Source organism: Stenotrophomonas sp. DR822 (genome assembly GCF_019793815.1).
Lineage (GTDB): Bacteria > Pseudomonadota > Gammaproteobacteria > Xanthomonadales > Xanthomonadaceae > Stenotrophomonas > Stenotrophomonas indicatrix.
The window spans coordinates 4,301,702-4,357,355 of record NZ_CP081826.1; the positions used below are offsets into that span (position 1 = coordinate 4,301,702).

The 55,654-nt window shown below is 66.2% G+C and carries 54 protein-coding genes (2 of these 54 cut by a window edge); 28 read left to right on the forward strand and 26 right to left on the reverse strand.

The features are described 5' to 3' along the window. The 3 genes in view from K5K93_RS19495 to K5K93_RS19505 are tightly spaced (at most 2 nt apart) and all read left to right on the forward strand, a layout consistent with a single transcriptional unit that may run on beyond the window. Positions 1-553 carry the 3' portion of a carbohydrate ABC transporter permease gene (locus K5K93_RS19495; RefSeq protein WP_025876515.1) on the forward strand. It extends 284 nt beyond the left edge of the window, so the window shows 553 of its 837 coding nt (coding positions 285-837); its start codon lies beyond the left edge, outside the window; the stop codon is at positions 551-553. Further along, complete coding sequence (locus K5K93_RS19500; RefSeq protein WP_222388799.1) at positions 550-3,717, forward strand: discoidin domain-containing protein; 3,168 nt, start codon at positions 550-552, stop codon at positions 3,715-3,717. The genes K5K93_RS19495 and K5K93_RS19500 overlap by 4 nt, the downstream gene beginning before the upstream one ends. Positions 3,718-3,719: 2 nt before the next feature. Beyond that, positions 3,720-4,607 carry an endonuclease/exonuclease/phosphatase family protein gene (locus K5K93_RS19505; protein WP_222388802.1) on the forward strand — a complete coding sequence of 296 codons (888 nt, stop codon included), beginning with the start codon at positions 3,720-3,722 and terminating at the stop codon, positions 4,605-4,607. Between the two features lie 110 nt (positions 4,608-4,717). Here the strand turns inward: K5K93_RS19505 and rne are convergent, their stop codons facing one another. Then, the gene (gene rne, locus K5K93_RS19510; RefSeq protein WP_222388809.1) at positions 4,718-7,993 is read right to left on the reverse strand and encodes a ribonuclease E; all 3,276 of its coding nucleotides are present in this window, start codon (positions 7,991-7,993) and stop codon (positions 4,718-4,720) included. Positions 7,994-8,399: 406 nt separating this feature from the next. Here rne and K5K93_RS19515 point away from each other — a divergent pair, with 406 nt between their 5' ends. Further along, positions 8,400-9,374, forward strand: coding sequence for an RluA family pseudouridine synthase (locus K5K93_RS19515; RefSeq protein WP_025876523.1), 975 nt, complete (start codon positions 8,400-8,402; stop codon positions 9,372-9,374). 546 nt (positions 9,375-9,920) lie between these two features. On the opposite strand, the gene zupT is transcribed toward K5K93_RS19515, so the two are convergent. The 3 genes from zupT to K5K93_RS19530 form a co-directional block, all read right to left on the reverse strand. After that, positions 9,921-10,730 carry a zinc transporter ZupT gene (gene zupT, locus K5K93_RS19520; protein ID WP_025876721.1) on the reverse strand — a complete coding sequence of 270 codons (810 nt, stop codon included), beginning with the start codon at positions 10,728-10,730 and terminating at the stop codon, positions 9,921-9,923. 97 nt (positions 10,731-10,827) lie between these two features. After that, positions 10,828-11,244 (reverse strand): energy transducer TonB, encoded by a 417-nt coding sequence (locus K5K93_RS19525; RefSeq protein ID WP_222388812.1) that lies wholly within the window; start codon positions 11,242-11,244, stop codon positions 10,828-10,830. Further along, positions 11,241-11,591, reverse strand: coding sequence for a 4a-hydroxytetrahydrobiopterin dehydratase (locus tag K5K93_RS19530; RefSeq protein ID WP_025876725.1), 351 nt, complete (start codon positions 11,589-11,591; stop codon positions 11,241-11,243). The genes K5K93_RS19525 and K5K93_RS19530 overlap by 4 nt, the downstream gene beginning before the upstream one ends. A gap of 90 nt (positions 11,592-11,681) precedes the next feature. On the opposite strand from K5K93_RS19530, the gene K5K93_RS19535 reads away from it, so the two are divergent. Next, positions 11,682-12,281 carry an NfuA family Fe-S biogenesis protein gene (locus K5K93_RS19535; RefSeq protein WP_049466593.1) on the forward strand — a complete coding sequence of 200 codons (600 nt, stop codon included), beginning with the start codon at positions 11,682-11,684 and terminating at the stop codon, positions 12,279-12,281. 10 nt (positions 12,282-12,291) lie between these two features. Then, on the forward strand, positions 12,292-14,046 hold the full coding sequence (locus K5K93_RS19540; RefSeq protein WP_222388816.1) for a hypothetical protein: 1,755 nt from the start codon (positions 12,292-12,294) through the stop codon (positions 14,044-14,046). Positions 14,047-14,168: 122 nt separating this feature from the next. On the opposite strand, the gene K5K93_RS19545 is transcribed toward K5K93_RS19540, so the two are convergent. Both K5K93_RS19545 and K5K93_RS19550 read right to left on the reverse strand, forming a co-directional pair. Further along, entirely contained in the window at positions 14,169-14,582 is a 414-nt protein-coding gene (locus tag K5K93_RS19545; RefSeq protein WP_025876732.1) for a barstar family protein, read from the reverse strand. Continuing rightward, complete coding sequence (locus K5K93_RS19550) at positions 14,579-15,034, reverse strand: ribonuclease domain-containing protein (RefSeq protein ID WP_222388819.1); 456 nt, start codon at positions 15,032-15,034, stop codon at positions 14,579-14,581. Before K5K93_RS19550 ends, K5K93_RS19545 begins: the two co-directional genes overlap by 4 nt. A 220-nt stretch (positions 15,035-15,254) precedes the next feature. On the opposite strand from K5K93_RS19550, the gene K5K93_RS19555 reads away from it, so the two are divergent. Continuing rightward, a complete protein-coding gene (locus K5K93_RS19555; protein ID WP_005410310.1) occupies positions 15,255-15,866 on the forward strand; it encodes a superoxide dismutase in 612 nt (203 codons plus the stop codon). A 113-nt stretch (positions 15,867-15,979) separates the two neighbouring features. On the opposite strand, the gene K5K93_RS19560 is transcribed toward K5K93_RS19555, so the two are convergent. Continuing rightward, on the reverse strand, positions 15,980-16,816 hold the full coding sequence (locus tag K5K93_RS19560; RefSeq protein WP_025876740.1) for an endonuclease/exonuclease/phosphatase family protein: 837 nt from the start codon (positions 16,814-16,816) through the stop codon (positions 15,980-15,982). 163 nt (positions 16,817-16,979) lie between these two features. On the opposite strand from K5K93_RS19560, the gene K5K93_RS19565 reads away from it, so the two are divergent. Continuing rightward, a complete protein-coding gene (locus K5K93_RS19565) occupies positions 16,980-18,545 on the forward strand; it encodes an oligopeptide:H+ symporter (protein ID WP_093819013.1) in 1,566 nt (521 codons plus the stop codon). A gap of 7 nt (positions 18,546-18,552) precedes the next feature. After that, a complete protein-coding gene (locus tag K5K93_RS19570; protein ID WP_025876742.1) occupies positions 18,553-19,179 on the forward strand; it encodes a rhomboid family intramembrane serine protease in 627 nt (208 codons plus the stop codon). A gap of 58 nt (positions 19,180-19,237) precedes the next feature. Here the strand turns inward: K5K93_RS19570 and K5K93_RS19575 are convergent, their stop codons facing one another. Continuing rightward, entirely contained in the window at positions 19,238-19,399 is a 162-nt protein-coding gene (locus tag K5K93_RS19575) for a hypothetical protein (protein ID WP_167552091.1), read from the reverse strand. 208 nt (positions 19,400-19,607) lie between these two features. On the opposite strand from K5K93_RS19575, the gene K5K93_RS19580 reads away from it, so the two are divergent. The 3 genes from K5K93_RS19580 to cfa are packed head-to-tail and all read left to right on the forward strand — an operon-like array spanning position 19,608 to position 21,963. Further along, a complete protein-coding gene (locus K5K93_RS19580) occupies positions 19,608-19,910 on the forward strand; it encodes a GNAT family N-acetyltransferase (protein WP_025876743.1) in 303 nt (100 codons plus the stop codon). A gap of 36 nt (positions 19,911-19,946) precedes the next feature. Then, a complete protein-coding gene (locus K5K93_RS19585; RefSeq protein WP_093819210.1) occupies positions 19,947-20,828 on the forward strand; it encodes a DUF3298 and DUF4163 domain-containing protein in 882 nt (293 codons plus the stop codon). A gap of 19 nt (positions 20,829-20,847) precedes the next feature. Continuing rightward, positions 20,848-21,963: a cyclopropane fatty acyl phospholipid synthase gene (gene cfa / locus K5K93_RS19590; RefSeq protein WP_222388820.1), complete on the forward strand. Its 1,116-nt coding sequence runs from the start codon at positions 20,848-20,850 to the stop codon at positions 21,961-21,963. A 67-nt stretch (positions 21,964-22,030) separates the two neighbouring features. On the opposite strand, the gene K5K93_RS19595 is transcribed toward cfa, so the two are convergent. Then, positions 22,031-22,498, reverse strand: coding sequence for a hypothetical protein (locus K5K93_RS19595; protein WP_222388823.1), 468 nt, complete (start codon positions 22,496-22,498; stop codon positions 22,031-22,033). A gap of 375 nt (positions 22,499-22,873) precedes the next feature. Further along, a complete protein-coding gene (locus K5K93_RS19600) occupies positions 22,874-23,011 on the reverse strand; it encodes a hypothetical protein (protein ID WP_222388825.1) in 138 nt (45 codons plus the stop codon). 63 nt (positions 23,012-23,074) lie between these two features. On the opposite strand from K5K93_RS19600, the gene K5K93_RS19605 reads away from it, so the two are divergent. Then, positions 23,075-23,833 (forward strand): hypothetical protein, encoded by a 759-nt coding sequence (locus tag K5K93_RS19605; protein ID WP_222388827.1) that lies wholly within the window; start codon positions 23,075-23,077, stop codon positions 23,831-23,833. A 166-nt stretch (positions 23,834-23,999) separates the two neighbouring features. Here the strand turns inward: K5K93_RS19605 and K5K93_RS19610 are convergent, their stop codons facing one another. After that, positions 24,000-26,168, reverse strand: coding sequence for a M3 family metallopeptidase (locus K5K93_RS19610; protein ID WP_222388829.1), 2,169 nt, complete (start codon positions 26,166-26,168; stop codon positions 24,000-24,002). Positions 26,169-26,327: 159 nt separating this feature from the next. Here K5K93_RS19610 and K5K93_RS19615 point away from each other — a divergent pair, with 159 nt between their 5' ends. Further along, positions 26,328-26,807, forward strand: a complete 480-nt coding sequence (locus K5K93_RS19615) for a glutathione peroxidase (protein ID WP_032978822.1) — start codon at positions 26,328-26,330, stop codon at positions 26,805-26,807. 67 nt (positions 26,808-26,874) lie between these two features. Here the strand turns inward: K5K93_RS19615 and K5K93_RS19620 are convergent, their stop codons facing one another. The 4 genes from K5K93_RS19620 to K5K93_RS19635 all read right to left on the reverse strand — a co-directional run bounded on the left by K5K93_RS19620 (position 26,875) and on the right by K5K93_RS19635 (position 31,233). Then, complete coding sequence (locus K5K93_RS19620) at positions 26,875-27,654, reverse strand: ferredoxin--NADP reductase (protein WP_025876750.1); 780 nt, start codon at positions 27,652-27,654, stop codon at positions 26,875-26,877. Positions 27,655-27,733: 79 nt separating this feature from the next. Beyond that, on the reverse strand, positions 27,734-29,605 hold the full coding sequence (locus K5K93_RS19625; RefSeq protein ID WP_222388832.1) for an ABC transporter ATP-binding protein: 1,872 nt from the start codon (positions 29,603-29,605) through the stop codon (positions 27,734-27,736). Between the two features lie 245 nt (positions 29,606-29,850). Further along, positions 29,851-30,300 carry a carboxymuconolactone decarboxylase family protein gene (locus K5K93_RS19630; RefSeq protein WP_222388836.1) on the reverse strand — a complete coding sequence of 150 codons (450 nt, stop codon included), beginning with the start codon at positions 30,298-30,300 and terminating at the stop codon, positions 29,851-29,853. Positions 30,301-30,336: 36 nt separating this feature from the next. Then, positions 30,337-31,233, reverse strand: a complete 897-nt coding sequence (locus K5K93_RS19635; RefSeq protein WP_222388837.1) for an RNA polymerase sigma-70 factor — start codon at positions 31,231-31,233, stop codon at positions 30,337-30,339. A 147-nt stretch (positions 31,234-31,380) separates the two neighbouring features. On the opposite strand from K5K93_RS19635, the gene K5K93_RS19640 reads away from it, so the two are divergent. The 3 genes from K5K93_RS19640 (at position 31,381) to K5K93_RS19650 (ending at position 34,141) form a co-directional block, all read left to right on the forward strand. After that, positions 31,381-32,898, forward strand: a complete 1,518-nt coding sequence (locus K5K93_RS19640) for a fumarate hydratase (protein WP_222388839.1) — start codon at positions 31,381-31,383, stop codon at positions 32,896-32,898. Positions 32,899-33,148: 250 nt separating this feature from the next. After that, the gene (locus tag K5K93_RS19645; RefSeq protein WP_093819214.1) at positions 33,149-33,451 is read left to right on the forward strand and encodes a hypothetical protein; all 303 of its coding nucleotides are present in this window, start codon (positions 33,149-33,151) and stop codon (positions 33,449-33,451) included. 54 nt (positions 33,452-33,505) lie between these two features. Continuing rightward, positions 33,506-34,141, forward strand: coding sequence for a glutathione S-transferase family protein (locus K5K93_RS19650; RefSeq protein ID WP_222388842.1), 636 nt, complete (start codon positions 33,506-33,508; stop codon positions 34,139-34,141). Positions 34,142-34,234: 93 nt separating this feature from the next. On the opposite strand, the gene arsC is transcribed toward K5K93_RS19650, so the two are convergent. The 3 genes from arsC to K5K93_RS19665 form a co-directional block, all read right to left on the reverse strand. Continuing rightward, the gene (arsC, locus tag K5K93_RS19655; protein WP_088101706.1) at positions 34,235-34,576 is read right to left on the reverse strand and encodes an arsenate reductase (glutaredoxin); all 342 of its coding nucleotides are present in this window, start codon (positions 34,574-34,576) and stop codon (positions 34,235-34,237) included. Beyond that, entirely contained in the window at positions 34,576-35,730 is a 1,155-nt protein-coding gene (locus tag K5K93_RS19660; protein WP_093819023.1) for a phospholipase A, read from the reverse strand. Before K5K93_RS19660 ends, arsC begins: the two co-directional genes overlap by 1 nt. Before the next feature lie 122 nt (positions 35,731-35,852). Continuing rightward, positions 35,853-36,338, reverse strand: a complete 486-nt coding sequence (locus K5K93_RS19665; RefSeq protein WP_093819024.1) for a DUF456 domain-containing protein — start codon at positions 36,336-36,338, stop codon at positions 35,853-35,855. A gap of 236 nt (positions 36,339-36,574) precedes the next feature. Here K5K93_RS19665 and K5K93_RS19670 point away from each other — a divergent pair, with 236 nt between their 5' ends. Further along, positions 36,575-36,784: a cold-shock protein gene (locus K5K93_RS19670; protein ID WP_025876765.1), complete on the forward strand. Its 210-nt coding sequence runs from the start codon at positions 36,575-36,577 to the stop codon at positions 36,782-36,784. 88 nt (positions 36,785-36,872) lie between these two features. Here the strand turns inward: K5K93_RS19670 and K5K93_RS19675 are convergent, their stop codons facing one another. Beyond that, entirely contained in the window at positions 36,873-37,367 is a 495-nt protein-coding gene (locus K5K93_RS19675; protein WP_093819025.1) for a glycine zipper 2TM domain-containing protein, read from the reverse strand. 130 nt (positions 37,368-37,497) lie between these two features. Continuing rightward, positions 37,498-37,935 carry a hypothetical protein gene (locus K5K93_RS19680; RefSeq protein WP_222388845.1) on the reverse strand — a complete coding sequence of 146 codons (438 nt, stop codon included), beginning with the start codon at positions 37,933-37,935 and terminating at the stop codon, positions 37,498-37,500. 79 nt (positions 37,936-38,014) lie between these two features. Here K5K93_RS19680 and K5K93_RS19685 point away from each other — a divergent pair, with 79 nt between their 5' ends. Then, positions 38,015-38,842, forward strand: a complete 828-nt coding sequence (locus tag K5K93_RS19685) for a tRNA threonylcarbamoyladenosine dehydratase (RefSeq protein WP_093819027.1) — start codon at positions 38,015-38,017, stop codon at positions 38,840-38,842. A 78-nt stretch (positions 38,843-38,920) separates the two neighbouring features. Here K5K93_RS19685 and K5K93_RS19690 read toward each other — a convergent pair whose 3' ends face one another. After that, positions 38,921-39,691 carry a TatD family hydrolase gene (locus K5K93_RS19690; protein ID WP_222388847.1) on the reverse strand — a complete coding sequence of 257 codons (771 nt, stop codon included), beginning with the start codon at positions 39,689-39,691 and terminating at the stop codon, positions 38,921-38,923. Beyond that, a complete protein-coding gene (locus tag K5K93_RS19695; RefSeq protein WP_222388850.1) occupies positions 39,688-39,903 on the reverse strand; it encodes a DUF6116 family protein in 216 nt (71 codons plus the stop codon). The genes K5K93_RS19690 and K5K93_RS19695 overlap by 4 nt, the downstream gene beginning before the upstream one ends. A 163-nt stretch (positions 39,904-40,066) precedes the next feature. Between K5K93_RS19695 and K5K93_RS19700 the strand changes: the two genes are divergently transcribed. From K5K93_RS19700 to K5K93_RS19740, 9 genes are all read left to right on the forward strand, one after another. Beyond that, positions 40,067-40,906, forward strand: coding sequence for a glycine zipper 2TM domain-containing protein (locus K5K93_RS19700; RefSeq protein WP_222388853.1), 840 nt, complete (start codon positions 40,067-40,069; stop codon positions 40,904-40,906). A 98-nt stretch (positions 40,907-41,004) separates the two neighbouring features. Next, a complete protein-coding gene (locus K5K93_RS19705; RefSeq protein WP_032978851.1) occupies positions 41,005-41,547 on the forward strand; it encodes a GNAT family N-acetyltransferase in 543 nt (180 codons plus the stop codon). 178 nt (positions 41,548-41,725) lie between these two features. After that, the gene (locus K5K93_RS19710; RefSeq protein ID WP_093819032.1) at positions 41,726-42,385 is read left to right on the forward strand and encodes a glutathione S-transferase family protein; all 660 of its coding nucleotides are present in this window, start codon (positions 41,726-41,728) and stop codon (positions 42,383-42,385) included. An 89-nt stretch (positions 42,386-42,474) separates the two neighbouring features. Beyond that, entirely contained in the window at positions 42,475-44,754 is a 2,280-nt protein-coding gene (locus K5K93_RS19715) for a thiamine pyrophosphate-dependent enzyme (protein WP_222388855.1), read from the forward strand. A 3-nt stretch (positions 44,755-44,757) separates the two neighbouring features. Further along, entirely contained in the window at positions 44,758-46,701 is a 1,944-nt protein-coding gene (asnB, locus tag K5K93_RS19720; RefSeq protein WP_222388859.1) for an asparagine synthase (glutamine-hydrolyzing), read from the forward strand. 66 nt (positions 46,702-46,767) lie between these two features. Continuing rightward, on the forward strand, positions 46,768-47,328 hold the full coding sequence (locus tag K5K93_RS19725) for an NAD(P)H-dependent oxidoreductase (RefSeq protein WP_033831525.1): 561 nt from the start codon (positions 46,768-46,770) through the stop codon (positions 47,326-47,328). Positions 47,329-47,541: 213 nt separating this feature from the next. Next, positions 47,542-48,972 carry a replicative DNA helicase gene (locus K5K93_RS19730; protein ID WP_025876786.1) on the forward strand — a complete coding sequence of 477 codons (1,431 nt, stop codon included), beginning with the start codon at positions 47,542-47,544 and terminating at the stop codon, positions 48,970-48,972. 163 nt (positions 48,973-49,135) lie between these two features. After that, positions 49,136-49,348, forward strand: coding sequence for a hypothetical protein (locus tag K5K93_RS19735; RefSeq protein ID WP_025876788.1), 213 nt, complete (start codon positions 49,136-49,138; stop codon positions 49,346-49,348). Beyond that, a complete protein-coding gene (locus tag K5K93_RS19740) occupies positions 49,345-49,605 on the forward strand; it encodes a hypothetical protein (RefSeq protein WP_222388862.1) in 261 nt (86 codons plus the stop codon). Before K5K93_RS19735 ends, K5K93_RS19740 begins: the two co-directional genes overlap by 4 nt. 28 nt (positions 49,606-49,633) lie before the next feature. Here K5K93_RS19740 and K5K93_RS19745 read toward each other — a convergent pair whose 3' ends face one another. The 4 genes from K5K93_RS19745 to K5K93_RS19760 all read right to left on the reverse strand — a co-directional run. Continuing rightward, positions 49,634-50,044: a hypothetical protein gene (locus K5K93_RS19745; RefSeq protein WP_222388864.1), complete on the reverse strand. Its 411-nt coding sequence runs from the start codon at positions 50,042-50,044 to the stop codon at positions 49,634-49,636. Positions 50,045-50,207: 163 nt separating this feature from the next. Beyond that, positions 50,208-51,644 carry a dihydrolipoyl dehydrogenase gene (lpdA, locus tag K5K93_RS19750; protein ID WP_222388866.1) on the reverse strand — a complete coding sequence of 479 codons (1,437 nt, stop codon included), beginning with the start codon at positions 51,642-51,644 and terminating at the stop codon, positions 50,208-50,210. 63 nt (positions 51,645-51,707) lie between these two features. Continuing rightward, positions 51,708-52,907, reverse strand: coding sequence for a dihydrolipoyllysine-residue succinyltransferase (gene sucB, locus K5K93_RS19755; protein WP_025876796.1), 1,200 nt, complete (start codon positions 52,905-52,907; stop codon positions 51,708-51,710). A gap of 39 nt (positions 52,908-52,946) precedes the next feature. Continuing rightward, positions 52,947-55,654 carry the 3' portion of a 2-oxoglutarate dehydrogenase E1 component gene (locus K5K93_RS19760; protein WP_222388869.1) on the reverse strand. Its footprint extends 124 nt past the window's final position, so the window shows 2,708 of its 2,832 coding nt (coding positions 125-2,832); the start codon falls outside the window, past its right edge — the gene reads right to left on this strand; it ends in the stop codon at positions 52,947-52,949.

Here is a 55,654-nt window from a genome sequence, read left to right on the forward strand (position 1 = left end):
CGGCTACGCTTTCGCCAAGCTGCAGTTCGCCGGCCGTGAGCGGCTGTTCCAGGTGCTGATGGCGGCGCTGGTGATCCCGGCACAGGTGGCGATGCTGCCGCTGTTCCTGCTGATGAAGCAGCTGGGCCTGGTAAACAGTTTCGGCGGCGTGATCGTGCCGGCGCTGGCCAGCGTGTTCGGCATCTTCCTGGTGCGCCAGTACGCCCGCTCCATCCCCGATGAGCTGCTGGAAGCGGCGCGCATCGACGGGGCAGGGGAGCTGCGCATCTTCTTCCAGATCGTGCTGCCGATGCTCAAGCCGGTGCTGGTGACGCTGGCGATCTTCACCTTCATGGGCGCCTGGAACGATTTCATGTGGCCCTTGATCGTGCTGACCGACCAGGAGCACTACACTTTGCCGGTGGCCCTGGCCACCCTCTCGCGCGAACACATCATGGACGTGGAAATGATGATGGCCGGCGCAGTGGTCACCGTGGTTCCGGTGCTGGCGCTGTTCCTGGTGCTGCAGCGGTATTACATCCAAGGATTGTTGCTGGGGAGTGTGAAGGGATGATGCGTGCGATCGCCGTTGGACTGGGCCTGTTGTGGTCTTCCCTGGCGATCGCCGCACCACCGGCGCTGCCCGCGCCGAAGGTGCTGGATGATTTCGACGACATCAGCGCCTGGAAGCTGGTGTTGTCCGACCAGGTCAGCGGCTCGCTGCGGCCGGTCAGTGGTGCCGGCGGTGGCCGCGCGCTGTGCCTGGATTACGACTTCCACGAGGTCTCCGGTTACGTCGGCATCCGTCGTCCACTGAACATCGAGTACCCGGCCAACTATCGTTTCGGCTTCCAGCTGCGCGGTGATTCGCCTGCCAACGACCTGCAGTTCAAGCTGATCGACGCCAGCGGTGACAACGTGTGGTGGGTCAACCGTCCAGGCTACGCCTTCCCCAAGGCGTGGACGCCGGTGGAGTACCGCCGCCGGCAGATCGACAAGGCCTGGGGGCCATCGCCAGAGAAGGACATGGCGCGCAGTGCGTCGATGGAATTCACGATCTACAGCAAGGTCGGCGGCCGCGGTACGGTGTGCTTCGACAAGCTGACCCTGCAGGGCCTGCCCGCGCAGGATGATTCGGCGCTGCGGCCCTCGGTGATCGCCGATACCGCCACCGCACTGCAGGACCGGATGATCGACGGCAAGTCCGACACATTCTGGATCAGTGGCGGGGTCAAGCAGCAGACCATCAGCCTGGACCTGCACAAGAACCGCGAGATCGGCGGCGCTGTGATCGACTGGCTGCCCGACCTGGAAGCCAATCGCTACACCGTGCGGACCTCCGAGGATGGCCGTGACTGGCGTACCGTGCGCGAAGTGACCGCAGGTGCCGGAGGCCGCGACTGGCTGGCACTGCCCGACACCGATGCGCGCTACGTGCGTTTCGACCTGCAGGGCGGGCCGAACTGGCGCTACGGCATCCGTGACATCACCCTGAAGCCGCTGGCGTTCGCCGCGACGCCCAATGCCTTCCTGTCCTCGGTGGCGGCCGACCTGCCGCGTGGCGCGTTGCCGCGCGCCTACGTTGGCGAGCAGCCGTACTGGACGCTGCTTGGCCTGGACGGTGGCCAGGAACAGGCGTTGATCAGCGAGGACGGCGCACTGGAGCCGGCCAAGGGCAGCTTCAGCATCGAGCCGTTCATCCGCCTCGACGGCAAGCTGCTTGACTGGTCGAACGTTGCCATCAGCCAGTCGCTGCAGGATCGCTACCTGCCGATCGCCACGGTCGACTGGGTGCACGAGAAGGCCGGCCTGTCGGTGACCAGCTTCGTGCAGGGCACGCCCGAACGCGCCCAGCTGATCGGGCGCTACCGCTTGAGCAATCCGGACAAGGTCGCGCACGAATACACCCTGGCGCTGGCGATCCGCCCGTGGCAGGTCAATCCACCCACCCAGTTCCTCAACACCGTGGGCGGCTTCAGCCGCATCGACAGCCTGGACGTGGGCGAGCAGCTGGTGCGCATCAATGGCGAACCGCGGCTGTATCCCCTGCAGGTACCGGATGCGCGCTTTGCCAGCAGCTTCGACGGCAAGCTGGATGCGATGCACCTGGCCAGCGGCAAGCTGCCCGGCACCACTGCGGTGAAGGACCCGACCGGCATGGCGTCCGGCGCACTGCTGTACACGATCAAGCTCGAACCCGGGCAGAGCCGCGAGGTGGCGATCGTGCTGCCGCAGACCGGCAGCTGGGCGCCACAGGCGCTGGACGTGGCCAAGGCACAGCAGCAGGTCGCGGCGATGTGGCGCGACAAGCTGGGCGTGGTGACCCTGCAGGTGCCCGCTGCCGGCCAACCGCTGGTGGAGACCCTTCGCACCGCGGTGGCGCACATGCTGATCTCGCGGGTCGGCCCGCGCCTGCAGCCCGGTACACGCTCCTATGCACGCAGCTGGATCCGCGATGGCGCGATGATTTCCGAAGGCCTGCTGCGGATGGGGCGCAGCGATGCCGTGCGTGACTACGTGACCTGGTATGCGCCCTATCAGTTTGAAAACGGCAAGGTGCCGTGCTGCGTCGATGCGCGTGGCAGCGACCCGGTGCCGGAGAACGACAGCCACGGCGAACTGATCTACAACATCGCCGAGTACGGCCGCTATACCGGCGACACGGCCTTCCTCGAGCAGATGTGGCCGCATGTGCTGGGCGCCTACAGCTACATGGAACAACTGCGCGGCAGCGAGCGTACCGAGGAGAACCGCGCGCGCAATCCTGCCTTCTACGGGATGATGCCGGCCTCGATCAGCCACGAGGGCTATTCGGCCAAGCCGATGCATTCGTACTGGGACAACTTCTGGGCGCTGCGTGGTTACAAGGACGCAGCGCAACTGGCGGCGCAGCTGGGCAAGGTCGAGGCGATGCAGATCAGCGAGTCGCGCGATCAGTTCCGTGATGACCTGCAGGCCTCGCTGCTGGCGGCCATGCAGCAGCATCGCATTGATTACCTGCCGGGCTCGGCCGAGCTGGGTGACTTCGACGCCACCTCCACCACGATTGCGTTGGCGCCCGGCGGCGAGCAGGGGCAGTTGCCGCAGCAGGCGCTGGACGCGACTTTCCAGCGTTACTGGAGCGAATTCGTCGCACGCCGCGATGGCAAGCGCGAATGGAAGGACTACACGCCGTACGAATGGCGCAACGTCGCCGCGTTCGTGCGCCTGGGATGGCGTGATCGTGCCTGGCAGGCCACCGAGTTCTTCTTCAAGGATCGTGCGCCGCAGGCCTGGAACCAGTGGGCCGAGGTCGTCTCGCGCACACCGCGCACGCCGTTCTTCGTGGGTGACCTGCCGCATGCCTGGGTAGCCTCGGACTTCGTCCGTTCGGCACTGGACATGTTCGGCTACAACCGCGATGCGGATGAGGCGCTGGTGCTGGCCGCCGGTATCCCGGTGGCGTGGCTGCAGGGCGAGGGCATTGCCGTGCAGGGCCTGCGCACGCCGCAGGGTCAGCTCAACTATCGCCTGCAGCGCAGCGACAAGCAGCTGGTGCTGGAAGTACAGCCCGGGCTGGTGCCGCCGGCCGGTGGCGTGGTGCTGCCATGGCCGTATGCAGGCGAGCCGGGCCAGGCGACGGTCAACGGCGAGGCGGCGGAATGGGTCAACAACGAGCTGCATGTGCACCAGTTGCCGGCACGCGTCGAGATTGATGTGCCCAGCGCGGTGCGCCGCGCCGAACGCAAGGAAAAGTAAGCATGCGAGGTCCGCTCGGAATCGGTCGCGGTTTCTGCGCGCTGGGGCTGGCGATCGCGCTGGCCCTGCCCGGGCTGGCGCCAGCCGCTGAGTCGGCCAGCGCGGCTGACGCGGCCACGGCGGTCGGCGAACCCGGCATGAGCATGGTCACGTTCAACCTGCACCACGACCGCGAGGACTGGCCCAGCCGTCGTCGCACGATCGTTGCCGAGCTCAAGCGCCTGCAGCCCGATGCCATCGCGCTGCAGGAGGTGATCCAGAAGCGCAACGTGCGCAACCAGGCGCAGTGGCTGGCCAGCCAGCTCGGCTACCGGTACGTATTCGTGTCCACCGATCCGGTGGGTGCACCCAAGCGTTATGGCAATGCGCTGCTGACCCGGCGCCCGATCCTGGCGCATGGCGAGCACCTGCTGCTGCCGCTGGATGACTACCGCACCGTGGCCCATCTGCGCATCGACGTGGAGGGCAGGCCGGTCAATGTCTATGCCACCCATCTCAACGAGCGCAGTGACGACGCCGGCCAGCGCATCCGCCGCAGCCAGGTCGAAGACCTGCTGCGTTTCATCGCCGGCAGTTCTGCGGGGGCACCGGTGGTGATTGCCGGCGACTTCAACGCCCTGGTTGATGCCGGCGACCTGAGCGAACTGCGCAGCCACTACGGCGACAGCTACGGCAGCGTGCACGTCAACACCGACCTGGCGGGTGTGAGCACGCTCAACCGCCATTACTACCAGGCACCGTCGCGGATCGACCACATCTTCTTCCAGCAGGACGAGATGGTCGCGCGCGAAGCGAAGATCCTGTTCGACCAGCCTGATGACGGCGGCCGCTGGGCCTCCGATCACTACGGGGTGTGGACCCGGCTGCAGTTCGCGCCGAAGCCCCGGTAGCGGCATCGCGTGGCGACGCGGCAGGTTCGCTACGGCATCTGATACGTCACAAACAGAAACGGCGGGGATCATCGATCCCCGCCGTTTCGTTGTTGCCGATCAAGGATCGATCAGGCGGCAGGCGGCGTGCGCTTGCCGGCGTCTTCGTCTTCTTCCGAGGCCTGCGCGTCGGCGGCCTGGGCGGCAGCGTCGGCATGGCCATCGGCGATCGGGTCGACCTGCGCTGGCACGACCGCATCGGCGACCGGCGCAGCGGTTTCCACCGGTGCGGTTTCGACAGCCGCCGGGGCGGCCGGCTGCTCGATGACCGGGGCGACTTCAACCTCGGCCTTCGGTTCGACTGCCGGAGCAGCTTCAACCACCGGCGCAACGTCGACCACCACCGGCTTCGGCTCGGCCACCGGTGCGGCTTCCACCACCGCGGTCGGTTCAGAGACCGGAGCGGTTGCAACCACCGCGGTCGGTTCAGCGATCGGAGCTGCTTCGATCGCCGCAGCGGTCTCGACCACCGGCGGCTTCGCCTCGATCACCGGAGCCGCTTCAGGCGCCGGCTGCACCGGCGTCGCTGCATCGATGGCATCCAGCATGCTGGTCTGCACCGGCGACGGGGCCGGTTCGACCTTGGCGGCTGCTTCCACCGGAGCCGGAGCCTGCACTGCGGCGACCACCGGAGCAGCCGCTTCGACCACGGGGCTGCTCACGGCAGCAACCGGGGCAACCGCGGCAGCCACTGCAACCGGCGTACGTGCCGGCTTGCCGGCATCAGCAGCGACCGGCTCGACGTCGTCATCGAAATCGAATTCCGGCTGCGAACGCGACGGCTGCACGGCAGCTGCCGGTGCGCCGACCGGAGCCGGGGCGGTCGGCTCGACGGAATCGCCGTCGTTGTCCTCGCCCTCGGCATCATCGCCGTCGTCCAGGTCATCGCCCAGCACGTCGCCGCCAGCGGCGTTCTCAGCGCCACCGCGACGACGACGACGACCGCCACGACGGCCACGGCGGCGGCGGGTTGCGCCTTCACCGGTCTGGTCACCTGCGGTATCGGTCGCAGCATCTTCGGCAGCCCCGGTCGCAACCACGATCTCCGCATCGGTCTTCGCGGCGGTGTCCAAGGTGGCGACAGTGTCGGCCACGTTTTCAGTGGCAACGGCGGGTGCCTGTGCCTTCTCTTCCTGCACCGCGACAGTGGCGGCAACTGCGGTCGTGGTGGCCACGGCTGCTGCTGCGGTCGCGACATCGGACGGTGCTTCGGCAGCGGCGCGCTGCGGCTTCTCGGCCGGCTTGTCACCGTCCTGCGGGCGCGGCTGCTTCGGCTGCTTCAGCTTCGGCTGCTGCTGGCCCTGGCCCTGTTCGTTGCGCGGCTTGTTCTGCTGCTGCGGCTGCTGGCCATCCTTCGGCTTGCCCTGCTGCTGCGGCTGCTGCTGGCCATTGCCATTGGCCTGGTTGCCGCCGTTGCGGCCATCCTTGCGCTGCTCACCGCGGTCCTTGCGGTTGCCGCCGTCCTTCTGCTGCTGCGCATTGCCATTGCCATTGCCGCCGTTGCCACGGCTGTCTTCGCGACGGTCCTTGCGGTCCTTGTTGCGATCCTTGTTGCGGTCACGGCGGCCGCCATCCTGCTGCGGCTGGCGTGCGGCCGGTGCCGGTGCGGGGGCCGGTGCCGGCTCGCCGCCAAAGATGCGCTTGAGCCAGCCGACGACGCCACCACTGGCGGCGGCTGCCGGGGCCGCTGCGGCCACCGGTGCCGGTGCCGGGGCGGCGACCGGTTCCACTTCCTCGCGCACCGGGGCGGGCGAGTTGTGCTTGACCTGGGTCACCATCGGTGGCGGGATGTTCAGCTGGCCCTTGGTCAGCGCGTGGACCGGCAGCTTGCGCGGGGTACCACGCTGGTAGCTCGGCTTGCCGCTTTCCTCGCCCAGCTCGTTGTCGCGCAGGCGGGTGACGGTGTAATGCGGGGTGTGCAGCTGCTCGTCGGCAACGATCACGATCGGCGCCTCGTGGCGCTTCTCGATTTCGCCCAGCGCGCCGCGCTTTTCATTCAGCAGGTAATTGGCGATCTCCACCGGGGCCTGTACCAGCACCTGCCCGGTGTTCTCCTTCATCGCATGCTCTTCGGCGACGCGGATGATCGACAGCGACAGCGACTCGACGCTGCGCATGCGGCCATGGCCGTCGCAGCGCGGGCAGACGATCTGGCTGGATTCGCCCAGGCTCGGGCGCAGGCGCTGGCGGCTCATTTCCAGCAGGCCGAAGCGCGAGATGCGGCCGACCTGTACGCGTGCACGGTCGTACTTCAGCGCGTTGGCCAGGCGGTTCTCGACCTCACGCTGGTGCTTGTTGGAGGCCATGTCGATGAAGTCGATCACCACCAGGCCACCGAGATCACGCAGGCGCAGCTGGCGGGCCACTTCCTCGGCCGCTTCCAGGTTGGTCTGGAACGCGGTGTCCTCGATGTCGCTGCCCTTGGTGGCGCGCGAGGAGTTGACGTCGACGGCAGTCAGCGCTTCGGTCTGGTCGACCACGATCGAGCCGCCCGACGGCAGGCGCACGTTGCGCTCGTAGGCGCCTTCGATCTGCGATTCGATCTGGAAGCGGTTGAACAGCGGGATGTCGTCCTTGTAATGCTTGAGCTTGCGCAGGGTCTGCGGCATCACCTGCTGCATGAACTCCTTGGCGTGCTCGTACATCTCCTCGGTGTCCACCAGGATCTCGCCGATGTCGGCGCGCAGGTAGTCACGCAGGGCGCGCACGATCAGGCGCGATTCCTGGTAGATCAGGAACGGGGCTGGCTTGCTCAGCGCCGCTTCGGCGATGGCGCGCCAGACGTTCAGCAGGTAGTCCAGATCCCACTGCAGTTCTTCCGCATCGCGACCGACGCCGGCGGTACGGATGATGACGCCCATTTCGTCGGGGATGTTCAGCTTGTCCAGGGCATCCTTCAGGGCGGCCCGGTCTTCACCCTCGATGCGACGGGAGACACCGCCGGCACTGGGTGAGTTCGGCATCAGCACCATGTAGCGGCCGGCCAGGGAGATGAACGTGGTCAGGGCGGCACCCTTGTTGCCACGCTCTTCCTTGTCGACCTGGACGACCACTTCCTGGCCTTCCTTCAGCAGCTCGCGGATACCGGCCTTGTTGTGGTCGACACCGGCCTGGAAGTAGTCGCGGGAGATTTCCTTCAGCGGCAGGAAGCCATGGCGGCCACCACCGTATTCGACGAAGGCCGCTTCCAGCGAGGGCTCGATGCGGAAGATCCGGCCCTTGTAGATGTTGGACTTCTTCTGTTCCTTGGACGGCTGCTCGATGTCGATGTCATACAACGACTGGCCATCCACGATGGCAACACGCAGCTCTTCAGCCTGCGTGGCGTTGATCAGCATTCGCTTCATTGTTGCGTTCCTCGCAAGCGGCTACCGCGCGGAACGCCATGGGGTTTCGCCTCTGGACACGGCTCGCCGCCCATTCGCGCAAGCGCGGGGAGGGCGGCTTGGGTTTCCAGCGCTACGACACCACGGCAGGCCGCGGGAGCGCTTCAATTTTCTGGTTTTGGGTGTTGCAGGGCCGGCGGCAGCTGTCAGCCAGGCTGGAGCGCCGCACGGGACATGTTCAGCGCGACTGCGTGTCAGGCAATCGGCGATGGCCGGGAACGCCGGTGAGCCGCTAACATGGCCGCCCCGCGGGCGGTGGTCGCGCACTGTGCCGGATTCGTCGGAAGCTGGGCTTCTGGCCCTGAGTAACTTCCAACGAAATCAATCCCTTATCTCGCCCCCCGAGTGTAACAGAATAAACAGGCTGATGACTGCACAAGACCCCACCAAGCCGGCCGGCGACAAGCCTTCCGTGCGCATGATCACCGTTCCGGCCGACCGCGCCGGCCAGCGCCTGGACAATTTCCTGCTCGGCCAGCTCAAGGGTGCCCCGCGCAGCCTGGTCTACAAGCTGGTCCGCAGTGGCCAGGTGCGCGTCAATGGCGGCCGTGCCAAGGCCGAGCGCAAGCTGGAGGCCGGCGACGAAGTGCGGATTCCGCCGGTTCGTCTCAGTGAAGAGGGAGACAAGGCGGGTCCGCCCGAGGCGTTCATGCGCCGGCTGGAGCAGGCCATCGTCTTCGAAGATGCCCGCCTGCTGGCGCTGAACAAGCCGACCGGTGTCGCCAGCCACGGCGGCAGTGGCATCAGCTTCGGCGCCATCGAGACCCTGCGTGCCCTGCGTCCGGGGCAGACCCTCGAACTGGTCCACCGGCTGGACCGTGATACCTCCGGCCTGTTGATCGTGGCCAAGAAGCGTTCGGCGCTGAGCGAGCTGCAGGCGCTGCTGCGTGAAGACCACGGCGCGGGCATCCGCAAGCGCTACCTGACCCTGTTGGCCGGGCGCATGCCTGACGGGGTGATGACGGTCGACGCGCCGCTGCACGTGGGCCTGCGCCAGGGCGGCGAGCGTCATGTGCAGGTCAATGCGATCGGCAAGGAATCGATCAGCCATTTCCGGGTGCTGGAGCGCAAGGGTGGTCATTCCTATTGCGAGGTACGCATCGAAACCGGCCGCACCCACCAGATCCGCGTGCACGCCCAGCATCTGGGGCATCCGGTAGCCGGTGACGATAAATACGGCGATCCTGCGGTCAACAAGCGGCTTCGTGAGCAGATCGGGCTGAAGCGCCTGTTCCTGCATGCCGCGTCGCTGGAGTTCGCGCTGGACGACGGCAAGAGCCCGTATGTGCTGAACGCGCCGCTGGCCGATGAGCTGGTCGAGGCGCTGGATCGACTTCGCTAAGGGCGGTTCGGCGGCGCCGGGCGTTTGGCTGGAGCCGTCGTTTCCCTTCGATAAGGGGGCTTGTCACTTTCTTTGCTCGTGCAAGGAAAGCAACCAAAGAAACACGCCGCCATCCGCGAGCCAGCGCTGCGCGCCGGTGCCCTGTGCTCCTCGGTCCGCCGAGGGGTGGTGCGGAACTCGCTGCGCTCAAACACCCGCGCCTCTTCGCCCTCGCCGGACCTGCGGTGCTCGGCTCGCTACAAGGCGGACCCGACAGCCGCAGCGTAGACCCCTGGCTGCGCGCAGCCTTTGTAGAGTCGAGCAACGCTCGACTCACGCGCGCAGCGCGGGCCTCGCTTTTAATCCTTTCATCGCGCGGCTGGTACGCACGGAAAAATGAGGGGCACGGGCGGGGTCAGTTCGCGGGGGTGTCCGCGGCATGGATGCCGCGGCCAAGCCTCCAGAGACGGATTAACGGCGTCCCCCGCGAACTGACCCCGCCCGGGACCATTCAGAAAGGTTCGGGTGCCAGCCGCGAGGGGGCTCAGCCCGTTGGCCGGAAATCCCTCACCACTTGAACAGCACCAGGCTGATCGCCAGCGTACCCATGCCGGCCACCAGGCCATAGACGGTTTCGTGGCCCTTGGCGTAGCGCTTGGCCGCCGGCAGCAGCTCGTCCAGCGCCAGGAACACCATCACACCGGCAATCAGGCCGAACACCCAGCCAAACGTGGCGTGGGACAGGGAGCCGGACAGCAGTACATAGCCGATCGCCGCGCCGACCGGCTCGGCCAGGCCTGACAGCAGGCTGGCGGCGAACGCATAGAACTTGTTCTGCGTGGCGAAGTACACCGGCACCGCAATGGCGATGCCTTCGGGAATGTTGTGGATGGCGATGGCGAAGGCCAGCGGCATGCCCACTGACGGGCTCTCCAGCGTCGCGAAGAACGTCGCCAGCCCTTCCGGGAAGTTATGCGCGGTGATCGCCACCGACGTCAGCAGGGCAACCCGCTTCAGGTATTCGCGGCTGTTCTCGCGGAATGCCGGGTCCTGCTTGTCCAGGCTGTCATGCGGGTTGGGAATGAAGTGGTCGATCAGCACGATCACCACCACGCCCAGCAGGAACGCGAGCGTGCCGTAGGTGAAGCCGGTGCGCTCACCATAGGCCAGCGCGAACGAGGCGATGGATTTGTTGAGGATCTCCGACAGCGAGACGTACACCATCGCGCCGCCGGCAAAGGCCAGGCCGAAGGCCAGCAGGCGCGGATTGGGGCGACGCGAGAACAGCACCAGCAGGCTGCCGATGGCGGTGGCAAGGCCCGCAGCGAGGGTGACCGCCAGGGCGATCCAGATGTTTTCGGGGGGGATCTGCAGCATGTACCGACGCGTTCCTTGTCATCAGGCAATCGCCCCGGCATGGGCCGGGGCGGCAACGGGGAGGCGGGCGTCGGCTGGCCTCGTCACCGGCAGGCGATCAGCCGCCGCGGCGCAGGCTCTCTTCGATGGCGAAGCACTGGTCCGGCTTGGGCTGCGGCGGGTTGAAGCTGACCGGCACCTGGATCGTGGCCGGTACGGCCTGGCCGTTGCGGGTAGCGGCCTTGAACTCCCAGCCCTGCACGGCGGTCTTGGCCAGCTCGTCCAGCTGCGCATTGCCCGCGCCGGTCAGCAGGGTGACCTCGCTGGGCTTGCCGTCAGCGCCGATCACCACCTTGAAGGTGCTGGTGCCGCCCATGCCGGTGCAGGCCAGTTCCAGCGGGTATTGCGGCGGCGGGGTTTTCACTGCAGCCACTTCGGTGGGTGCCGCAACCGGCGGTGCCGGCGGCTCGGAGGTGCCGCAGCCGGCCAGGCCGGTCACGGCAAGCAGGGACAGGCTCAGCAATCTCACGTTCATTTCAGTTGCTCCGTCAGGGCCGAAGTCTTTGCTGCGCAGATGAAGTCGTTCTCGCTCAGGCCGCCCACGTCGTGGGTGGAGTAGCGGACGACGGCACGGTCGTAGTGGACGCCGAGGTCCGGGTGATGATCCTCGCCGTGGGCGATCCAGGCCAGCGCGTTCACAAAGGCCATGGTGGCGTAGTAATCCTTGAAGCGGAACGTGCGCACCAGCGCCTGGCCGGCCTCGGCCAGCTCCCAGCCGGGAACCTGCGGCAGCAGTTCGGCCAGCCGGGCCTCGCCCAGTTTGTGGTCGCTGCCCTTGCGTGGCACGCAACGGGCCTGTGCCAGCGGAATCAGGTCGGCCATGGGTTCCTCCACCTCGTGTTGACTGAACAATGCGCCGGCCGGTGTATAAATCGAATGAGCGGCTGACGCTTACTTGGCTAGAATAGCCTGATGATCCAGATCTCCGACACTGCCCAGACCCATTTCCGCAAGCTGATCGAACGCGAGGGCGTGCCCGGCATGGGCGTGCGCTTGAGTGCGGTCGATCCTGGCACCCCGCGTGCCGATGCCCGGCTGGAGTTCGCCGAGCCGACCGATCTGCTCGGCGACGAGTGGGCGGTGGACTGTGATGGCTTCACGCTCTATGTGGACGCCACCAGCGTTGGCTGGCTCGATGGAGCAGAAATCGACATCGTGCCCGGTACCGCCGGCACCCAGCAGCTGACGATCAAGGCACCGCGGATCAAGGGCGAAGCGCCCGGCGATGCCGCCTCGCTGGTCGAGCGCGTGCATTGGGTGGTGGAAAACGAAGTCAATCCGCAGCTCGCTTCGCACGGTGGCAAGGTCGCAGTGCAGGAAGTCTCGGCCGACGGCGTGGTGCTGCTGCGCTTCGGCGGTGGCTGCCAGGGCTGCGGCATGGCCGACGTCACCCTCAAGCAGGGCATCGAGAAGACCTTGATGGGCCGTGTGCCCGGAGTGACCGCCGTGCGTGACGCTACCGATCACGACAGCGGGCACGCTCCGTATATCCCGCGCGGCAACGCCGCCTGATCGCCAACGCGTGCCTCTGCCCAGAGCCGAGCAACTCATCGACCTGCTGCTGGCGCGCCAGCAGCGCCCGCCCATCCTCGAGAAGAGCACCGGCCTGCCGTACGGCTGGGCGATCTGGCTGCGGACGCTGACGCCGCTGCCGCGTCCGTTCCACGCGCGCGAGGTGATTGCAGTGCTGCTGCCGCGGCCGCTGCCCGGGCCTCCGGGGCGCTTGCCGGGGCTGGGGCCATGGGCGTCACTGCGTCGCCTGTTCTGGCAGGACTGGGATCCGGCGCCGCGTGACCAGCGCTGGATGCGCTGGACCTCGGCGCTGCTCAGTGCGCTGCTGCATCTGTTGTTCTTCCTGTTGCTGCTCTGGGTGGCGGTGATCCGCACGTCTTCGCCGGACGAGCAGGGCCGCGAGGGTGAGCGCGTGCAGATTGAATTCGTCGGCCGTGCTGCACAGGAAGGCGGCGGCGACCAGCCCGGTGCCGAGGCGGCTGCCGCCGCGGAGGCCGGTGCCGCAGCCGCAGGCCAGGATGCCGGAGCGGCGACAGCGCCCCGGCCGCAACCGTCTGCACCTGCGCCGTCTTCCGCTGCCGCTGCCACGGCACCGACCGCCAGCGTGCCGCCGCCGCCCGAGGTGGAGCCGGCGCCGGTGGCCGCACCGCCGCCCTCACCGGTACAGGCCACCGAAGTTGCAGAGGCGACCGCCGAATTCGTGGTGCCGCCGGTCGCACTGCCGCGCACCGAGGTCAGCATCGTGCCTCGCGACACCATTCCGACGGTGCGCGAGCGCAGCGTGCAGCCGGTACAGGCTGCGCCGATAGCAACGCCGCTACGCACGCCCGACGTGGCTGTGCAGGCGCCGCGCGTGCGCGATGTGCAGGTGCAGGAACGTGAAATCAGCACGGTCGAAGCGCCGGTAGCGTCGCAGCCCATGCGTACCACCGACATCCAGGTGCGCGTGCCGCAGCGTGAGGTACAGGTACGCGAGCGCGAAGTGCAGGCCGTGACCGATCCGCAGGTGCGCATGGCCACCGTCGCAGGGCGCGAGCCCACGGTGCGTGCGCCTGCCGGGCGCGAGGTGCAGGTGCGCGAACGGGAGGTTGCTGCCGCGCTGCAACCTGCCGCGTCGACCGCCGCCGGTAGCGCGACCACGCCGACACCGGCACCGTCCGGCAGTTCGGCCCAGAACAGCGCCAACGTGGCGCGCCCTGCGACGACCAGCACCGCCGCCGCACAGGCGGGCGCCCGTCCGGCACCAACCCCAGGCAACTGGGCAACGCCCGCCCGCGGTGACGATTGGGGCGCCTCCAGCCGCAATCGCGACGGTGCCAACCAGGGCGCCGCGCAAACCAGTGCAGGCAAGGGCGATGGCCTGTTCAACGCTGACGGCAGCGTACGCGTGGCCGGCCAGGACGGGGCCGGCAAGGCCGAGCGTGGCGCACCCGGTGGGGCCAACGACGGCTGGAGCAAGGAGCGCATCGCCGCGTCCGGCAAATGGTTGAAGCGGCCGCCGTACGACTACACGCCTACCTCGTTCGACAAGTATTGGGTGCCGCAGGAATCGCTGCTCGCCGAATGGGTGCGCAAGGGTGTCAAGGCAATGGAGATTCCGTTGCCGGGTACCAGCACGAAGATTTCCTGCGTGATCTCGATCCTGCAGGCCGGTGGCGGCTGTGGACTCACCGATCCGAACATGCAGGACCAGCCGGCAGTGGCGCGTCCGCCGCCGGATATCCCGTTCAAGAAGGAGCTGCAGGAAGATAACGGCAGCCGGTAGGGTGCCGCATCCACGCATGGCGTGGATCTACTGTGCATCCAGCTGCGCCGGGTAGATCCACGCCATGCGTGGATGATCCATGCGCTTCACGTGCATGCCGACCAAGGTCGGCCTCTACCAGGTCATTCGCTCTGCGACAGAAACACCCAGAACGGGACGTCGCGGCCTACCCAGTCACGGCTCGCTTCATCCAGGATGTCCAGCAGCGTGTCGAACTCCTTGCCTGCACCGGCGCGCAGGGCATCGACGTCGGCCAGGAACAGCGCATAACCATGGGCAGGCAGCCATTGCAGGTCGCGCAGGTTGTCAGACAGAGCGTCCCAGTTGCCGCCGAAGCCGGCAGGGAAATCAAGCTGGGCGGCCAGTCGCGCCAGCAGGGTGCGCTTGTCGCCCACGCCATCCAGGTCGATCCGGATCACCTTCAGGTCGGCATCGCGCATCGCTGCCGACAGTGCGCTGATATCGGAGCTGTCGATCGCGTAGACGCCGGCATTGTTGATGTCATGCAGGCCGAGGCCGAAATCATCGTGGCTCATGGGCGTTCTCCGGAGGTCGGTACGGTGAAGCTGCGGAACGATTCGTAGTGATCATCGGTGTAGTACCAGGCATCGGGCGGGTTGCCACCGGTGACGATGCGCCTCGCGCCGCGGTTGCCTGCACCGGGCGTGTCGACGGTGTACTCGCGGTAGTAGCCACGCGGGCGCTGTGGCAGCTGCTGTTCGCGGTTGCCGAAGGTGCTGCCATCCTGCCGATGCGGGAACGGGCCGCCGCGCTGGATCAGCGCGATGGTCTGGTGGGCCTCGGCCGGAAGGAAGGCGGGCAGGCCGCTGTCGCTGCTGCTGTTGCGCAGCGCCGGTGCGTTGGCCGCCGGAGTGCCCTGCAGGTCGGGGGCGAACTGCGGCGGCGGCGGCCGCTGCAGGAAATGATTGACGACCAGGCCGAGCAGCAGCAGGACGATGGCAGTGATCAACAGCCGGGGGTTGCGCATGGGCAGGAGCAGGCGAGGGTGGTGCGCCCACTGTAGCGCCTGCGCGCTGCACCCTGCATGAGGGCGCGCGCCGCGTCACCGCTGCGTAACAATTGCCGGCATGCTCACCTGCAGGACGCAATTTCCTTTACATCCCCCTTGGTAATCTGGCGGTCTGTCCCCATCATTCACCGCGCAACGCCCGACACCGTCGGGTGCCCTCGCAATCAGGAGATGCATCATGGCCTACACCCTGCCCAAGCTGTCCTACGCCTACGACGCGCTGGAACCGCATATCGATGCGGCGACGATGGAAATCCATCACACCAAGCATCACCAGACCTACATCAACAACGTCAACGCGGCGCTGGAAGGCACCGAGTACGCTGACCTGCCGGTCGAAGAACTGGTGAAGAAGCTGAAGTCGCTGCCGGAGAACCTGCAGGGTCCGGTGCGCAACAACGGTGGCGGCCATGCCAACCACTCGCTGTTCTGGACCGTGATGGCTCCGAATGCTGGCGGCAACCCGGTGGGCGACGTGGCCAAGGCCATCGACAAGGACCTGGGCGGCTTCGACAAGTTCAAGGACGCCTTCACCAAGGCTGCGCTGACCCGTTTCGGCAGCGGCTGGGCATGGCTGAGCGTGACCCCGGACAAGAAGGTCGTGGTCGAGAGCACCGGCAACCAGGACAGCCCGCTGATGGAAGGCAACACCCCCATCCTCGGTCTGGACGTGTGGGAACACGCGTACTACCTGAAGTACCAGAACCGTCGTCCGGAATACATCGGCGCGTTCTTCAACGTCATCGACTGGAACGAAGTCGAGCGCCGCTACCAGGAAGCGATCGCCTGAGAACGGTAGCGCCGGGCCATGCCCGGCGGCTTCAACAGAAGGCCGGGGGAGACCCCGGCCTTTTTTGTTTGCGCATCGGTAGTGCCGGCCGCTGGCCGGCAACCTCATGGTTCTCATTCGGTGGTGGCAGCCACGTCCTGCAGCCGCAGCGTCGCCATCACGCCCAGGCGCAGGCCGGGCAGGTCGCCATCGGCGGGCAGCATGATCGCCTGCTGGCGGATGCCGCCGAAATGCTTGACCTGGAACAGCACATCCAGCCCATGGCCACTGGCGCCGCCGCCGCTGGCCGCCGGTGCGCCAGGATTGCGCCGGGCCGGCTGGAAGCCGGGCGTGCTGCGCACCAACTCGACGGTGCTTGCGGAAAAATCCCCGGCGATCAGGCTCGGCATGCCCTCGGCCGTGGCGCCGATCCAGGTCATCAGGTCGCTGGTCTGATGCTGCCGGGCCGTGGCCTCATCCGGCTCCGGCCGCAGGCGCGCGACGTAGACGTTGACGTCGTTGTCGCCCAGCCGCAGGCGCATCATGCCGGCGGCACTGAAGGTGCCCGGCGGATGCAGCAGGGTGACGCCGTCCTCGCTGACCGGCAGCCGGCTGAGCATCGCGTTGCCATGCCGGACCGGCTGGCTCGGCGGGTCTGCGGTGACGAAATCGCAGCTGTAGCGCAGCCGGCTGGCCAACCAGCAGGCCGGGTTGCGCCCTTGCTGCTGCAGGACCTGCTGCACCGAGATCACATCCGGCTGCAGATCGGTCAGCAGCTGCAGCACCTGTTCGCGGCGCTGCTTCCATTGCCCTTCATCACGGCTGGGCAGTTCCAGCGCGGCGACGGTCAATTGCCGCACCTCCGTGGCAAGGCCGGCGGCCGGCGGCGCCTGCGGTCGTGCCAATGCAGGCACGGCCAGCATGAGGGCAAGGCAGCTGGACAGGATGCGGGCAAAGGGGAGGGGGCGCATAACGATAAGTTTACGCTTTTGCCGTGCAGGTTCCGTGACTTCCGGCAGGGCCCGCACATGCCTGCCATGCTTTGGCGCGCCTGTCATGCAGCCCTGCAGCGTGCTTCGCACGTACAGGTTCCGGTACTCTTGCGCCTTTCGTTTTGCAGGAATGCCTTACAGGATGAGCCACGACGCAGTCGCCCCCATCGCCGGCCAGGGAAAGATGCCGCGCCAGATCCCGTACATCATCGGCAATGAGGCCTGCGAGCGGTTCAGTTTCTACGGGATGCGCAACATCCTGGTGCAGTTCCTGATCACCTCCCTGCTGCTGCAGGAAATCACGGCCGAAGGCCGTGCCGGTGAAGCCAAGGACATCATGCACAGCTTCATGATCGGCGTGTATTTCTTCCCGCTGCTCGGTGGCTGGCTGGCCGACAGGTTCTTCGGCAAGTACCACACCATCCTGTGGTTCAGCCTGGTCTACTGCATGGGCCATCTGTGCCTTGCGCTGTTCGAGGGCAGCCGTGGCGGCTTCTTCCTCGGCCTGGGCCTGATCGCGCTGGGCGCCGGTGGCATCAAGCCGCTGGTGGCCTCGTTCATGGGCGACCAGTTCGACCAGAGCAACAAGCACCTGGCCAAGATCGTCTTCGACGCCTTCTACTGGATCATCAACTTCGGCTCGTTGTTCGCCTCGCTGCTGATCCCGCTGGTGCTGAAGAACTGGGGCCCGCAGTGGGCGTTCGGCATTCCGGGCATCCTGATGTTCATCGCCACCTTCGTGTTCTGGCTGGGCCGCAAGCGCTACGTGCTGGTGCCGTTGCCGCCGAAGGACCCGCATTCGTTCGCCAATGTGGTGCGCACCGCGCTGACCACGCGCGTGGCTGGCCAGGGCCGTCCGGGCCTGGTGATCGCCGTGCTCGGCCTGGTGCTGGCGGTGGCTTCGTTCGGCCTGGTCGGCTCGCTCGGCATCGTGATCTGCCTGTGCCTGGCGCTGGTCTCGATCCTGGCAGGCATTGGTGGTGGCACCTGGCTGCAGCTGGACCGCGCGCGCGGCCAGCATCCGGCCGAAGCCGTGGAAGGCGTGCGCTCGGTGCTGCGCGTGCTGGTGATCTTCGCCCTGACCACGCCGTTCTTCTCGCTGTTCGACCAGAAGGCCTCGACCTGGGTGCTGCAGGGCCAGCAGATGCAGATGCCGAGCTGGTTCACCGCCTCGCAGATGCAGGCGCTGAATCCGCTGCTGGTGATGATCCTGATTCCGTTCAACAACCTGGTGCTGTACCCGGCCCTACGCCGCTTCGGCTTCGAGCCCACCGCGCTGCGCCGGATGACCGCCGGCATCGCTTTCAGCGGCCTGGCCTGGATCGTGGTGGGTGGCATCCAGGTGGTGATGGATGGCGGCAATGCGATGTCGATCTTCTGGCAGATGCTGCCGTACGCGCTGCTGACCTTCGGTGAGGTGCTGGTCTCGGCCACCGGCCTGGAGTTCGCCTACAGCCAGGCCCCGCAGGCGATGAAGGGCGTGGTGATGAGCTTCTGGAACCTGACCACCACCATCGGCAACCTGTGGGTGCTGCTGTCCAATGCCGCCGTACGCAACGATGCGGTGACCCACAAGATCGCCAGCACGGGCCTGAGCGAAGCGGCATTCCTGATGTTCTTCTTCGCCGGTTTCGCCTTCGTCGCGGCGTTGGCCTTCGGTTGGTATGCGAAACGCTATCGTATGGTCGACAACTACCGCACCGCCTGAGCCTGACATGACCCCCGTCAATCTGCTGTTGATCGCCATCACCGCCATCCTGTCGTGGATGGCGTTCAACAACCGCAAGCTGGCCGACCGCCTGATCCTGTGGCCGCCGGCGGTGGATCGCCACCGCCAGTACGACCGCCTGATCACCTACGGCTTCATCCATGCCGACTGGTCGCACCTGATCTTCAACATGATCACCCTGTTCTTCTTTGGGGGGTTCATCGAGAGCGTGATGGTGCAGCTGACCGGCAGCTACCTGGTCTATCCGGCGTTCTACGTCGGTGCGTTGCTGGTCTCGATCCTGCCCAGCTACCTGAAGAACCAGAAGAACCCGAACTACCTCAGCCTCGGTGCGTCCGGGGCGGTGTCGGCGGTGCTGTTCGCCTTCATCCTGATCAAGCCGTGGTCGATCATCCTGGTGTTCTTCATCCCGGCGCCGGCGATCGTCTATGCCGCGTTCTACGTCGGCTACAGCATCTGGATGGACAAGCGCGGTGGCGATCGCATCAACCACAGCGCGCACCTGGCCGGTGCGGCGTTCGGCGTGATCTTCATGCTGGCCATGCAGCCGAGCATCTTCAGTCACTTCCTGCGCGAACTGTCCAACCCGACCTTCCGCCTCGGCGGCGGCTGAGGGTGGCCGGGGTCGGATCCACTGGATCCGACCCCCGGGGTTGCGGCCCCGCTCCGGGTCAGGCCCGGGTCTGCTGACCGTAGGTATCGAGCAGGCGGGAGAAGACTTCCTCGCCGATGCTCTGGAACGCCTGGTCTTCGGTCTGTCCCTCCACGGCCAGTTGCAACAGGCCCTCCAGCAGGGCGTGATCGGTATCGGTTTGGGAATCGCTGGGGTGCATCACGGGCCTCCACGGCAGATCGCTTGGTCAACTGTCGCAAAGGGCATGCCAGGCTGGCGCACCCCTGCAGAGGGGTTAGCGGCCGGCTGGCCTGAAGCTTGAGGGCAACAACTGACGCAACGGGCGCAGACTTGTCCCTGTTCAGGCTTCACGCGATCATGGCGCCCGCGTGCGCACCATCCACGCAGTCGCCGCAGGAGACAGTCCCATGGCTTCGGTCACGCCCCCCGGTCTGGCTTACGAGGTCGAACACGATCAGGTCAACCACCGTTTCACCGCCCGCGTGCGCGGACAGGTGGCACTGTTGGAGTACCAGATCAAGCGCAGGCGGATGGTCATCACCCATACCGAAGTGCCCGAGCCGATCGCCGGCCGCGGCATTGCCGGTGAGCTGACCCGGGTCGCACTGCGGTTCGCCCGTGAGCAGAAGTACAAGGTGGTGCCGGCATGTGCCTATGCCGAGGCTTTCCTGCAGCGGCACGAGGAATACCACGATCTGCTTGTGGGCTGAATCCAGCGGGCCACCCTTCAGCCAGGGCAGGCGATGATGCATGAACATGAACAGGGGATCCCGATGAAGATTGGAAACAACCGGCCACTGCACGCCAGCGTGCTGGCCGGCGCTATGGGCGTGCTGTTGCTGGCCGGTTGCCAGCGCGAGAACGAGGCCGCGCCGGCCACCGAGGCCGCGCCGGCGGCCGAAGCCACCGGCACCGCCGCGGCACCTGTAGCGGAAGCGCCGTTGGATCTGCGCGATGTGATCGAGAACAACGAACGTGAAGTGGTCGGCATCAGCTATCCGCCGGGCATTGATCGTTATCCGGGCCTGGCACGCGCGCTGCAGGCCTATGCCACCTCCGCCCGCAGCGATCTGCAGCAGGCGCTGGACGGGCTGGGCAACGACAAGCCGACCATGCCCTATGAGCTGTCGCTGAGCTTCGAGAAGCTGCTGGAGACGCCGCAGCTGGTGGTCGTCAGTGCCGACGGCAGCCGCTACACCGGCGGCGCCCATGGCGAACCGCTGGTTGCCCGTTTCGTCTGGCTGCCGGCGCAGCAGCAGATGCTGAGCGCCGACAAGCTGGTGGCCGATGCCAAGGGCTGGAAAGCGATCAGCGATTTCGTCGCCGACCAGCTGCGTGAGCGTGTGGCCACCCGCCTCAGCGGCGAGGACATGGACCCGTCGCAGCTGCAGGAATCGCTGCGCAATGCCTCGCGGATGATCGCCGACGGCACCGGTCCGCAGGCCGACAACTTCAGCCAGTTCCAGCCGCTGACCGACGACAAGGGACAGATCACCGCGCTGCGCTTCGTGTTCCCGCCCTACCAGGTGGGTCCATACTCGGACGGCACCCAGACCGCCGATGTGCCGGCCTCGGTGTTGTTGCCACACGTGGCCAAGGACTACGTGGAGCTGTTCGCGCGCGGTTAGCCGCAGACGAGGAGGTGACGTGGATACAGGGTTGCAGGAGCGGGTTGCCGGCCTGCTCCACGAGGCCGGGGTCCAGATCGATGGAACCCGGCCGCAGGATATCCAGGTGCATGACCCGCGTTTTTTCGCACGGGTCATGGCGCACGGCTCACTCGGCCTGGGTGAGAGCTACATGGACGGCTGGTGGGATGCCAACGTCCTTGATGAGTTCCTGTTCCACCTGATGCAGGCGCATCTGGACGAACGGGTGCACGGCTGGCGCGAGGTGGCCGATGCCCTGAAGGCGCGCCTGTTCAACCTGCAGTCCGGGGCGGGCAGCTACGAAGTCGGCCGCCGCCACTATGACCTTGGCAATGACCTGTACCAGGCGATGCTCGGCCAGCGCCTGGTCTACAGCTGTGGTTACTGGCGCAATGCCGACGATCTGGATGGCGCGCAGGAGGCCAAGCTGGACCTGGTGTGCCGCAAGCTGGGGCTGCGGCCTGGGCAACGCGTGCTGGACATCGGCTGCGGTTGGGGCGAGGCGCTGAAGTTCGCCACCGAGCGATACGGTGTCAGTGGCGTGGGCATCACCATCTCGCAGGAGCAGGCCGACTTCGCCCGCGAGCTGTGCGCTGGCCTGCCGATCGAGATCCGGCTGCAGGACTATCGCGAACTTGACGAGCCTTTCGATGCGATCTTCTCGATCGGCATGTTCGAACACGTGGGCGACAAGAACTATCGCAGCTTTTTCGACGTGGCCCGGCGCTGCCTTTCGCCGCGGGGACTGCTGCTGTTGCATACCATCGGCAGCAACATGTCGCGCCATCGCACCGATCCGTGGATCGCCCGCTACATCTTCCCCAATTCGATGCTGCCATCGGCGGTGCAGATCAGCCGGGCGTTCGAAGGGCGCTTCGTGCTGGAGGACTGGCACAACTTCGGTACCGACTACGACCTGACGCTGCAGGCCTGGCGGCGTAACGTGGAAGCGGCGTGGCCGCGGCTGGACGCACGTTATGACGAGCATTTCCGGCGCATGTGGCGCTTCTATCTGGCCGGATCGATGGCCAGCTTCCGCTGCCGGCATGCGCAGCTGTGGCAGCTGGTGCTGTCGCCGGAGGGCGTGCCCGGGGGATATGTGGCGCCGCGGTGATCGCCGGCGGAGGCGCGCAGCCGCAGCAGCCCGGTGTCTTTCCGGGCTGCTGCGCCTCATCCTGAGGTTAGTTGGCGACGGTGTAGGCGTATCCCAGCGAGGTGTTGGCCGTGTCGGTTCGGGCTCTGACCTTGAAGTGCATCGGCGGCAGATCACGCCCGCTCATACGGCACTCCTCACCGTCACCGACCTTGCAGGTGAAGTGCGTTTCGTTGGGTTCAAAGCCCATGCCGATGTACATGTCCAGGTCCGGATTGGCGCGCAGCTTGGTCGTCGTGTACCGATTCGCCTTGGGCTTGATGACGCCGGAAATGCTCTCGCCTTCCATCAGCGTCACATTGATGTCGGCGGTGCGGGATCCCCCCGGGGCGGTCTGCAGGTTCCATGACAGGCAGACCACGTCTGCCGGATCGTTGCAGGCAACCTCCTGGGTATCGTAGGCGCGTCCTGCGGCCATGGTCGGGGATGCCGAAAGGGTGGCGATGCCAGCCAGCATGCTTGCACACAGCAGGGGAGCATTGAAGCGGATTTTCATGTTTTTTCACAACGGGAAGTCTGGACGATTGACTGGCGTTCGCACCTCCTGTGCTCGCCTCCCTCCGTGGTCGGTCGGAGCCGAGTGGGCCACAAGCGGCACCGCGCGTTCTGGGGTCATCGTCAAATTTCGTCGTGGAATGATCTTCTGCTGACAGCTCCATTCGATTTGCGACAAGTGGTGTCGCGAACTGCTGTATCTGGCTGAATGAGGGATATATGACGCGGCCATCTTCTTGCACCTACGTCAGGGCAAGCGGCGAATGCGACAGCGGGTAAAAGGCCAGCATCGGCAATGCGCCAGGTCTGCCCCGGCGAAAGAAAAGCCGCCCGGTCTCCCGGGCGGTTTTCGTTTCATGCTATGCGGTGCCGCCGATCAGTTGCCGGCGCCGGTCAGGCCACGCTTTTCCAGCAATGGTTCGATCTGCGGCTCGTGGCCGATGAAATCGCGGACAGGCTGGAAACGGCGTTCATTGACGTCAACTACAAGTGCTGCGCGTTCTGCTTCCCGCATGAGTGTCGTCGACGCTAAGCTGCCGGCTCGGTGGCACTACCGCATTCCTGAAGGCGTTGCAGCATGGGTTGGGACATCACCTACCATCCAATCGCGGATTCGGAGATCCGTGACATCTATTTCCGTGCGCTGGAGGACGCGACTCTGGTCAATGCGTTGCAGCAGCAGTTCCGGATCGAGCCGTTCTACATGGAGCAGCTGCAGGAACGCATCGAGGAGGCTCGCTCGATCAGCGCAGGAGTGCCTTTCGAGAAGGGGCACGCTTTGTACCTGGCGATCGTGGCCGGTCACCTGCGCCGGTATCACTATCTGCGCGGGAGCGCCCTTTCGTTTTTCATCGACGATCCGGTGGTTGCCCGCTATTTCGCGGACTGGCGGCAACTGGTGCCGTTGCAATGGGCAGACGCTGCCGCCCGCAACCATCTGCGTGAAAACTATGGTGGTGGCGTGTTCATCACGCATGCCCGTCTGAAGCAATTGCGCGCGGATTATGCAGTGGACGGCGCGCTGGCTGCGCGTCTGGAGGAGCTGTTCTCCGATGGTCGCCTGGTTGTTTTCTGGCGTGTTGTCGATGACGCGATCGCCAGCGGATGCGGATTGCTGGAGGCCAGTGAGGTGGTCGAGCCGAACCCGATGGATCTCAATGCATCGACCAGCTTAAGCAATCTGATGAACTGCGCGCCGGAAGGTGCGTTGCTGTATGCGGAGGCCGCCTCGGTCCAGCTGGCGGAGTTCATGGCGGGAGCTTCGGATCCGGTGGCGGTCGATACTGCTCCCTCAGCTCCACAGAAACGATGGTGGGAGCGGCTGTTTCGGCGGTGACCAGAGAGCATCCACGCATGGCGTGGATCTACTGCGACCACGCAATCGTGCAGTGGATCCACGCGATGCATGGATGGGTAGATCCACGCCCTGTGTGGATGAACCAACAAAAAAAACCGCCCGGTCTCCCGGGCGGTTTTCGTTTCATGCCATGCGGTGCCGGCGATCAGTTGCCGGTGCCGGTCAGGCCACGCTTTTCCAGCAACGGTTCGATCTGCGGCTCGTGGCCAGCGAAATCGCGGAACAGCTGCATCGCATCCACGCTGCCGCCCTTGGACAGCAGGGTCGCGCGGAAGTGGTCGCCGTTCTTGCGGCTCAGGCCACCGTTGTCGCGGAACCACTTCTGGGTGTTGGCGTCGAGCACTTCCGACCAGATGTAGGCGTAGTAGCCGGCCGAGTAGCCGCCCATGATGTGGCTGAAATACGGGGTCCTGTAACGCGGCGGAACCGGCGCGTAGTAGATGCCGTCCTTCTCCAGCGCGGCGCGCTCGAAGGCCATCACGTCCTTGGCGGCCGGTACCTGGTCCGGGCCGATCTGGTGCCAGCGCTGGTCGAGCATGGCGGCGCCCAGGTATTCGGTGGTGGCAAAGCCCTGGTTGAACTTGGCCGCGGCCAGCACCTTGTCCAGCAGTGCCTGCGGCATTGCCGAGCCATTCTGGTAGTGCTTGGCGTAGTTCTTCAGGATGGCCGGATTGTCGGCCCACATCTCGTTGACCTGCGAGGGGAACTCGACGAAGTCGCGCGGCACCGCGGTGCCCGAGAAGTACGGGTACTTCACATTCGAGAACATGCCATGCAGGGCGTGGCCGAACTCGTGGAAGGTGGTGCTCACTTCATCCCAGGTCAGCAGGGTCGGCTGGCCGGCCGGCGGCTTGGGAATGTTCAGGTGGTTGGCCACCACCGGCTTGAAACCGGTCAGCTTGGACTGCGAGACGTACGAGTTCATCCACGCACCGCCGCGCTTGGAGGCGCGTGCGTACGGGTCGAAGATGAAGATCGCCAGCTGGCTGCCATCGGCATCGAACACGTCATAGACGGTGACGTCATCGTGGTAGACCGGCAGGTCGGTGCGCTGCTTGAAGGTCAGGCCGAATTCCTGGTTGGCGGCGAAGAACACGCCGTTCTCCAGCACGTTCTTCATCTCGAAGTACGGCTTCAGCTGCGATTCGTCGAAGTTGTACTTGGCCTGGCGCACCTTCTCGCTGTAGAAGGCCCAGTCCCACGGCTCCAGCTTGAAGGTCGGCTTGCCGGCGGCCTTCTGTTCCTGGTCGATCATTGCCTGCAGGTCGGCGGCTTCGCGCTTGGCGTTGGCCACCGCTGCCGGGGCCAGCTTGCCGAGCATCGCATTGACCGCTTCAGGGGTCTTGGCGGTCTGGTTGGTCAGGTTGTAGGCGGCGAAGTTGGCAAAGCCCATCAGCTTGGCCTTGTCGGCGCGCAGCTGCATGATGCGCGCGACCAGCGCGGTGTTGTCGAACTCACCGCCGCGGCTGCCGCGGGTGGTGGACGCTTCGTAGATCTTCTGGCGCAGGGCACGATTGGCCAGGTTGGTCAGCGGCGGCTGGCCGGTGGTGTTGAGCAGGGTGATCACGTACTTGCCGTCCAGGCCACGGGCCTTGGCGGCTTCGGCGGCAGCGGCGATCTGCTCCTTGGACAGGCCGTCCAGTTCCTTGACGTCGTTGACGGTGATCGCCGAAGCGTTCACTTCCGACTGCACGTTCTGGCTGAACTTGGTGCCGAGGTTGGCCAGCTCGGCGTTCATTTCCTTCAGCTTGGTCTTGTCGGCCTCGGACAGCTTGGCGCCGGCGCGCACGTAGTTGTCGTAGTACTTCTCGACCAGGCGAACGCCTTCAGCGTCCAGGCCCAGGGTGGCGCGGCTGTCATACAGCGCCTGGATGCGCGCGAACAGCTTGCCGTTGAGCGCGATCGCATCGCTGTGCGCGGCGAACTTCGCCGAATAGTCGGCCTGCAGCTTCTTGCGGGTGTCGTTGGTGTCGGCGCCGACCAGGCTGAAGAACACGGTGGTCGCGCGGTCCAGGGTGTCACCGCTCTTTTCCAGGGCGATGATGGTGTTGTCGAAGGTCGGCTTGGCCTTGGTGTTGGCGATCGCCTCCACTTCCTTCAGCTGCTGCGCCATGCCGGCGTCGAACGCCGGGGCGAAGTCGCTGTCCTTGATCTTGTCGAACTGCGGGAAATGGAGCGGCAGCGGGCTGTCGGCGAAGAACGGATTGGCCTGCTGGGCATTGGCAGCGGCGGCCGGGGCGGCAGCGCTGGCCGAATAGGCGGGCAGGGCAAGGCCGAGGGTCATGGCCACGGCAAGGGCAAGGCGGGTGGTCAAGGTCGATACTCCGGTAAGGCAAACAAGGGCCCGAGGGTAACCCGGCCCGGCGCGCGCGCACTTGTGTCAAAAGGCATGTTGGCAAAGCCGCCCTGCAGCAGGGCCACCCCATGGGTGGCTGCCCGGGTACCATGCAATCACCGCCCACGGCCCACCGCCATGACCACTGCCTACGATTTCAGCTTCCGTGACCTTGAAGGCCAGCCGCAGGCGTTGGCGCAGTACCAGGGCCGTCCGCTGCTGCTGGTCAACGTGGCCAGCCGCTGTGGCTTCACCCCGCAGTACACCGGGTTGGAACAGCTGTGGCAGGACTATCGTGATCGCGGCCTGGTGGTGATCGGCTTTCCCTGCAACCAGTTCGGTGCGCAGGAGCCGGGCGATGCTGCGCAGATCCGCCAGTTCTGTTCGATCGATTACCCGGTCAGCTTCCCGCTGTCGCAGAAGATCGAGGTCAACGGCGAGGGTGCCGACCCGCTGTGGGCATGGCTGTCGCAGCAGAAGCGCGGGCTGCTGGGTATCGCCCGCATCAAGTGGAACTTCAGCAAGTTCCTGGTCGATCGCCAGGGCCAGGTGGTGGATCGCTATGCGCCGACCACCAAGCCGGAGCAGCTGCGCGGCGGCATCGAGGCGCTGCTCTGACCGGTAGCGCCGGGCCATGCCCGGCGACCGATATCCGCCGGGCATGGCCCGGCGCTACCGAGGCGGCTTATTTCTCGACGAACGCGCGCTCGAACACGTAGTGCCCGGGCGTACCGATGCGCGGCGAAGTCTGGAAGCCACGGCTGTCCAGCACGGTGCGCAGGTCGGCCAGCATCTGCGGGCTGCCGCAGATCATCGCGCGGTCGTTTTCCGGGCTCAGCTCGGGCAGGCCGAGCGTACGCTGCATCTCGCCGCTTTCCATCAGCGATGTCAGGCGGCCCTGGTTGGGGAACGGCTCGCGGGTCACCGCCGGGTAGTACAGCAGCTTGTCGCCGACCATTTCGCCCAGGAACTCATGCTCGCGCAGTTCCTTCTCGAAATAATCGCGATAGGCCAGGTCCTTTTCGTAGCGCACACCGTGGCACAGGATCACCTTGTCGAAGCGCTCGTAGGTCTCCGGGTCCTTGATCACCGACAGCCACGGTGCCAGGCCGGTGCCGGTGCCCAGCAGGTACAGGTGCTTGCCCGGGTGCAGGTCGCTGATCAGCAGGGTGCCGGTGGGCTTCCTGCCGACCAGTACCTTGTCGCCTGGCTTGATGTGCTGCAGGCGCGAGGTCAACGGTCCGTCCTGCACCTTGATGCTGAAGAACTCCAGCTGTTCTTCCCAGTTGGCGCTGGCGATGGAGTACGCGCGCAGCAGCGGCCGCGCATCGGTCTCCAGGCCGATCATCACGAACTGGCCGTTCTCGAAGCGGAAACCGCTGTCACGGGTGAGGGTGAAGCTGAAGTAGGCGTCGGTCCAGTGGCGGACCTCAAGCACCGTTTCGGCGCCGAAAGCGGAGGACATGGGCGTATCTATCGGAAGTCGTCGGGACAATTCTATCTCAAATGAGACAGGTTCTCATTAGGCGGAACGAGAGGCGTTCTCAGCGATAACCGGCCGCCTGCAGTTCGAACAGTTCGGCATAGCGGCCGCCCTGTGCCATCAGCTGCGCGTGCGTGCCGCTGGCTTCGATCCGGCCATCGGCCAGCACCAGGATGCGGTCGGCCATGCGTACTGAAGAGAAGCGGTGGGAAATCAGCACTGCCGTACGATTATCCGCCAATTCCCTGAACCGCTGGAACACCTCGAACTCGGCGCGGGCGTCCAGTGCCGCGGTGGGCTCGTCCAGGATCATCACCTGTGCATCGCGCATCCACGCACGGGCGATGGCGATCTTCTGCCACTGCCCACCGGACAGGTCCACGCCCTGCTGGAAGCGGCGGCCGATCTGCTGGTCGTAGCCACCGGGCAGGGCAGCGATCACTTCCTCGGCCATGCCGCGGCGGGCGGCATCGGAGATCCGCGCGCGGTCGTCCATCGCTTCGACCTGGCCGACACCGATGTTCTCGCCGGCACTGAGGTTGTAGCGCACGAAGTCCTGGAAGATCACGCCCAGATTGGCGCGCAGGTCGTCCAGGTCGTAGTCACGCAGGTCGCGCCCATCCAGCAGGATGCGGCCCTCGTCCGGTTCGTACAGGCGTGCCAGCAGCTTGACCAGGGTGGTCTTGCCGGCGCCGTTCTCGCCGACCAGTGCCAGTACTTCACCCGCGCGCAGGTGGAAATCGAGGTGGCGCACGGCCCATTGCTCGGCATCGGGGTAGCGGAAGCCCACGTCCTCGAACACGAAGCCGTCGCGGATCGGCTGCGGCACGCGCACCGCGTCCTTGCGCGAATGGATTTCCGGTTCGATCTGGAAGAACGAATACAGGTCGTCCAGATACAGCGCCTGGCTGGCCACCTGCGAGAACCCGATCAGCAGGCCTTCCAGCAACTGGCGCAGGCGCAGGAAGCTGCCGGCGAGAAAGGTCAGGTCACCGATTGAGAAATCGCCACGCACCGTGCGCCAGGCGATATAGGCATACGCGGTGTAGTAGCCCAGCGTGCCCAGCGCGGCCAGCAACGTGCCCCAGAACGCCCGCCGCCGGGCAAGCGCGCGGTTGGCCAGGAACAGTGCCGCCGACAGGCTGCGGTAGCGGTCGACCAGGAACCGGTGCAGGTTGAAGATCTTTACTTCCTTGGCCGTCTCCACGCTGGCACCGAGCTGGCGCAGGTAGTCCAACTGGCGGCGCTCCGGCGTCCACAGGAAGTTGAGGCTGTAGCCGGCCGCATTGAAGTGCGACTCGCCGATGAAGGCCGGCACCAGCGCCAGCGCCAGCAGCAGGATCAGCCACGGTGCGTAGACCAGCAGGCCGACGGCCAGGCTGGCAACGGTGATCGCATCCTGCACCTGGCCGAACAGCTGGCTCATCAGGTTCATCCGGCCCATGGTCTGGCGCCGTGCGCGGTCCAGCTTGTCCTGCAGGTCCGGGTCCTCGAAATCCTCCAGGTCCAGGGTCGCTGCATGTTCCATCAGGCGCACGCTGGTGGCGTTGGCGAACAGCTCCGACAACAGCGCATCGGCATAGCTGACCAGCCGGCCGAGCAGGTCCGAGGCGATCGCCAGGCCGAATTCCAGTGCCAGCAGGCCGAGCAGTGGATTGAGCAGGCCGCTGGACAGCGCCTCGCCCAGCGGCGGAAAACCGGCTCCGTGCTGGCTCAGGTGCAGGGCGGTATCGATGATCAGCTTGCCGACGTACAACATCGCCACCGGCAGCAGCGCACGGATCAGGCGCAGCCCGAGGCTGGCCAGGGTGAGCGCGCGGCTGGTCTGCCACACCTGGCGCAGGAACGGCGGCAGGTTGCGCATCGCCTTGAAGCGTTGGCGCAGGCTGGGTTTCTTGGCGCCGGCAGCGCCGGCAATGGAAGAGGCGGGCATGCCGCCATTGTGCGCGCCTGATACGTGCAGGTGGGGTCAGGGCAGCCGTGTGGCCGCACGGGGTCGGATCCCTTTGCTGTGCAAAGGGCTCTGACCCCATCGGCCCGAATCGGGTCAGAGCCCTTCGCAATGCGAAGGGCTGGACCCACCCACATCCACGCATGGCGTGGATCTACCGTGTCGACCAAGGTCGACACCTACCAATCCAGAGCAGCGGGAACCTGACCCACCCGGCTGGCCCCCTTTTACGGCAGCGGCGGCAGCAGCCCAGCCCCCAGCCGGTTCCAGGCATTGATCACTGCAATGCCCATGCTCAGGTCACTGATGCCTTTTTCATCAAAGTGAGGTGCCAGCGCATCGAACGCCGCCTGCGACGGTGCGCCATCGGTCAACCGGGTCAGCGCCTCGGCCCAGCCCAGCGCCGCGCGCTCGCGGTCGTCGAAGAAGCGGCTTTCGTGCCAGGCGGGCAGCGTATCCAGCTTGCGCGGTTCGATGCCGCCCTTGCGCAGCGCGGTGCCGTGCATGTCCATGCAGTAGCCGCAGCCGTTGAGCTGCGACACGCGCAGGAACACCAGTTCCATCAACGTCGGATCGATCGAACTGTCATGCACCGCCTTGCTGGTGGCGAGCAGGCCCTTGAAGGCATCGGCGGCCAGGCGGGCGTAGGGAACGCGGGGAGAGGCGTGGTCGGACATTTTCGGCTCCACGGCGGCCACGGTGGCCGCCTTTCATTACAAGGACGCCGCAGCATCGCCGCGCGTGACAACCGACGGCAATTTGTTCGGATTCAGTACGCTGTACACATTGGCGATGCGGCCATCGACCACCTCGATGGTGGTGATCGAGTGCAGGTGGTCGCCGTCGAAACGCAGGATCGCCGGTTCGCCATTGACGTAGCCGAGCTGTGCCGGATGCGCCGCGCCGCGACGGGCGATGGCCCAGTACAGGCGGCCGATACGCTCGGCGCCCAGCAGTGGCCGCACCGCTGCGGTGACCACGCCACCACCATCGGAAACCAGCAGCGCGTTGGCATGCAGCAGCGCCTGGATGGCCTCGCTGTCGCCGCGCTGGGAGGCGTCCATGAAACGCGCCAGCAGCTGCCGGTGCTGGCTGGCATCGGCGTTGAAGCGCGGCCGCCCAGACTGCAGGCGCTGCCGGGCCCGGTGCACCAGCTGGCGGCAATTGGCCTCGCTGTGGCCGATCAGCTCGGCGATCTCGCGGTAGTCGTGGTCGAAGGCTTCCTTCAGCAGGAAGGCGGCGCGCTCCTCCGGTCCGAGCTGTTCGAGCAGGGTCAGGAAGGCCACGGAGACGTCGTCGGCCAGCGCGTGCAGCTGCGCGGGGCCGGGCGACGGGTCGGGTTCGAGGGTGATCGCCAGCGGTTCGGCCAGCCACGGGCCGACATAGTGGGTGCGTTCACGCTTGGCTGCCCGCAGCCGGTCCAGCCCCAGCCGGGTGGTGGTGGTCACCAGCCAGGCCTCGGGGTCGACGATGGCGGCCGAATCGCTGCCGGCCCAGCGCAGCCAGGCGTCCTGGACCACGTCCTCGGCGTCGCTGCGGCTGCCAAGAAGGCGGTAGGCCAGCGCCATCAGGCGTGGGCGGTGGGTCTGGAAGGCGGTTTCGGCGTTCATGTGGGCAAGGACGCGCCAGCGGGGCGCAGCGTGACAGAGGGCAGGATCGGATCTTGCCGGCCAGCGGCCGGCACCACCACCCCATGGTCGAGGGAGGGGGTAAAATGGGCGGATTACCCCCGCCAGCCTTCAGCAAGCGAGCAATCCGTGACATCGATCAAGCAGGAAGACCTCATCCAGTCCGTCGCCGACGCGCTGCAGTACATCTCGTACTACCACCCGGTCGACTACATCAAGAACCTCGCCGCCGCCTATGAGCGCGAGGAGTCGCCGGCAGCGAAGGAGGCGATCGCGCAGATCCTGATCAACTCGCGGATGTGCGCCGAAGGCCATCGGCCGATCTGCCAGGACACCGGCATCGTCACCGTGTTCCTGGAAATCGGCATGGACGTGCGCTGGGATGACGCCACCATGGGCGTGGAGGACATGGCCAACGAAGGCATCCGCCGCGCCTACCTGTACCCGGACAACAAGCTGCGCGCTTCGGTGCTGGCCGATCCGGCCGGCAAGCGCATCAATACCAAGGACAACACGCCGGGCGTGGTCAACGTCAAGGTGGTGCCGGGCAACACCGTGGAGGTGATCGTTGCCGCCAAGGGCGGTGGCTCGGAAGCCAAGACCAAGTTCGCCATGCTCAACCCGTCAGACTCGATCGTCGACTGGGTGCTGAAGACCGTGCCGACCATGGGCGCGGGCTGGTGCCCGCCGGGCATGCTCGGCATCGGCATCGGCGGCACTGCCGAGAAGGCGATGCTGCTGGCCAAGGAAGCGCTGATGGAGCCGATCGACATCACCGAGCTGCAGGCCCGTGGTGCGTCCAACCGCATCGAGGAGCTGCGTCTGGAGTTGTACGAGAAGGTCAACGCACTGGGGATCGGTGCGCAGGGCCTGGGTGGCCTGACCACCGTGCTCGACATCAAGATCAACGACTACCCGACCCACGCGGCCAACCTGCCGGTGGCGATGATCCCGAACTGCGCCGCTACCCGCCATGCGCACTTCACCCTGGATGGCAGCGGCCCGGTGATGCTGGACCCGCCGTCGCTGGAAGACTGGCCGAAGCTGACCTACGACGCGTCCAAGGGCAGCCGCGTGGACCTGGACACGATCACCCCGGAAGACGTGGCCAGCTGGAAGCCGGGCCAGACGCTGCTGCTCAACGGCAAGCTGCTGACCGGCCGCGACGCCGCGCACAAGCGCATGGTCGACATGCTCAACAAGGGCGAGGAACTGCCGGTCGATCTGAAGGGGCGCTTCATCTACTACGTCGGCCCGGTCGATCCGGTGCGCGACGAAGTGGTAGGCCCGGCCGGTCCGACCACCGCCACCCGCATGGACAAGTTCACCGAGCAGGTGCTGGCACAGACCGGCCTGCTGGGCATGGTCGGCAAGGCCGAGCGCGGTCCGGCCGCGATCGAGGCCATCAAGAAGCACAAGTCGGCCTACCTGATGGCCGTCGGTGGTTCGGCTTATCTGGTGTCCAAGGCGATCAAGGCGGCCAAGGTCGTCGGCTTTGCGGACCTGGGCATGGAAGCGATCTACGAGTTCACCGTGGAAGACATGCCGGTGACCGTGGCCGTCGATTCCACCGGCGAGTCGGTGCACAAGACCGGCCCGCGCGAATGGCAGGCCCGCATCGGCAAGATTCCCGTCGTGGTGGAGTGATCGGCGCGGCGTCGACCACGTCCGTCCGATTGCAGAACGGCGCCCGGGTGGCGCCGTTCTTCGTTTAACGATTGCAACCGCGCGGCTTTGCTAGGGTGTGCGCGTTGCCAGGGAAGGAAAGCTGCTTGTGCATCAAGGAATACGCAGTGTTTTCGCCGCAGTCGCCCTTGCCTGGCAGTCTGCCGTTCTATTGAACAAGGAGCGTCCTGTGAACCCGTTGCGCAGCTTTTCCCTTGTCATCCTGCTGGTCATGGCCGGCTGCAGTACGTCATCTTCGTCGTATGGCGGTGGCGGCGGCTTCAGTGCCGGTGCCCAGTGCCAGATGCAGTGCCAGGCCAGCTATCGCAGCTGCATGGCCGAAGGCCAGGGGATCGGCAGCCGCCAGTCCAGCTGCGAGCAGCAGGTGGCACCCACGCCGGACCACCGCTGCAAGGACATCGAGCATCCGGAACTGCGTCGTTCCTGCGAGTTGAAGGCGCACGACTGTACGCTGCGGGCACCGATGATGGGCTGCGGCGAGCGGCGTGATACCTGCATGAGCACCTGCGGCTGACCGCGCCGGGGACAGCGCGCATAATCAGCCGTTCCCCGCCCAGGACAGGTCCTAATGCGCACCACCTTGTATGGTTCCCCCAGCACCGCCTCGCTGGTGGTGCATTGGCTGCTGATCGAGCTCGGCATCGAGCACGAACTGCTGCTGCTCGATTTCGATACGCGCGAGCACAAATCAGCCGGCTATCTGGCGCTCAATCCGGCGGGCAGGGTGCCGACCCTGTTGATCGACGGCCAGGTGCTGACCGAGGCGGCCGCGATCGCGCTGTATCTGGCAGACCGTCATCCGCAGGCAGGGTTGTTGCCTGCCGTCGGCACGCCGGAACGCGGCGAGGCCTATCGCTGGATGTTCTGGTGCGCCAACACCGTGCAGCCGGCCTACCGCGCCTGGTTCTATCCGCATGAAGCAGCGGGTGGCGAGTGCATCGAGGCTGTGCGTACGATGGCACGGCAACAGCTGGAGGCGGCGTGGCAGCACGTTGCCGCACACCTGCAGGACGGCGGTCCCTACCTGCTCGGCGATGCGCCGGGCGTGGTCGATTTCATGCTGGTGATGTTGATGCGCTGGTCACGCAACATGCCTACCCCCAGCGACCACTGGCCGGTGTTGAAGGCGTATGCGGACCGACTGAAGGCGCGCCCGGCGTTCGCCGAGGTCTATCGCCGCGAAGGCATCACCGACTGGCGGTAACCCGTTTTGTAGGGCCGGGCCATGCCCGGCTGCATTTACGGGTGGCACGCGAACCGCAGCCGAGCATGGCTCGGCTCTACCAAAGCGGGCGGGTTACAGGATCTCCAGCACCGTTTCCGGTGGCCGGCACAGGCGGGTGCCCTTCGCGGTGCGTACCACCGGGCGGTTGATCAGCCGTGGGTGGGTGGCCATCGCGGCCAGCAGGGCGTCGTCATCGCTTCCCTGCAGGCCCAGTGCGGCAAACTCGGGTTCCTTGCTGCGCACCAGCCCGGTCGCGGCCAAGCCGGATTCGGCCAGCACCTGGCGCAGCGTGGCCACGTCGGGCGGGCTGCCGAGATAGTCGATCACCACCGGTTCGAAACCGGCGTCGCGGATCAGCTTGAGCGCCCCGCGCGAGTTGCTGCACGCGGGGTTGTGCCAGATCGTCACATCCATCAGAACCACTCCAGCAGGGACACGCCGACGCCGACGTAGGTCGCCTTGTGGTTGTAATCGATCAGGCTCTCGCCATAGCCGTCGAAGATCTGCACATGGCCGCGCAGCAGATTGCTGATCGGGAAGCCGTAGTCCAGCTGCAGCGCGCCGTGCGAGCGGTCACCGGTGCGCAGCGAATGACGTGCCATCAACGAGACTTCGTGACCCTTGTGGTTCCAGGTCAGGGTCGCGTCGCCGCGGCCCATGTAGTCCTCGATGTCCGGGTTGTTGTCGTCGCTGCGGGTCTCGGGAATGCGGTACCAGGGACGCAGCACCAGTGCCCAGTTCTCGCGGTCCAGGCCGACGTTGAGGATCACCCGGTTCCAGCTGCGCGACAGCGGATCGGCACGGCCGTTGGACTGGTGGTTGAGGCTGATGCCGGTCATCCGCCCACGCCAGCCACCGATCGAGTAGCCGTTGCGGAACACCATCATCACTTCCGGCTCGTAGTTGGTCTCGCGGAACGGGCGCGAGTCCTCGCCGTTGTAGGCCTGCCAGCGCGAACTCTGGGTATAGCCCGCCCAGACATCGCCGTTGTCGCCGAACAGGTTCTCGGCGATCTTGGTCTTGAAGCTGATCTGGAACTTCAGCTCGGCGCTGTCCAGCACCTGCGGGGTGGTCACGCTGTTGGCCGGGTTCGGCGAGTGCGGCATGGTGTTGCGGTCGCTGGTCCAGAATGCCGGCAGCAGGTACACCGGCTTGTACGCGCGCAGCTGGAACGGGCCCAGCTTGGAGTCCTCGGCCAGTTCCCAGCGGCTGTCCAGCAGCGAACCGCGGCCGGCATTGGCCAGTGCGCTGTCCGGCGCTTCGGACCGGAACAGATCGCTGACACGCTCGCGCAGCTTCTCCTCGCCCTGGCTCACCCGCGTGGTGTTGCGCTGCTCGCGGCGCGCCTGTGCAGCGGCTTCGGCGGCCGCGTCGGCTTCGGCGGTGGCCTGCGGCGTGCGCCCGAACTGGCGGTCGTAGCAGGCCAGGCGGGCGGCATCGGTGGTGATGGCCGCGCAGGCGGCCGGCGAGGCCTCGGCGCTGGGCGCGAATTCCTGGGCAGCCACAGGCGCGCTGGCCAGCGCCAACGCCAGTGGTGCAAGGCGGGGAAACAACGGAGAGAGGGTCATTGCAGCAGGCCCTTCGGAATGAATGCGGAAAGAGGGACAGTGTGGCGGCTGCATCCGGTAACGGCCAGCCCCACGGGTTTATGCCCGGCGTGTGCGTGCGCGCTGCGTGAAGGCCGCATGCCTCACAGGAACCAGGCGAAGGCGAACAGGCCCAGCATCGCGATCACCAGCGCCAGCTTCAGCGCCAGGCCCAGCAGGATGCCAAGCCAGGTGGCCAGCCCGACCTTGGTCGAGCGGCCGAGCTCGCGGGTATGCCAGTACTCGCCCAGCAGCGCGCCCAGCAACGGCCCGGCGAACAATCCGATCGGCATGAAGAACAGGCCGACGATGCTGCCAATGAAGGTGCCCCAGAGCGCTTTGCGGCTGGCGCCCACGCGCTTGGCGCCAACGACGGTGGCCAGTACGTCGACCAGCAGCGACAGCGCGGTAAGCAGGCCGAGGATCAGCAGGGTGGGCCAGCCGACATGGACGAAGCCGTCTGCCCAGGCGGCCAGCACCAGCCCGACGAAGACCAGTGGGATGCCCGGCAGGGCCGGCAGGACGATGCCGGCGATGCCGATGAGGACAAAAATGACCGCTAGCAGATACAAGATGAATGAGAGGTCCATGCTGTCCAGTATGGTTGTCTTTTTGGGGTTGACAGTGAAGGGTTTTTTCCAGTTGCTTTTTTGTTTTGGTCGGGTTAAGTTGCAGTCGCTGAGCTTGGCAAGGTCACCGTGGATCGTGGCCTGATGAAGCAAGATCATTCCGATCCGCTGCATCGATGCACCTCGCTTCCCCCTTGCTTGTCAGCCGCCCAACAGGCGTATCCAACAACAAGAGAGAGTCAAAGGGAGTTAGTGAGATGGCTGATCGCGAGAACGGTACCGTGAAGTGGTTCAATGATGCCAAGGGCTTCGGCTTCATCAGCCGGCAGAATGGCGAGGACGTGTTCGTGCACTTCCGTGCCATCGAGACCCAGGGCTTCAAGAGCCTCAAGGAAGGCCAGGCTGTGAGCTTTGAAGTGGTGCAGGGCCAGAAGGGCCTGCAGGCTGACAAGGTCCAGCCGGCGTAATACCTGCCGCTTGCCGGCATGAAAAAGGCCCGCGCAAGCGGGCCTTTTTTTGTTGCTCCGGTTCTGATCGGCCGGGGCCCGCTGCCGTTCAGCGCAGGATGACCTTGCCGTTGACCACGCGGACATAGGTGTTTTCGCGGATGCCGCCGAGGTCGCGCTGGTTGACCACGATGGTGCGGCCGTCGTCCATGCGCACGCTGATGTCATACGTATCGCTGGTGACGTTCTTCTGGATCTGGTTGCCAGCCAGTGCACCACCCACGGCGCCGGCGGCGGCGGCGATGTTCTTGTTGCCGCGGCTGCCGCCGGTGTGGTCGGAGATCTCATGGCCGGCCACCGCACCGACGATGCCGCCGAGGATCGCGCCGGTGGCGGAGGGCGCGGTACGGCCGGACTGCACGGCACTGATGCGGGTGACGATGCCGCAGTCCGCGCAGCGGCCCTGGTTGTAACCGGAGTTGTTGCCGTAGCCGCCGTTGTTGTAGCCGTTGTTGTAACCACCACCACCGTAGCCTGGCGAGGTGGCACAGCCGGCCAGGCCGACGGTTGCAATGACACTGGCGGCGATGAGCTGGATCTTCATGGGGCATCTCCTGGCCGTGAAGGCGGGTGCGTTGGGTGGTACTGCGTCATGCAGCAGGGTGAGCGAATCCTCCTCTTTCCAACGTGAACAAGGCGCCAACCACCTCGGCGTTCGCCCACTCGAAGATGAATCAGCGGAAGTCCTGATGACAGGCCCGGCAATCGTCCTGCATTGCCTGGACCTGCTGCGCCAACGCGTTGCAGTCGATGGGCGGGCTGGCCAATGCCGCATTGAGATCGGCCCGGTACTGGCTGGCGTGCTGCTGGAACTGCCGGCTGTCCTTCAATCCGGGGAAGGCCTGGTCCAGATCGTTGGACAGCAGGCGCAGCACCTGCACGCGCGGGACGCTGTCGGCCAGGCTGCAGCGGTTCTGCTGCTGAGCCTGCTGCAGCAGATCCGCCTGTCGCTGCATCACCTGCATCAGGCTGTCCGGGAACGGATCGCGGCGTGCCTGCAGTGCGCGGCCGACCATCACCGTGGCAATCAGGCCGATCAGCAGGCCCAGGCCGAGCACGAACAGATAGCGGTGGGCGGTGGACGGGCGGCGGGGTGGGCTGGCACTACTCATGGCGGGCGCTCCGGGCGTGCAACGGTGGGTTCGGTGTCGTCGTGCTGTAGTCAGGGGACCTGCACGTTAAAATAGCCCGATGAACGAACAGGTCAAACAACGCTTCGCCGGTATTGAACGGCTGTATGGCGTCGGCGCGCTCGAGCGCCTGCAGGGCAGCCGTGTTGCCGTGGTCGGCATGGGCGGCGTCGGCTCGTGGGTGGTGGAGGCGCTGGCGCGCTCGGCGGTGGGCCATCTGGCCCTGATCGATGCCGATGACATCTGCGTATCCAATACCAACCGCCAGCTGCCGGCGCTGGAAGGCAACTACGGCCGCAACAAGGCCGAGGCCATGGCCGAGCGCTGCCGGGCGATCAATCCGCAGATCGAGGTCGACGCCGTGCAGGCGTTCCTGACCCCGGCCAACATGGCCGAACTGCTGGACCGCGGTTTCGACCTGGTGATCGATGCCTGCGACAGCTTCCGGGTGAAGGTGGAGACCATCGCCTGGTGCCGCCGCCGCAAATTGCCGTTGCTGACCGTCGGCGCGGCCGGCGGCCGTACCGATCCCACCCTGGTGCGCATCCGTGATGTCTCGCGCACCGAGCATGACGCGATGCTGGCGCTGATCCGCAAGAAGCTGCGCAGTGAATTCAACTTCCCGAAGAATGCCAAGCGCTATTTCGGCGTGCCGGCGGTGTATTCGCTGGAGAACGTGAAATATCCGCAGGCCGACGGCAGCGTCTGTGGCCTGCGGCCGAACCTGGGCGCGGATGCGGCCCTGAAGCTCGATTGCGGCGCTGGCCTGGGCGCGGCCACCCACATCACCGGCGCGTTTGCGTTCGCGGCCGTGGGCAAGGCGCTGGAGATGCTGCTGGAGCCGAGGAAGGTGAAGGCCGAAGTGGCCGAGGATCACGCCGACGCGTGATCGGTAGCGCCGGGCCATGCCCGGCGAGCGCACAGCGCGACCAGCACAATGCCGCCGGGCCTGGCCCGGCGTTACCGGTCAGGCCGGCAGGTTGAACAGCCGCCGTGCGTTGTCCGTGGTGGCCTGCGACACGGCGTCCAGTTCCATCCCGCGCAGCGCGGCGATGTGGCGGGCGATGACCGCCAGCCGCGCCGGCTCGTTGCGCTGGCCACGGATGCCCGCGTCGGGCTGGTCCGGCGCATCGGTCTCCAGCAGCAACTGTTCCAGCGGCATCTCGCGGACGAGCCGCTGCAGGCGCTGCGCACGCTCGTAGGTGAGTGGTCCGCCCAGGCCGAGCAGGAATCCCAGCTTGTGCAGCTGCGCGGCCTGTTCCGGGCTGCCGGAAAAACTGTGCACCACCCCGCGCAGGCCACCGATGCGGCGGATCGCGGTGATCACCGCATCCACTGCACGGCGGGCATGCACGATCACCGGCAGATCGAACTCGCGGGCCAGCGTCAGCTGGCCGAGGAAATACTCATGCTGCGCCTCGGCATCCAGGCCCTCGACGAAGAAATCCAACCCACATTCGCCGATCGCGCAGGGGCGCTCCTGTTCGATCCATTCACGCAGTTGCGGCAGGTGTCCAGGCCGGTGCTGGTGCAGGAACATCGGGTGCAGGCCATAGGCGGGGTAGAGCCCCGTCGCCTGCTGGCAGACCTCACGCAGCTTCGGCCAGCTGGTCGCAGTGACGGCCGGAACCACCTGCATCTGCACGCCGGCAGCGCGCGCGCGGTCGATGACCGCCGCGCGATCGCCATCGAATTCGCCAGCATCCAGATGGCAGTGGCTGTCGACCAGCAGGTTCAACGCTGCTCCAGGGGAGGGGGTGTGGCCGCGCTCCGGCTCTTCCAATTGGCCAGCAGCAGGGTGCCAAAGCCCAGCACCAGTTCGTCGACGAACGGAATCGGGTCGGGGATGAACAGGGTCAGCACGAACAGGCCGGCGGTCAGCTTGAACAGGGTGGGGTAGCGCAGCCGGCGTGCCCATTGCAGGACCGGCAGCAGCATCGGGTTGGCCATGGCGGAGGTCCTCCTGGGGAATGTGCAAACGCTACCACGGGCCCAGCATTTCCAGATGCTGAATGGGTTACGGCGACGAGCAGGAAATGTGGAGATTCCGTTCAGGCACCGCATGCTGCAATCTGGCCTGAGAACGTTGCGGACGGTCCGCAAGGAGCAGGTCATGAAAAGCACAACTACAACTGTCCTGGTCGCAGCGGGCGCGCTGCTGGTCGGTGGTATCGCAACCGCCGCCTTCATGAAGAGCGGCGACAAGTCGCCCGAGCAGCTGAGCGCCGGAAATCCGAGTGAATCGCGCCTGGTCGATGGCAACGCCACCGACGATGGCGCGCGCGGCAACGCAGTGGACGCCAGCGCGCCGCGCGGCCTGGAATACGCCGATGTGCTGAAGGTCGATCCGATCACCGAGAAGCAGAAGGCCTATGCCACCGTGATCGGCACCGATCCGGTACGCGAGACGTCCACCACCCAGACCCCGCATGAGGTCTGCCAGGACGTGGTGGTGCAGGAACGCCTGCCCGAGCGTGACGGCAACGTCGGTGGCACCGTGGTCGGCGCCGTGGTTGGTGGCCTGCTGGGCAACCAGGTCGGCGGCGGCAATGGCAAGAAGGCCGCGACCGCTGCCGGTGCCGTGGCCGGCGGCTTCATCGGCAACCAGGTCGACAAGCGCCATGTGGGTGGCCGTGTGGTCAACCGCACCGAGCGCCAGTGCCACACCGAAACGGCGACCTCCGAGTCGAGCCGTGTCACCGGCTACAACGTGACCTACCGCAATGAAGACGGCACCACCGGCACGATGCGCATGGGCAGCAAGCCGGGCAACCGCATTGCCATGGGCACCAGTGACGTGGTCAAGGGCTACAACGTGACCTACCGCTACGACGGCGCAGAGAAGACCGTGCGCATGGACAACAAGCCGGCCAGCGATCGCCTGCCGGTGGTGGATGGGCAGCTGGTCACCCAGACGGCTGCAGCCGGCGACGCGACCGCGAACCGTCAGTAATTGTCCGGCAACATCGGTAACGAACAGGCCAGCCTCTGCTGGCCTGTTTTTTTATGGGTGGGGTTCATCCACGCGTGGTGTGGCTCTACCATGACGCCATGAGCATCTTTGACCTGCGCATCGAAACCGAACGCCTGATCCTGCGTCCGCCGCAGCGGCAGGACTACGCCCCCTATCTGGCGTTCTGCGCCGATGAGGAGGTGATGCGCACGCTGGGCGGTGTGCAGGCACCCTCGGTGGCATGGCGCAGCTTCTGCAGCCTGGCCGGCGCATGGCAGCTGTTCGGCTTCTCGATGTTCAGCGTGATCGAGAAATCCAGCGGTGAATGGATCGGTCGCATGGGGCCGTGGCAGCCGCAGGACTGGCCCGGCACCGAGGTCGGCTGGAGCATCCGACGGGCCAGCTGGGGCAAGGGCTACGCACCGGAGGCGGCGATCGCAGCCATCGACTGGGCGTTCGATACGCTGGGTTGGGACGAGGTGATCCACACCATCGCCGAAGACAACGAGAACTCGAAGGTGGTTGCACGCAAGCTCGGCAGTACGCTGCTGCGCATGGGGCAGTTGCCACCGCCCTATGAAGGCAAGCCGCTTGAAATCTGGGGGCAATCGCGCGGGCAGTGGCAACAGCGCGCACGCTGAGCGCTGTCCGGTAGTGTCGGCCGCTGGCCGGCAGTCGCCCCAATCCAGCTGCATCGAGGTTGCCGGCCAGCGGCCGGCACCCCCGCATCGCCATGCTGCACCCGCGCTTGGCAATCGCCAGATGGCTTGCCAGACTGCGGGCAGCCGGCTGCAGGCCGGGACCTCCCTGGAGCAGGCAATGGTGGAAGAACGCAGTGCGTTGACGGTGCATGGCATGTCGGTCTCGGGCAATTGCCACAAGGTGCGCCTGTTGCTGGAGCAGCTCGGCAGCCGCTACCGCTGGGTGGAGGTGGACAGCGCCCACGGCCAGACCCATACCGCGGAATTTCTCGCCCTCAATCCCAATGCCAAGGTGCCGTTGATCGTGCGCGACGACGGCCGCGTGCTGACCGAATCCAATGCGATCCTGTTCTGGCTGGCCGAGGGAACGCCGTATCTTCCCGCCGACGGTTGGCAGCGTGCGCAGGCATTGAGCTGGATGTTCTTCGAGCAGTACACGCATGAACCCTGCGTGGCGGTGGCACGCTTCATCCGCGGTTGGACGCCGGCCGACTCGCCACGCCGTGCCGAACTGCCGCGCCTGCATGAGCGCGCTGCCAGCGCGCTGGCCGTGATGGAGCAGCATCTGCGGCAGGCGCAGTGGTTCACCGGCGATGACTACGGTATCGCCGATATCGCTCTGTTTGCCTATTCCGATGTCGCCGCAGACGGTGGCATCGCACTGGATCCATTCCCGCAGGTACGGGCCTGGTTGCAGCGGGTACGTGCGCAGCCTCGCTTCGTGCCCATGCCCGCGGTGACCGCCGAGGTGCGCGCGCGGTTCAACGCACCGGATTGATTCCCCTGCAGCGTCGGGCGTGCTCGACCAGGGGAAGGGTCGGGCAGGCCTGGCGTTACGGTCTGCAACAACGGCACGGAGGGTGTTCGATGTTCGCTGTGGTTCCTGATCCCATTCCTGCACGCATGCGTGGCCTCAACCGCGCCGAGGTCTGCGACGCCAATTTCCTCGAGGCCGTGCGCGACTGGCGCGGCATCCCGCGTCCGCGCCCGGCGCCGGATGCGCCGATCCTGCCGGGCAGCACCCTCACCGCCACCGCCTTTGGCGAACTGTTCGAATCGCAGCTGCTCAGTCGCCAGCTGGACCTGATGGCGCGCGTGCTGCGCGTGCAGAACAAGGTTTTCTACACCATCGGCTCGTCCGGCCACGAAGGCAACGCGCTGCTTGCGCGCGCCTGCCGGCACACCGATCCTGCCTTCCTGCACTACCGTTCCGGTGCGTTCATGGCCGAGCGTGCGCGGCTGGCGCCCGGCATGGATCCGGTGCGCGACGCCGCGCTGTCCTTCGCCGCCAGTGCCGATGATCCGGCCAGCGGCGGCCGTCACAAAGTGTGGGGCAGCAAGCCGCTGTGGGTGCTGCCGCAGACCTCGACCATCGCCTCGCACCTGCCCAAGGCGGTGGGTACCGCGCTGGCGATCGAGAGTGGCAGGCGCCTGAGCCAGCCGCTGCCGATTCCCGCCGACAGCATCGTGATGTGCTCTTTCGGCGATGCGTCGGCCAACCATGCCACCGCCCAGACTGCGTTCAATACCGCGATGTGGTCGGCCTACCAGAAGCTGCCGGTGCCGATCCTGTTCGTGTGCGAGGACAATGGCCTGGGTATTTCGGTGAAGACCCCTGAAGGATGGATCGCAGAGCGCTTCAGCCGGCAACCGGGCCTGGACTATTTCTTCGCCGATGGCCTGGACCTGGCGGCCGGACACGCGCAGGTGCAGGCGGCGGTCGAGCATTGCCGGCGCATGCGTCGGCCCACCTTCCTGCACCTGCGCACCACGCGGTTGATGGGCCACGCCGGTACCGACTTCGAAGTGGAATGGCGCGCATTGGCCGAGCTGTGCGCGGCCGAGGCGCAGGACCCGCTGCTGCGCTCGGCGCAGATCGCGCTGGAATCGGGCTGGATGGATGCGGCGGGCGTCGAGGCCGCCTATGAAACCCTGCGCGCGCGCTGCATGGCCGCCGCCATCGATGCTGATACGCGGCCGAAGCTGCAGACATTGCAGGAAGTGATCACGCCGTTGGCACCCTATACGCCGGCAGCGGTGCAGGCCGAGGCCGAGCGCGTGGCGCCCATCGAGGCCCGGCAGGCACTGTACGGCGGCGCCGATGCGCTGCCCGAACGGCAACCGCCGCGGCATCTGGCGATACAGATCAACCATGCGCTGCAGGAGCTGCTGGGCAAGTACCCGCAGGCGCTGTTGTTTGGCGAGGACGTGGCGCAGAAGGGCGGCGTCTACACGGTGACGCGCGACCTGCTGCGCCGTTTCGGCCCGCGCCGGGTGTTCAACACGCTGCTGGACGAGACCATGATCCTGGGCATGGCCCAGGGGCTGGCCAACATGGGCATGCTGCCGATTCCGGAAATCCAGTACCTGGCCTACCTGCACAACGCCATCGACCAGGTACGTGGCGAGGCCTGCTCGCTGCAGTTCTTCTCCAACGACCAGTTCCGCAACCCGATGCTGGTACGGGTGGCCGGGCTGGGCTACCAGAAGGGGTTCGGCGGCCATTTCCACAACGACAATTCGATCACGGCGCTGCGTGACATTCCGGGGCTGGTGATGGGCTGTCCGTCGCGTGGCGATGATGCGGTGATGATGCTGCGCACATTGGCGGCATTGGCCCGCGTGGATGGCCGGGTAGCGGTGTTCCTTGAACCGATCGCCCTCTACATGACCAAGGATCTGCACGTGGCCGGCGACGGCCAGTGGTTGTTCGACTACCCCGCACCCGGGCAGGCGCTGGTGCTGGGCGAGGGCAGGGTGTACGCGCCGGATGCCAGCGATCTGGTGATCTTCACCTATGGCAACGGCGTGCCGATGGCGCTACGCGCAGCGGTCGCCATCGAGCAGCAGCTGGGCTGGCAGGTGCGTGTGGTCGACCTGCGCTGGCTGGTGCCGTTGAATGCGGCCTTCATCGGCGCCCAGGCCGCCACCGCGCAACGGGTGCTGGTGCTGGATGAGGGGCGCCAGAGCGGCGGCATCGGCGAGGGCGTGATCACCGCGCTGGTCGAGGCCGGCCACGGCCACCTGCCATTGCGCCGGGTCTGCGGTGCCGATACCTATACGCCGCTGGCGGGGGCAGCAATGTTCGGGCTTCCAAGCGACAATGCGGTGATTGGCGCCGCCCTCGACCTGGCGCAGGAACCCTGATGCATGTGTGGATTGGCGGGTATGTTGTTGCCGGCGGCGCAGACGCCGGCCGAGGTGCTGCAGGCGCAGGCGCTGGCCATGGGCCAGGCGCTGCACCATCGCGGGCCGGATGACGGCGGTACCTGGGTCGATGCCGCCGCTGGCATTGCCCTGGCCCACCGGCGCCTGAGCATCCTCGACCTTTCACCGCTGGGCCACCAGCCGATGGCCTCGGCCGACGGTCGCTATGTGATGGCCTACAACGGCGAGGTCTACAACTTCGCCACGCTGCGCGCCGAACTGGAGCCACTGGGGCATGCGTTCCGTGGCCATTCCGATACCGAGGTGCTGTTGGCCGCGATCCTGCAGTGGGGCGTCGAGGACACCCTGCAGCGCGCCAACGGCATGTTCGCCATCGCCCTGTGGGACCGCCAGGAACAGTGCCTGTGGCTGGCCCGCGACCGGGTCGGCAAGAAGCCGCTGTACTACGGCTGGGCCGGTGATGCCCTGGTGTTCGGCTCGGAGCTGAAGGCGCTGTGGCAGCACCCGGAGTTCGACAACGATATCGACCGCGATGCGCTGACGCTGCTGCTGCGGCTGGACTACATCCCGGCACCGCACAGCATCCACCAGCGCTGCTACAAGATGATGCCCGGGCGCGTGCTGCGGCTGGATGCGGCGGCGGTGGCGGCTGGAGCCAGCGCACATCGCCCTGAGCAGGCGCAGCGTCCGTACTGGGACGCGCGCGCGCGCATGCAGGCGGCACTGGCCGCACCGTTCCAAGGCCGTATCGAGGAGGCCGAGGAGCAGCTGGATGGCCTGCTGCGCGATGCCGTGGCGATGCGCATGGTCGCCGATGTGCCGGTAGGCGTGTTCCTGTCCGGCGGCACCGATTCGTCGCTGGTGGCGGCGCTGATGCAGGCGCAGAGCGGGCAGCCGGTGCACAGCTTCAGCATCGGCTTCAGCGGCTCGCACCACGACGAGGCACCGTTGGCCAGGGAATTGGCTACCCACCTTGGCTGTGATCACACCGAGCTGTATGTCAGTGGCGCCGATGCGCTGGCGGTGGTGCCGCAGCTGCCGGCAATGTTCGACGAACCCTTTGCCGATGCCTCGCAGGTGCCGACCGCGCTGGTCGCCCGCCTCGCCCGCCAGGGCGTGACCGTCGCACTGTCCGGCGATGGCGGCGATGAGCTGTTTTTCGGCTATACCCGCTATGTGCGTGCGCTGCGCAACTGGCAGATGCTGGGACGGGTGCCCGCGCCCCTGCGCCGCTGGATGGGTGCGCGTGCGCACCAGCAGGGCGAGGCGTCGCGCACCGGCGGGCTGGCCGCGTTGCTGGCTGAAACCGGCGCACGTGGCATCGGCGATGTGTATCGCAACCGCATCTCGCGCTGGCGCGATCCGGCGGCCGCGGTGATCGGTGCACGCGAGGCGGGCAGCTTCTACGATCTGGCCGATCCGCTGCATGGTGCCGGTACGCCGGCCGACGCGATGATGCTGGCCGACTTCGTCAGCTATCTACCCGACGATCTGCTGTGCAAGGTCGACCGCACCTCGATGGCGGTCAGCCTGGAGGCACGTGCGCCCTTGCTGGACTGGCGCGTGGCCGAGTTCGCCTGGTCGCTGCCGCTGGGCTTCAAGCGCAGTGAGTCGACCAGCAAGGTGCTGCTCAAGCGCGTGCTGGAGCGGTACGTGCCGCAGTCGATGGTGCACCGGCCCAAGCGTGGATTCGGCGCCCCGGTCAGTGATTGGCTGAAGGGCGACCTGAAGCCCTGGGCGGACGAACTGTTGCAGCCGGCGCGACTGGAACGCGAAGGCGTGCTGTCGGCCGCCGCCGTGCAGCCACTGTGGCAGCAGTTCCTGGGCGGCCAGCGCAAGTGGCACACGCATCTGTGGAACGTGCTGATGTTCCAGGCCTGGCAGGACCACTGGCGGCAGGTGCGTGCAGGCGTGAAGCGCGCTTGATCTTCACCGGCGCGGAAGGCCGCGGCGGCTAGGCTGGCCCTCCCGCACCGTGAGGAGTATGTCCTGATGTCCGTCCCCACCATTGCCGTATTCGTCGGCAGCCTGCGCAAGGACTCATGCAACCGCAAGCTGGCCCGCGCGCTGGAGAAACTTGCGGGTGACAAGGCGCGCTTCCAGTACGTGCAGATCGGCGACCTGCCGCTGTACGACCAGGATTTCGATGCCAGCTACCCGGCACAGGGCACGCGCCTGAAGGACCAGGTACGCGCCGCCGACGCCGTGCTGTTCGTGACCCCCGAGTACAACCGTTCCGTGCCGGGCGTGTTGAAGAATGCCATCGACATCGGCTCGCGGCCCTACGGCGACAGCGCTTTTGCGGGCAAGCCAGCGGCGGTGATCGGTGCTTCCATCGGCCAGATCGGCACGGCGGTGGCCCAGCAGCACCTGCGCAACAGCCTGGCCTTCCTGGACATGCACGTGCTTGGCCAGCCCGAGGCGTTCATCCACTTCAAGGATGGCCTGATCGATGCCGACGGCACGATCCACAACGAGGGCACGCAGACGTTCCTGCAGGGCTACGTAGACCGGTTCCTGGCCCTGATCGCGGTGCATGCCAAGGGCGATTGACGCCAGCAGCGGCGGTTACCATCTGCGATAATGGCCCGCTTCGGGCGTCGCAACGGGCCCGTCGCAGGCAATGCGACGCCCTTGCGCCAGTCTGGACAGGCTCAGGCGGATATCCCCCGTTCTTCCACGGCTTATCCACAGATTTGTCCATGGCCGCCGGGGTCGGCGCATGCCTACACTCGTCTGGCCCCTTTTTGCAGGAAACACCGCAGCATGTCCGCCCGTTCCGGCTTCCGTTCCAACCGCAGAGAGCGCGGCGATGGCTTCGATCGCGATCGCGATGAATCGCGTATCGACCAGTTGCGCGTGCCGCCGCATTCGGTGGAGGCCGAACAGGCGGTGCTGGGTGGCCTGATGCTGGCACCGGAGGCCTACGACCGGGTCAACGACCAGTTGACCGAGGGTGACTTCTACCGCCGCGATCACCAGATGATCTACCGGGCGATCCGCGAGCTGTCCGAGCGCGAGCGCCCCTTCGATGCGGTGACCCTGGGCGAGTGGTTCGAATCGCAGGGCAAGATGGAGCTGGTGGGCGATGGCGCCTATCTGATCGAACTGGCCAGCACCACGCCGTCGGCAGCCAATATCGTGGCCTATGCCGAGATCGTGCGCGACAAGGCGGTGCTGCGGCAGCTGATCCAGGTCGGCACCGACATCGTCAACGATGGTTTCCAGCCCGAGGGCCGCGACAGCAGCGAGCTGCTGTCCGCTGCGGAAAAGAGCGTATTTGCCATCGCCGAACAGGGCGCGCGCGGCCGTACCGACTTCGTGGCCATGCCCGGTGCGTTGAAGGACGCATTCGAAGAGCTGCGCAACCGCTTCGAGAATGGCGGCAACATCACCGGCCTGCCGACCGGCTATACCGATTTCGATGCGATGACTGCCGGCCTGCAGCCGACCGACCTGATCATCCTTGCTGCGCGTCCTGCGATGGGCAAGACCACCTTCGCCCTGAACATCGCCGAGTACGCGGCGATCAAGTCGAAGAAGGGCGTGGCGGTGTTCTCGATGGAAATGTCCGCATCGCAGCTGGCGATGCGCCTGATCTCGTCCAATGGCCGCATCAACGCCCAGCGCCTGCGTACCGGCCAGCTGGAGGACGAGGACTGGAGCCGGGTGACCGGTGCGATCAAGATGTTGAAGGAAACCAAGATCTTCATCGACGATACGCCGGGCGTGTCGCCGGAGATCCTGCGTTCCAAGTGCCGCCGCCTCAAGCGCGAGCACGACCTGGGCCTGATCGTGATCGACTACCTGCAGCTGATGAGCGTGCCGGGCAACAGCGAGAACCGCGCGACCGAAATTTCCGAGATCTCGCGTTCGCTGAAGGGCCTGGCCAAGGAACTGCACGTGCCGGTCATTGCACTGTCCCAGCTCAACCGCTCGCTGGAAACACGTACCGACAAGCGCCCGGTGATGGCCGACCTTCGCGAATCGGGCGCAATCGAGCAGGATGCGGACATGATCGTCTTCATCTACCGCGACGATTACTACAACAAGGAAAATTCGCCGGACAAGGGCCTGGCCGAGATCATCATCGGCAAGCACCGCGGTGGCCCCACCGGCTCGTGCAAGCTGAAGTTCTTCGGCGAATACACCCGTTTCGACAACCTGGCCCACGACTCGGTCGGTTCGTTCGAATAGCGCCGACGGCATTGCGGTAGCGCCGGGCCATGCCCGGCGGATCTGCTCCCCAGCGGCAGGTTTCATCGCCCCGCAACCGGGTTTCGTCGCAAACCGTTTGCGGGCGACAGGGCGGGGTAGCAACGTGGTTGCAGGCGGCGGGGTGCCGCCGAGGGAGCCTCTGATGAAGACCTTGTTTGCGCTTGGTGTCTGGTGCCTGCTGTTCGTGCTGTGCTGGCCGTTGGCGATCCTGGCGCTGGTCGCCTGGCCGTTCGTGTGGCTGCTGAGCCTGCCGTTCCGCCTGCTCGGCATCACCTTCTCGGCACTGTTCGCCTTCCTGCGCGCGCTGTTCATGCTGCCGGCACGCCTGCTGGGCGGCGGCCCGGTGACCGCATGAGGCCGCCCGTCATTGTGATGGTGGCGCTGCTGGTGGCGGCGCCCGCGTTCGGCAAGGAACCGCAGTCGGTCTACCTGGAGCGCGGGCATGATCCTGCTTTGGCCGCCACCGCGGTGACTGCAGAGGATGCGCCCAAGCAATCCTGCCGGGTGGTGAAGGAGTGGAAGGCCGGGGAAACGGTCGTCCAGCACCGCATCTGTGACGATCCGCCGAAGAGGGCTGCCGCCAAGCCGGCGCCGCGGCCGATGCAGCGTTGATCCGCCATCTGCCGGTACGGCGGCGGCTTCAGGATGAGGGTGCCGCGGCGGCCGGCGGTGCCGGGAACACCTGTTCGCGCAGATCGCGGTAGACCATGATGATGCGGCCACGCGGGCGCACTACGAATTCAACCTGCAGCGGCGAGCCGGCGGTGGCTGCCGCCGGATGGGTCACCGTGCAGGGCTGCTTGATCCCACAGCGCCGCAGGGATACTTCCAGGTTGCCATCGCTGGCCGTGCGCACATCCGCGCCGGGTGAGTGGAAGAGCGTCTCGGCAGGCACGTGGTAGCGGATCAGCACGTCGCCATCGCGTTGCGGCATCACTTCGACCGGCTGCACCTCGGCTGCGCGGTAGTCGGTTCTGGGTGGGGTGGCATTGCACCCGGCCAAGGCGAAGCCGAGCAGCATCGGCAGGCGGCAGAAGCGGGACAGGTGCATGATCGTACGACTCCATGGAAATCGGCGGCGGCCACAGCATTCCCTGGCCGGTTGCATTGGGCCGGGTTGCAGGCGGGCGGTCAAGCGGCCAACAAAAAACCCCGCCGAGGCGGGGTTTTTCGTATCCAGCAACGCTGGCCAGTGGCCGGCACTACCCGATGGCTCAGTTCGCCTTGTGGATCGCGCGCTTGCTCACGGCCATCGCCGCGTCGTGCACCACTTCCGACAGCGACGGGTGGGCGTGGCAGATCCGCGCCAGGTCGTCGGCCGAACCGCTGAACTCCATGGTCAGCACGCCTTCGTGCACCAGCTCGGACACGTTGGCGCCCACCAGGTGCATGCCCAGGATGCGATCGGTTTCGGCGTGGGCCAGAACCTTCACGAAGCCTGCCGGCTCGATCATCGCCACGGCACGGCCGTTGGCGGCGAACGGGAAGCTGCCGGCCTTGTACGGGATGCCTTCGGCCTTCAGCTGCTGCTCGGTCTTGCCGACCCAGGCCAGCTCCGGCTCGGTGTAGATGACCCACGGAATGGTGTCGAAGTTGACGTGGCCCGGCAGGCCGGCGATCAGTTCGGCAACCGCGATGCCTTCCTCGAAGCCCTTGTGCGCCAGCATCGGGCCGCGCACGCAGTCACCGACCGCCCAGACGCCATTGACGCCGGTGTGGCAGTGCGCGTCGACTTCGATCTGGCCACGCTCGTTGATCTTGACGCCGGTACCTTCGGCCAGCAGGCCCTTGGTGGCGGCGCGACGGCCGACGGCCACCAGCAGCTTGTCCACGACCAGCGACTTCTCGCCTTCGGCGTCGGTGTAGGTCAGGGCGACTTCCTTCTTCTTGCCCTTGCCGGTCACTTCGGCCTTGGAGACCTTGGCGCCCAGGCGGATGTCCAGGCCCTGCTTCTTGAATTCCTTGGCGGCGGTCTTGGCCACTTCGGTATCGGCCGCAGCCAGGAAGTCCGGCAGCGCTTCCAGGATGGTCACTTCCGAACCCAGGCGCTTCCACACGCTGCCCAGTTCCAGGCCGATCACACCGGCGCCGATCACGGCCAGGCGCGCCGGCACTTCGGTGAAGTCCAGGCCGCCGACGTTGTCGACGATGGTTTCGCCGTCGAACCTGGCGAACGGCAGTTCGATCGAATCCGAACCGGCGGCGATGATGACGTTGGTGCCCTTCAGCTCGACGACCGAGCCGTCATGCTGGGTGACCTTGACCACGTTGCCCGGCTGCAGTTCGCCGAAGCCGTAATAGGCGGCGACCTTGTTGGCCTTGAACAGCATGGCGATGCCGCCGGTGAACTGCTTGACGATCTTGTCCTTGCGGCCAACCATCGCTTCGACGTCCATCTTGGCATCCTTGAAGCTGATGCCGTGGTCGCCAAAGATGTGGCCCATGTTCCAGAACTGGCGCGAGGAATCCAGCAGCGCCTTGGACGGGATGCAGCCCACGCGCAGGCAGGTGCCACCCAGGGCCGGCTTGCCGTCCTTGCCCAGCGCTGCGTCGATGCAGGCGGTCTTCAGGCCAAGCTGGGCCGCGCGGATGGCAGCGTGGTAACCGGCCGGGCCGGCACCGATGACGACGACGTCGAATTGTTCAGCCATTGAAATAGTCCTTGTTGCATTACCAGAACCCCTCCGCGCAGGCGCGGAGGGGCGGGAGGTCTCTTACAGGCCGAACAGCATGCGGCCCGGGTTTTCCAGCTGGTTCTTGATGTCCACCAGGAACTGCACCGAGTCCTTGCCGTCGATGATGCGGTGATCGTAGGACAGCGCCAGGTACATCATCGGCGCGATCACGACCTGGCCGTTCTGGGCGATCGGGCGCTCCTTGATGGCGTGCATGCCCAGGATGGCGCTCTGTGGCGGGTTGATGATCGGGGTCGACAGCAGCGAACCGAAGGTGCCGCCGTTGGTCACGGTGAAGGTGCCGCCCTGCAGTTCTTCCAGGCTCAGCTTGCCGTCACGGGCCTTCTTGGCGTAGTCGGCGATGGTCTTTTCGATGTCGGCGAACGACATGCGCTCGACGTTGCGCAGCACCGGCGTGACCAGGCCCTTCTCGGTCGACACGGCGATCGAGATGTCCGAGTAGCCGTGGTAGATGATGTCGTCGCCGTCGATGGAGGCATTGACCAGCGGGAAGCGCTGCAGCGCGTTGGCGGCGGCCTTCACGAAGAAGCTCATGAAGCCGAGCTTGATGCCGTGTGCCTTGACGAACTCGTCCTGCAGTTCCTTGCGCGCCGCCGACACCTTGGACAGGTCGACTTCGTTGAAGGTGGTCAGCATGGCGGTGGAGTTCTTCGACTCCATCAGGCGCTCGGCGATGCGCTTGCGGATGCGGGTCATCGGCACGCGTTCTTCCGGACGTGCGCCACCGGCCTTGCCGGCGCCGCCGTTGCGGGCGAAGTTGACGATGTCTTCCTTGGTGACGGCGCCGCGACGGCCGGTGCCGTCGACGTCGGCCGGGTTCACGCCTTCGGTGATGGCGGTGAAGCGGGCGCCCGGCGGCAGCGCGTCGGCAGCCGACTTGGCAGCCGGGGCCGGGGCAGCGGCGGCGGCCGGAGCAGCAGCGGCCGGAGCGGCCTCAGCCTTCTTCTCTTCGGCAGCCGGGGCCGGTGCAGCAGCCACGGCGCCTTCTTCGATGATCGCCACGACCTGGCTGGAAGTGACGGTGTCGCCTTCCTTGAACTTGATTTCCTTGATCACGCCATCGACCGGCGACGGCACTTCCAGGACGACCTTGTCGGTTTCCAGGTCAAGCAGGTTTTCGTCGCGCTTGACGGCGTCGCCCACCTTCTTGTGCCAGGTGGCGATGGTGCCGTCGGCGACGGATTCGGGCAGTACCGGGGCTTTGACTTCGGTGGCCATGCGGGAGCTTCCTGGTTTGTCTTCTAAATAGGGGGAGAGTTATTCAGCGAACGAGTCGTTGAACGGGTTGACCAGTGCATCGGCGACCAGCTGCTGCTGTTCGCGGACGTGGTCAGCCATGTGACCGGCAGCCGGCGAAGCCGAACGTGCGCGACCGGCGTAGTGCAGGCTCTGGCCATCGGCCAGGCAGAACTGCAGGTGGTGGCGGATCTGGTACCACGCGCCCTGGTTCTGCGGTTCTTCCTGCGTCCACACCACGTCGGTGGCCTTGCCGTACTTCTTCAGTTCGGCAGCCAGCAGCGCACGCGGGAACGGATACAGCTGCTCCACGCGGATGATCGCCACGTCGTCCTGGCCACGCTTGGTCTGGTCTTCCAGCAGGTCGTAGTAGACCTTGCCCGAGCACAGCACCACGCGCGTGACCTTCCTGGCATCTGCATTGGCATCGCCGATCAGGTGCTGGAACTCGCCATTGGCCAGCTCGTCCAGGGTCGACACGGCCAGCTTGTGGCGCAGCAGCGACTTGGGCGACATCACCACCAGCGGCTTGCGGGTGGTCAGGTGCTGCTGGCGACGCAGCATGTGGAAGGCCTGCGCCGGGGTCGACGGCACCACCACCAGCATGTTCTCCAGCGCGCACAGCTGCAGGAAGCGCTCCAGGCGCGCCGAGCTGTGTTCCGGGCCCTGACCTTCATAGCCATGCGGCAGCAGCAGGGTCAGGCCGGAGATGCGGCCCCACTTTGCTTCGCCGGCGGCGATGAACTGATCGATCACCACCTGGGCGCCGTTGGCGAAATCGCCGAACTGGCCTTCCCAGATGCACAGGGTGTTCGGATCGGTGGTCGAGAAACCGTACTCGTAGGCCATCACTGCTTCTTCGCTGAGCAGCGAATCGATGACGGTGGCCTTCTCCGGCGAATCCACCAGCTGCCGCAGCGGCAGGTAGTAGTTGTCGGTTTTCTGGTCGTGCAGGATCGCGTGGCGGTGGGTGAACGTGCCGCGGCCGACGTCCTGGCCGACCAGGCGCAGCGCACTGCCTTCGTCCAGCAGGGTGGCGTAGGCCAGGTTCTCGGCAAAGCCCCAGTCGCCCGGGATCTCGCCGGCAGCCATCTTGCGGCGGTCGTCGTACACCTTGGACACGCGCGAGTGCAGCTGCACTTCTTCGGGCACGGTGTTGATCAGCTTGGCCAGCGCGACCAGCTTGTCCTTGTCGACCTTCGTCGACACCGGATCGGACAGCTTGCCTTCCAGCAGCTTGGGCCAATCAACGAACAGCGGGCTGGTCGGCGGGGTCTTTTCGACCTTGGCCAGCTCGGTGGTCACTTCACCGGCATCGAGCTTCTCGCGGTACGCATCGACCATCGCCTTGCCGGCGCCGGCGGCGATCACGCCTGCCTTTTCCAGCTGCTCGGCGTACATCTCGCGGGTGGTGGCGTGCTTGCGGATCACCTGGTACATCAGCGGCTGGGTGATCGCCGGCTCGTCGGCCTCGTTGTGGCCCCAACGGCGGTAGCACATCAGGTCGATGACCACGTCCTTGGCGAACTTCTGGCGGAACTCGAACGCCAGCTGCGCGGCGAACACCACCGCTTCCGGATCATCGCCGTTCACGTGCAGCACCGGGGCGGCAATCATCTTCGCCACGTCGGTGGCATAGCGCGTGGAGCGCGTGTCCTGCGGATTGGAGGTGGTGAAGCCGACCTGGTTGTTGACCACGATGTGCACGGTGCCGCCAACGGCGAAGCCGCGGGCCTGCGACATCTGGAACAGCTCCATGACCACGCCCTGGCCGGAGAAGGCCGCGTCGCCGTGGATCAGGATCGGCATCACCTGCTTGCGTGCGGTGTCCTTGCGGCGTTCCTGGCGCGAACGCACCGAGCCGGCAACCACCGGGTCGGCGATTTCCAGGTGCGACGGGTTGAACGCCAGGGCCAGATGCACCGGGCCACCCTCGGTGGCCACGTCGGCGGAGAAGCCCATGTGGTACTTCACATCGCCGGCCGAGGCGTGCTCGTCGTGCTCGAACTTGCCTTCGAATTCGTCGAACAGCTTGCGCGGGTTCTTGCCGAGGGTGTTGACCAGCACGTTCAGGCGGCCGCGGTGGGCCATGCCGATCACCACGTCCTTGACGCCATCCTTGCCGGCGCTGCGGATGATGGTGTCCATCATCGGGATCAGCGAGTCGCCGCCTTCCAGCGAGAAGCGCTTCTGGCCGACGTACTTGGTGTGCAGGTAGCGCTCGAGGCCTTCGGCGGCGGTCAGGCGCTCCAGCGTGCGGCGCTGGGTGTCAGCGTCCAGCTGGTAGTTGCCACCGGCCAGTTCCAGCTTCTTGTAGATCCACTGGCGCTGCTCGACCTCGGAGATGTGCATGAACTCCGCACCGATCGAACCGGTGTAGGTCGCCTTCAGGCGCGCCAGCAGGTCACGCAGCTTCATGCGCGGCTGGCCACCCACGCCGCCGGTGCTGAACTCGCTGTTGAGGTCAGTATCGGACAGGTTGTGGAAGGGCAGGCCGAGGTCCGGGGTGTTGACCGGCGCGGCCAGGCCCAGCGGGTCCAGGCGGGCGTCCAGATGACCACGCGAACGGTAGGCGGTGATCAGACGACCGACATTGCGCTCGCGCTCATCGCCTGCACCGGTGCCGGTGCCTGCTTTCAGCGCATCCTTGGCCGCGTCCGCAATGTGGGAAATGACGGCCGAGTGCGGAATGTCGCCCGCTTCGCGGCCCTTGAAGCCGTCGAAGTAGG

Bases quoted from the DNA above. Each gene is read 5' to 3' on its own strand.
- K5K93_RS19565 (WP_093819013.1), top strand. From the start codon at position 16,980: ATGAGCCACGACGCAGTCGCCCCCATCGCCGGCCAGGGAAAGATGCCG.
- K5K93_RS19545 (WP_025876732.1), bottom strand. From the start codon at position 14,582: ATGAGCCACGATGATTTCGGCCTCGGCCTGCATGACATCAACAATGCC.
- K5K93_RS19535 (WP_049466593.1), top strand. From the start codon at position 11,682: ATGATCCAGATCTCCGACACTGCCCAGACCCATTTCCGCAAGCTGATC.
- K5K93_RS19650 (WP_222388842.1), top strand. From the start codon at position 33,506: ATGCGCACCACCTTGTATGGTTCCCCCAGCACCGCCTCGCTGGTGGTG.
- K5K93_RS19630 (WP_222388836.1), bottom strand. From the start codon at position 30,300: ATGTCCGACCACGCCTCTCCCCGCGTTCCCTACGCCCGCCTGGCCGCC.
- K5K93_RS19680 (WP_222388845.1), bottom strand. From the start codon at position 37,935: ATGAGTAGTGCCAGCCCACCCCGCCGCCCGTCCACCGCCCACCGCTAT.
- K5K93_RS19615 (WP_032978822.1), top strand. From the start codon at position 26,328: ATGACCACTGCCTACGATTTCAGCTTCCGTGACCTTGAAGGCCAGCCG.
- K5K93_RS19580 (WP_025876743.1), top strand. From the start codon at position 19,608: ATGGCTTCGGTCACGCCCCCCGGTCTGGCTTACGAGGTCGAACACGAT.
- K5K93_RS19740 (WP_222388862.1), top strand. From the start codon at position 49,345: ATGAGGCCGCCCGTCATTGTGATGGTGGCGCTGCTGGTGGCGGCGCCC.
- K5K93_RS19515 (WP_025876523.1), top strand. From the start codon at position 8,400: ATGACTGCACAAGACCCCACCAAGCCGGCCGGCGACAAGCCTTCCGTG.
- K5K93_RS19670 (WP_025876765.1), top strand. From the start codon at position 36,575: ATGGCTGATCGCGAGAACGGTACCGTGAAGTGGTTCAATGATGCCAAG.
- K5K93_RS19735 (WP_025876788.1), top strand. From the start codon at position 49,136: ATGAAGACCTTGTTTGCGCTTGGTGTCTGGTGCCTGCTGTTCGTGCTG.
- K5K93_RS19695 (WP_222388850.1), bottom strand. From the start codon at position 39,903: ATGGCCAACCCGATGCTGCTGCCGGTCCTGCAATGGGCACGCCGGCTG.
- K5K93_RS19525 (WP_222388812.1), bottom strand. From the start codon at position 11,244: ATGAACGTGAGATTGCTGAGCCTGTCCCTGCTTGCCGTGACCGGCCTG.
- K5K93_RS19660 (WP_093819023.1), bottom strand. From the start codon at position 35,730: ATGACCCTCTCTCCGTTGTTTCCCCGCCTTGCACCACTGGCGTTGGCG.
- rne (WP_222388809.1), bottom strand. From the start codon at position 7,993: ATGAAGCGAATGCTGATCAACGCCACGCAGGCTGAAGAGCTGCGTGTT.
- K5K93_RS19575 (WP_167552091.1), bottom strand. From the start codon at position 19,399: ATGCACCCCAGCGATTCCCAAACCGATACCGATCACGCCCTGCTGGAG.
- K5K93_RS19500 (WP_222388799.1), top strand. From the start codon at position 550: ATGATGCGTGCGATCGCCGTTGGACTGGGCCTGTTGTGGTCTTCCCTG.
- K5K93_RS19725 (WP_033831525.1), top strand. From the start codon at position 46,768: ATGTCCGTCCCCACCATTGCCGTATTCGTCGGCAGCCTGCGCAAGGAC.
- asnB (WP_222388859.1), top strand. From the start codon at position 44,758: ATGTGTGGATTGGCGGGTATGTTGTTGCCGGCGGCGCAGACGCCGGCC.
- K5K93_RS19555 (WP_005410310.1), top strand. From the start codon at position 15,255: ATGGCCTACACCCTGCCCAAGCTGTCCTACGCCTACGACGCGCTGGAA.
- K5K93_RS19605 (WP_222388827.1), top strand. From the start codon at position 23,075: ATGGGTTGGGACATCACCTACCATCCAATCGCGGATTCGGAGATCCGT.
- K5K93_RS19585 (WP_093819210.1), top strand. From the start codon at position 19,947: ATGCATGAACATGAACAGGGGATCCCGATGAAGATTGGAAACAACCGG.
- K5K93_RS19645 (WP_093819214.1), top strand. From the start codon at position 33,149: ATGGCCGGCTGCAGTACGTCATCTTCGTCGTATGGCGGTGGCGGCGGC.
- K5K93_RS19685 (WP_093819027.1), top strand. From the start codon at position 38,015: ATGAACGAACAGGTCAAACAACGCTTCGCCGGTATTGAACGGCTGTAT.
- K5K93_RS19560 (WP_025876740.1), bottom strand. From the start codon at position 16,816: ATGCGCCCCCTCCCCTTTGCCCGCATCCTGTCCAGCTGCCTTGCCCTC.
- K5K93_RS19620 (WP_025876750.1), bottom strand. From the start codon at position 27,654: ATGTCCTCCGCTTTCGGCGCCGAAACGGTGCTTGAGGTCCGCCACTGG.
- K5K93_RS19710 (WP_093819032.1), top strand. From the start codon at position 41,726: ATGGTGGAAGAACGCAGTGCGTTGACGGTGCATGGCATGTCGGTCTCG.
- K5K93_RS19715 (WP_222388855.1), top strand. From the start codon at position 42,475: ATGTTCGCTGTGGTTCCTGATCCCATTCCTGCACGCATGCGTGGCCTC.
- K5K93_RS19595 (WP_222388823.1), bottom strand. From the start codon at position 22,498: ATGAAAATCCGCTTCAATGCTCCCCTGCTGTGTGCAAGCATGCTGGCT.
- K5K93_RS19700 (WP_222388853.1), top strand. From the start codon at position 40,067: ATGAAAAGCACAACTACAACTGTCCTGGTCGCAGCGGGCGCGCTGCTG.
- K5K93_RS19665 (WP_093819024.1), bottom strand. From the start codon at position 36,338: ATGGACCTCTCATTCATCTTGTATCTGCTAGCGGTCATTTTTGTCCTC.
- K5K93_RS19570 (WP_025876742.1), top strand. From the start codon at position 18,553: ATGACCCCCGTCAATCTGCTGTTGATCGCCATCACCGCCATCCTGTCG.
- K5K93_RS19530 (WP_025876725.1), bottom strand. From the start codon at position 11,591: ATGGCCGACCTGATTCCGCTGGCACAGGCCCGTTGCGTGCCACGCAAG.
- K5K93_RS19745 (WP_222388864.1), bottom strand. From the start codon at position 50,044: ATGCACCTGTCCCGCTTCTGCCGCCTGCCGATGCTGCTCGGCTTCGCC.
- K5K93_RS19505 (WP_222388802.1), top strand. From the start codon at position 3,720: ATGCGAGGTCCGCTCGGAATCGGTCGCGGTTTCTGCGCGCTGGGGCTG.
- K5K93_RS19600 (WP_222388825.1), bottom strand. From the start codon at position 23,011: ATGCGGGAAGCAGAACGCGCAGCACTTGTAGTTGACGTCAATGAACGC.
- arsC (WP_088101706.1), bottom strand. From the start codon at position 34,576: ATGGATGTGACGATCTGGCACAACCCCGCGTGCAGCAACTCGCGCGGG.
- K5K93_RS19635 (WP_222388837.1), bottom strand. From the start codon at position 31,233: ATGAACGCCGAAACCGCCTTCCAGACCCACCGCCCACGCCTGATGGCG.
- K5K93_RS19550 (WP_222388819.1), bottom strand. From the start codon at position 15,034: ATGCGCAACCCCCGGCTGTTGATCACTGCCATCGTCCTGCTGCTGCTC.
- zupT (WP_025876721.1), bottom strand. From the start codon at position 10,730: ATGCTGCAGATCCCCCCCGAAAACATCTGGATCGCCCTGGCGGTCACC.
- K5K93_RS19625 (WP_222388832.1), bottom strand. From the start codon at position 29,605: ATGCCCGCCTCTTCCATTGCCGGCGCTGCCGGCGCCAAGAAACCCAGC.
- lpdA (WP_222388866.1), bottom strand. From the start codon at position 51,644: ATGGCTGAACAATTCGACGTCGTCGTCATCGGTGCCGGCCCGGCCGGT.
- sucB (WP_025876796.1), bottom strand. From the start codon at position 52,907: ATGGCCACCGAAGTCAAAGCCCCGGTACTGCCCGAATCCGTCGCCGAC.
- K5K93_RS19705 (WP_032978851.1), top strand. From the start codon at position 41,005: ATGAGCATCTTTGACCTGCGCATCGAAACCGAACGCCTGATCCTGCGT.
- K5K93_RS19675 (WP_093819025.1), bottom strand. From the start codon at position 37,367: ATGAAGATCCAGCTCATCGCCGCCAGTGTCATTGCAACCGTCGGCCTG.
- K5K93_RS19730 (WP_025876786.1), top strand. From the start codon at position 47,542: ATGTCCGCCCGTTCCGGCTTCCGTTCCAACCGCAGAGAGCGCGGCGAT.